Consider the following 57671-nt stretch of genomic DNA (forward strand, 5'->3'; position numbering starts at 1 on the left):
CTGTTCAAGGGGCCTTCCTCCATCCTCTATGGTGAGGCGCCTCCCGGCGGGTTGATCAACGCCATCAGCAAGCGCCCCACCGATGAGCCGCAGAGCGAGGTTCAGATTCAGGTCGGGAATCGCGGTCTGCGCCAGACGGGGCTTGATACCAGTGGGTATCTGAGCGAGTACGGGGATGTGCGCTATCGTCTGGTTGGGCTGTACCGCGAACGTGATGGGGATCTGGATCATACCGTGAACGAGCGCTACTACTTCGCGCCGAGTCTGACCTGGGACATCTCTGAGGCAACCCAGCTGACGCTGCTCGCCAGCCTCCAGAAGGATGATGGCGTCCCCACCAATGCCTTCAAGCTGGCCTATGGCACCCATGATGATACGCCGTTTGGCAAGGTGGACCCGCAGACCAACTACAGCGAACCGGGGTATGACAAGGATGAGCGTACCCAGACCTCCCTGGGCTATGAGCTGAGCCACCAGCTGAACGACACCTGGGCGCTGGAGCAGGATTTCCGCTATAGCCAGCTGGATCTCGACCTGATCAGTAGCTACATCCTCTATCAGTCCTCGGCGCGCGAAGGACAGCGGGGGCTGCTGTACCGCGAGGGCACCATCGACAGCTATACCGTCGACAATCGGGCCATCGGCAAGTGGTATGGCGAGCGCACCGAGAACACCTTGCTGCTGGGCGTGGATTATCAGAATCTGAGCCTGTCGGGCAAGGAAGCGGATGACTATGCCTTCGGCGATCCGATCGATCTGTTTGACCCGCAATACGGCAATTACACCGCCTTGAGCGATGACCAGATCACGCGGCGTGATATCGACAAGGAGCAGATCGGCCTCTACGTGCAGGATCAGCTGCGCATCGACGACAAGTGGGTACTGCTGGCGGGGGTGCGCTACGACCAGGCCGAGACCGAGAACGTCAATCAGACGACGGGGTCACGTGAGCGCTCCGATGATGACGAGATCAGCTGGTCGGGCGGGGTGATGTACCTGAGTGACTTCGGCCTCAACCCCTATCTGAGCTATACCGAATCCTTCGAGCCGATCAGCGCGACCGATGATCGCGGTTCGCTCTATGAGCCTCGCGAAGGACGCCAGTGGGAACTGGGCGCCAAGTACCAGCCCGCCGGCTGGGATGGCTACGTGACGGCGGCTGTCTTTGATCTCACCGAAGACAATACGCTGGTCACCACCGGCGGAATCCAGGTGCAGGAGGGCGAGCGTCAGTCGCGTGGCTTCGAGCTGGAAATGGTCGGTTATCTGACGGACCATCTCAAGCTGACCTCGGCGTATACCTATACCGATGCACGCCTGGAAGACGATGTGCGTGCCCCGCTGATACCGCGCCACCAGGCCTCCAGCTGGCTGGATTACGCCTTCGAGCGTGGTGCCCTGGAGGGGCTGCGTCTTGGGGCGGGTGCGCGCTATGTCGGCGAATCGGTAGATGGCGATGCCACCGTGTCCGACTATCTGCTGTTCGATGCGATGGTCGGGTATGACTTCACCCGCGAGCTGAGCGCTCAGGTCAATGTCAGCAACCTCACCGACAAGGAATATGTCGCCAGCTGCAGCTACTGGTGCTACTACGGGGAATCCCGCAGCATCATTGGCAGTCTGAGCTATCGCTTCTGATTCCTTGCGCCTTTGTATCATGTCCTTTTGAACGACAACGCCCCGCAGGCATCCGCCTGCGGGGCGTTGTCGTTTCCTGCCGCGTGCCACACTCTCGCCCGCGACCTGGAGCACTGGTCATCCCGTGATGCGCCGTCTACATCAACGCCAGATGGTTGTCCCAGTGGGTATTGGCCAGGCGCACCGGCCCCAGCGCCGGCAGCCCGTCCTCATCGATCAGCAGCCATTCTCCGCGACCATTGCTGACCACGAACCCCGCGGGAGTCTCCTGAGTGGCCGGTACTGACAGCGCCCCCGCACAGTCGGCGAAGTCCAGTGTCGTCTCAAGCTCGCCGGTCTCGAGGTTCCACAGCGTGATCAGGTTGCCCCTGGGGGCAGTGGCCACCGCCAGGTGGCCCTCGGGGGCGATGGCGATGCTCGCGATGTACTGCTTGAACTGAGGGACGTATTCCGGCGGTAGCGGCAATTCCTGCAAGGTCTCGCTGGCGGGGCGCTTCATCACCACCAGGGGGTGATGGTCCGAGGCAGGTCCCTGATACTGATACCCCGCGACGATGGTGCCATCGCGGCTGACATCCAGATGACGCAATGACAGCTGATGATGCGATGGTTCGCCTTGCCAGTGAATTTCGCCCGAGACGCGATCCAGCAGCGTCAGATTGGACTGCATCGACTCCAGATTGAGCTTCACGCGACCGGTCTCCGGGAGCGTGAGAATTCCGCCATTGGCGATGATCAGCTGCCGACCGTCCGGATGCAGACGGACCTCATGCGGGCCGATCCCGCCACTGGCGAACTCGCCAAGTCGCGCGAAGTCGCGATGCATGTCGTAGATCCCGATACGGCCTTCCCCGGAGGTGATGGCGTTCTCGGTGGTGTAGAGCAGACCGCCATCCGGGCTGAACACACCATGCCCATAGAAGTGGCGGTCCGGCGCGGCTTCGATGCGCGTGATCCGCTCACCGGTCTCGAGATCGAAGACATTGATTTCGGTGCCGGGGCGCCGGGCGAAGATCAGCGCCCAGGGCTTGTGAGGATGGCGGGTGGCGCCATGGGCGCGTTCCTTAATGGGCTGACGCCAGCGCTCCTGTCCCTGGTAACTGGTACAGCTGGCAAAGTGCTGCCCCGTGTCATCGTCACAGGCCGAGATGGCCACCCCGGCTGGCACATGGCCTCGAGCACTGGCGGCATTGTTGCCACCCGCCAGGACCCTGCCGCCGGAGAGCCCCATCAGAGGCGTGCAGGCCAATGCCTTGAGGAGTCGCCGGCGCTGACGTGCCTCCGCTGGTTGGGTATCCAGCATGCTGTGTCCTGTCTTGCTCACGTGCTTCACTCCCGAATCAATCGCCATCGGTGCTGTTGAAGCCCAGAGACAGCCCGAGTGCCGGGTTGAGCGTGTCAGCGAAGCCGGCCTGCAGGGTCTCGAGGTGGATCATGGCCTGCTGCAGATCGCCATTGCGCGGGTCGTCGCGCAAGATGCCAGCAAGATCCGCCGGCAGGGCGGCGAAGGCGTCACGCGCATCGGCAAAGTCTCCGGTGGTGGAGGCCACCATGCGCGGGTCGACCTGCTGATTCAGGTAGCCCTGAATGCCTGCGACCTCGTCATTGCCGAGCCAGAGCGTCTCCATCATCGCAAGCGTCGCCCCGATGTTGGCAAGCCCCATGCCGCCACGCCAGGACTCTGCCGCGTAGGGGTTGGCCGTGCCGCCGTTGTCGAGCCCGATCGGGCGGCGCAGCTTGCGGTCCTTGATGGCCTCAAGCTGTACGGTCATCGCACGTACCAGAGAAAGCACGGCATCACGTGGATCGCTGAAGGCACCTGTGCCATCCGCCAGTTGCGGCGCGAACTGCTGCCACTCCTCAAGTAGCGTCTTGCCGCTACTGGCGGCGTAGGCGGTATTGGCCGTCATCAGCTCGCAACGCCGCGTGTCGGCGTTGAGTGGAGAGTCGGCATAACGGGCATCGAACAGTTGATATTCCACACTGCCCAGCCCCTGCATGACGATGGATTGCTCCGCCAGACCATCGGCCGTGATCGGGGCATCGCCAGCGAGCAGGGCGCGTGTCTTGCCTGACACCAGATCTTTCTTGTCTGGCCAGAAATACAGCTGCCATTGGCGAGAATTCTGCAGAATAGGCCCCATCTCGACCCAGTTGACCCGGTTCAGGCCCAGCATGGCGCTGCGCCAATCCTGCTTGAGCGTCTCGAGTGTCACATCACCCTCGGCGGAGCAGAACACTCGGGTGTGCTGCGAGAGTTGCTCCAGGCGATTGGCGAGTCGCTGGTGTGCTGCGCTCAAAGTGTCAGCGGCAAACTGGCTGACGGCGTCCGCGCTGGTGATGTCTGTATCGGCGCTAGAAGAGTCCGATGCCGCCAATGTGCTCGTCGACAGCAGCGCGGCGCTCAGCAGGGCCATGGCGGAGGTCATCAGCGCCAGGGGCGAGGGCTTGCGTGTGGCAGATGCTATCGGGGTGGCAGCAGTGGTGAAGGTGTCACGGGGCATGTCGCGGAATTCCTTGTCAGAGTCGGCTGGCAGAAGGGGGTGAGCAGAGGTCAGAGCGATTCCAGGAAACGCAGCAGCGCCTCCCGCTGGTCAGTGGGCAGTGCCACGACCTTGTCTCGGCTGGCCTTGGCCTCCCCGCCATGCCAGAGCACGGCTTCAAGCAGGGTGCGGGCGCGTCCGTCATGCAGGAAGCCCGTCGCGGAGTTGACCGTCTGCGCCAGACCGATCCCCCAGAGTGGCGGTGTGCGCCACTCATTGCCGGTCGCCTCGAATTCGCGGCGATCATCTGACAGGCCATCACCCATGTCATGCAGTAGCATGTCGCTGTAGGGCCAGATCGTCTGGTCAGCCAATTGCGCCGCCACACCGCCAGACGCGGTCGTCAGGCGTGGTCGGTGGCAGCTGGCGCATTCAAGCTCACGGAACAGCTGCTCGCCTTCGCGTACCGTCGGGTCATCAATATCACGGCGTGTCGGCACGGCAAGATTACGTGAATAGAACGCCACATTGTCCATGACGTTGTCTTCCACCTCGATGGTGCCTCCGTTGGGCAGGTCTTCGCATTTCTGGACCGGCGTGCAATCGGTGGAGCTGACCAGTTTCGAGGTCAGGCCCATGTCGCCGGCGAACGCCTTGGCGCTTTGCTGGCGAACGTCAGGTTGGCCGGCCTTCCAGCCAAAACGCCCCATGACCTCTCGCTGCTCGGTCAGTGACCAGACGGTATTGGCGCGGCCGCTGATGCCATCGCCATCCGTATCCTGCGGGTCGGCCCACTCGAGCAAGGTCTCATCACTGACGGCTTCCAGCAGCCCGAGTCCGACCATGCCCGGCGCCAGGCGCGGTGAAATGGCAATCGGCCCTGGATCGCCAAAGCCTGTCTCGACGATGGCATAGTGGGGCATGCGCAAGGAGATGACGCTGCCATCGGCTAGCGTGACGTTCTGCTCTTGATACTTCACCTGCATACGGCCTTCGCGCTCGATGCTGGGCGCCGCGGCATTCTGCAGCTGAGTACCATAGACGGGGTGCGGCATCACTCCAGCGATGCGGCGGAATTCACGCTCCTCATCGCTCCAGCTGACCTCGTGGCTATCCGGCATGCCCAGGCGCAGGAAAAGGCCCACCGAGGGGTCGCCCGCGGCCGGCAGACTGCCGCGACCATCCTTGACGTGACAGTTCTGGCAGGCATTGGTGTTGAACAACGGGCCAAGCCCATCACGTGCCGTGGTGCTGGCGGGCGCGATCACCCAGGGGCTCTTGAAGAAGCTGTTGCCAACGCTGAAGGACAGACGTTGATCGAAGCTCAGGTTCTTGGCGGGTAGCGAGTAGGCATTGGTATCGTGCTTGCGCACACTGCCATCCCCACCACTTCTTGACGTGTCCTGCAGTGGTAGTGACGACAGATAGCGAGTGACTGTCATCGCCGAGCTTGTCGTCTCGGCCATGTTCATCGATATGCTCTCGGAGCTTGAACCATGGGACGCCCATGCTGACTGACTGGACAGATACGCCAGTGCCATGGTCAGAGGCAGAGTGAGTGCAGGTCGCGGCATGATGTCGTGGTGCAGTATTGGCATACGGGGATTTCCTGGCTTACGCGGTCAGGCTGCGCGAAGGGATAGCACATTGTGCTCCATCGGCAGACGCGCATAAAAAAACCGGCACGAAAACCATCAACGCCCGAACCTCTCTCAAGATAGGTTCGGGCGAGGCTGACGGTAAGGCGCAGGGTGAATCAACTATCCACCCATGGCATGACGGTCACGGCTGGCATGTTCTGGCCTTGCTCAGCGCGTATCCACAATCTTGGTGCGATTTGAAGCGGTCGCGTTCACTCAGAATTCGTGATCCGCGGTATCGGCCTTCAGTCCGCTGATGCCGACGTCGTTGGCGATCTCCTCGATCAGACGGGTCTGGTCGACCAGGTCTTCGATGCTGGCATTGATGATCTCGGCACCCTCGGTATTGCCCGGGGCGATCATCTGATCAAACTTCATGCCATCTTCGGCTTCTGCCGTATCGACCATCACTTGCAGCTGGCCCATTGTGGTGTCCAGCGCCTCGTGCATCTTCTCGGCCAGCTCTGGATCATTCTGGGCGACGAGTGCGTGCAATGACGGGCCCTCGAAGGTACGGCCATCCAGCGTCACGTAGGTGCCTTCATAGACGTTCTGGATGCCCTTGGCATTGTAGAAATGCGAGTAGTGGGTGTTGTCGGAGAAGCAGTCGTGCTCGTCCTCGAAGGAGTTGGCTTCCAGCGCGACCTTCATGCGCTCACCGGCCAGCTCGCCCAGTGACAGGGAGCCCATGCCGAACAGCATCTTCTCGAGGCCTTCACCGGCTGGCAGTGCAGTCAGCTCGGCACGATAGTTGTCCTTTTCGCCCTGTGCCCACTGACCAACCATGTATTCCAGGTCATCGATCAGCAGATCATTGGCTGCCAGCAGGTAGGCGCCACGGCGGTCACAGTTGCCGCCGGTGCAGTCCTCTCCCTTGGCGTAGTCCGATGCCGGACGCTCGCCTGCCCCAGACTCGAAGCCATGCATGTCCTGGCCCCAGAGCAGGAATTCGATGGCGTGGTAGCCACTGGCGACGTTGGCCTCGAACCCACCCAGCTCGTTCAGGGAGGCCAGCAGTTCCGGGGTGATCTCGGTAGTGTCGATCTTGTCGGCACCGATCTGCACGCTGTCGTTGGCGATGATGTTGGCGCTGGCGCCCGGATTGCCCAGTTCCGCTTGATAGCCGTCGCCTTCGACGTAGTCGATCAGGCCTTCATCCAGCGGCCAGGCATTCAGCTGACCTTCCCAGTCATCGACGATGGCATTGCCGAAACGGAAGACTTCACTCTGCTGGTAAGCCACGCGCGCCTGTTTCCAGGCAGTGCGAGCCGCGGCAAGCGTTGCCTCTGACGGAGCTTCGATCAGCGCGGCGTTGGCGGCGCGCAGGGCATTGGCGCTGGCCAGGGCATCGCTGTAGGTGGCATGGGCCACGTTGGCGTACTGGTCAACGACGGCTTCAGCGCTCACCTTGCGATCATCGTGTGCATGGCCTTCATGCGCCTGGGCGGCAGAGCCGATCAGTGTCACGGAGAGCGCGATGGCGGCAGCCAGCGGCTTGCGAGCGATAGGGCGGAAATGTGCGGACATGAGGTTCCCTTGAACAGTCTTTTATTATGCAGATCGCGTGACGCGATGTCGTGAAGGCTCGACGCGACGGTGACAGGTGTCATGTCGTGCGCGGTGTCGCGTGGCCCACCTCTGACGGAATCATATTGAGAACCTTTATTATTTGCAATCGTCCAGAGTCAGTCAGGCAACTCAGCAGTGCGTTCCGTGCAATGCAGGATGCCTGTCTTCTCGAGATTCGCCACATGAGGGACGAGGCCTCCGCTGCCTTGGTGGCGGGCGCGCCCTTGAGTGGCAAGCGGAACTGTCACGTCAGTCCTGCCGCCTGGATCAGGGCCCGCGTGTAGTCCTCCCTCGGATTGCCCAGTACCTCGGCAGTCGTTCCGCTCTCCACCAGCTTGCCTTCGCGCAACACCATCACGCGGTGGGCCAGAGCCCTCACCACGGCCAGATCATGACTGATGAACAGGTAGCTGAGGCCATGACGCGCCTGCAGGTCGCGCAGCAGGGCGATGAGTTGCTTCTGGACACTGCGATCCAGCGCCGAGGTGGGTTCATCCAGCACCAGCAGGTGAGGTTCGAGAATCAGGGCGCGGGCCAGTGAGATGCGTTGGCGTTGCCCGCCGGAGAACTCGTGTGGATAGCGGTCGGCGCACTCGGCAGGCAGCTCGACCTCGCGCATGACCTGCGTCACGCGCTGGCGTACCTCGTCCTCTGAGAGCTCAGGCTGATGAAAGCGCAGGCCTTCACTGATGATGTCCGTGACGGGCATGCGCGGCGAGAGCGAGCCATAGGGGTCCTGGAAGACGATCTGCATCTGGCGTCGCTTGTGACGCAGGGCGTTGCGATCCAGCGTATCGATACGGGCATTCTCCAGACGAATCTCACCGCGTGCGGCCTGCAGCTTCAAGAGCGCCAGGGCGAGGGTGGTCTTGCCGGAGCCCGACTCGCCCACGATCCCGAGGGTCTCCCCGCGCGCGAGGGTCAGATCCAGCGGCTGAAGCGCGATGAAATCCGCTGGACGTTTCTGGAACAGCTTGCGAGGACGCGAGAAGCGCACCTCCAGATCACGTGCTTCCAGAACGGGCGTGCCCGCATCCTCAGGGTCGAGTGGCGCGGCCACCCCTTCAGGCTCGGCGGCCAGCAGTTCGCGGGTATACGGGTGGCTGGGAGAATCGAAGACCTCTGACACCGGCCCTTGCTCGATGCATTCGCCTTCCCGCATCACGATGACGCGGTCTGCATGGCGGCGGACCAGATTGAGGTCATGGCTGATCAGGATCATGGCCATGCCCTGGTCTCGCCGCAGTCTGTCGAGCAGAGCGAGGATGTCCTGCTGCACCGTGACGTCCAGCGCCGTGGTGGGCTCGTCGGCGATCATCAAAGGCGGCTGATTGGCCATCGCCATGGCGATCATCACGCGTTGGCGCTGACCGCCAGAGAGCTGATGCGGCCAGGCCTCGAGGAGTTCTTCCGGGCGAGGCAGCTGAACCTGCTTGAGCAGCTCGATCACTCGCTGGCGTGCCGCATGGCCACGCAGGCTCTGATGCAGCCGCAGGCTCTCGCTGATCTGGTCGCCGACTCGGGCCAGGGGGTTGAGGGATGTCATCGGTTCCTGGAACACGAAGCCGGTCCGGTTGCCGCGCACGCGTTGCCATTGGCGGCTCGTCAGGGCTGACAGATCCAGCCTCTCTCCCTCGAGCGTGGTGAACTCCCGCGTGCCGGTGACATGGGCATGCCCCGGCAGCAGGCCGAGACTTGCCAGCAGGCTTACTGACTTGCCCGAGCCGGATTCGCCGACGATGGCCAGACATTCGCCGCGCTTCACGTCCAGCGACAGATGCCTGACGACAGGTGTCTTGCCAAAGCGGATGCAGAGATCGTCCAGCCGCAGCACGCAGTGATCCCGGGAGCGCGGCTCAGCGTTGGCCGCTGTCGTGGCTTCATGCATTGACTGACTCATGCGTCCTGCTCCCGGGCACTGATATGACGTGGGTCGAAGGCATCGCGCAGCCCTTCACCGATGAAGACCAGCAGGGTCAGCATGATGCCGAGACTGAGAAATGCCGTCATGCCAAGCCAGGGGGCCTGGAGATTGTTCTTGCCCTGCGCGACCAGTTCGCCCAGCGACGGGGAGCCTGCCGGCAACCCGAAGCCCAGGAAGTCCAGCGCGGTCAGGGTCGTGATGGCGCCCGTGAACAGGAAGGGGATGAAGGTCAGGGTGGCGACCATCGCATTGGGCAGTACATGACGCCACATGATGAGACGTGAGGGCAGGCCCATGGCGCGGGCCGCGCGCACATACTCCAGATTTCGCGCACGCAGGAATTCGGCGCGCACGATATCGACGATCCCCAGCCACGAGAACAGCAGCATGATGCCGGTCAGCCACCAGAGATTGGGTTCCACGATGCTGGCCAGGATGATCAACAGGAACAGCACCGGCAGTCCAGACCAGATCTCGATCAAGCGCTGCCCGATCAGATCGACCTTGCCGCCGAAATAGCCCTGAACGCCACCGATCAGCACGCCCAGCACGATGGAACCGGCGGTCAGCACCAGAGCGAAGAGGACCGACAGGCGGAAGCCGTAGATCACGCGCGCCAGCACGTCCCGTCCCTGATCATCCGTGCCCAGCCAATGACGGGCATTGGGAGCCGAAGGCGCGGGAGACCCCAGGTTGAGATCCAGGGTGTCATAGGAATACGGGATCAGGGTGTTGAGCATGAAGCCCTGCGCCGCGATGGCGTCGATCACATAGGGATCGCGATAATCCGTGGCGGTCGGCAGGAAGCCGCCGAAGGTCGTTTCCGGATACTCCTTGAGCATCGGCAGGTAGAGCTCGTCCTGATAGGAGACCAGCAGTGGGCGGTCATTGGCGATCAGTTCCGCCCCGAGCGACAGAATGAACAGCACGCCGAAGATCAGCAGTGACCACCAGGCGCGCCGGTTGTCACGAAACGCCGTGATACGCCGCCGCGTGATGGGCGACAGGCGCGAGCGGTGCAGGCGTTCCGGCACGTCCTGGACGACGTTGGTCTCCCCTTGAAGGGGTGTGTCGTGACGCATCTCAAGCCTCCCGGGTCGCGAAGTCGATGCGCGGGTCGATCCACACATACATCAGGTCTGATACCAGTTTCAGGATCAGGCCAATCAGGGTGTACAGGTACAGGGTGCCGAAGATCAGCGGATAGTCGCGCTGCAGTACCGCCTCGAAGCCCAGCAGGCCCAGGCCATCGAGAGAGAAGATGACCTCGATCAGCAGCGAGCCGGTGAAGAAGATGCCGACCAGCGCCGCCGGCAGCCCCGCGATGATGATCAGCATGGCGTTGCGGAAGACATGTCCGTAGAGAATGCGGTTCTCGCTGGCCCCCTTGGCGCGCGCCGTCAGCACGTACTGCTTGTGGATCTCATCCAGGAAGCTGTTCTTGGTCAGCATCGTCAGGGTGGCGAAGCTGCCGATGGCGGAGGCCAGCACGGGAAGGGCGATGTGATGGAAATAATCGAGGACCTTGCCAAGCGTCGAGAGCTCCTCGAAACCCGGGGAGGTCAGCCCCCTGAGCGGGAACCAGTCGAGATAGCTGCCGCCGGCGAACACCACGATCAACAGGATCGCGAACAGGAAGCCCGGAATCGCGTAGCCGACGATGACGATACCCGAGGTCCAGACATCGAAGCGTGAGCCATGCACCAGTGCCTTGCGAATGCCCAGTGGTATCGACACCAGATAGACCAGCAGCGTCGTCCACAGGCCTAGGGAAATCGAGACGGGGAGTCGCTCCAGCATCAGGTCGATCACCGGGCGGTCGCGGAAGAAGCTGTCGCCGAAATCGAAATGCGCGTAGTCGACCACCATGTCGCGGAAGCGCTCCCAGGCGGGCTTGTCGAAGCCGAATTGCTGCTCCAGCTCGGCGATTAGGGCCGGGTCGACTCCCGAGGCTCCGCGATAGGTGGAACTGGTGCCGGAGCCGCTGGTGACGCCATCGCCACCCCCACTGTTCAGCCGTGTGCTGGCCCCGGCGCTGAGGCCGTCAAGACGCGACATCAGCTGCTCGATGGGCCCGCCGGGAGCCGCCTGGACGATCAGGAAATTCAGCAACAGGATTCCAAGCAGTGTCGGAATCATCAACAGGACTCGGCGCAGAATATAGGCACCCAAGAGCAATCTCCCTGCGTGTCATGCGGCCGCCCTGTGCGAGGCGGTCCAGATGGCATCGTGTTCATTCATGGTTGAGCAATCGCCGGGGCGGGCCTTGCAGACGCCCCATGTCGGTCGTGCTGGCCGATGCCGAGGGATGCGCGGCAGTTGGCCATCTTCACGCGAGTGTTTCAGTCGTCTGACTCGTCATCAGCCTCAGCCCCGGGGACGATCCACCAGCTGTCCAGACTCAGCAGATACTCCGGGAACGGCTGCGGATAGCCGAACTTGTCCCACAGCGCGATGCGAGTCGCCGCGAGATGCCACTGCGGCACGACATGGAAGCCCCAGCGCAGCACGCGATCCAGTGCTCGTGTGGCGCTCAGCAGGTCTTCGCGGGTCTGGGCCTGGATCAGGGCATCGGTGAGTGCATCGATGACCGGACTCTTCAGGCCGATCAGGTTGCGCGAGCCGGCGACATCGGCGTAGTCGCTCGTCCAGTACTCGCGCTGTTCGCTGCCGGGACTGTTGGACTGTGGGTAACTGCCGACCACGACATCGAAATCGAAGCTTCGCCGACGATTGATGTACTGGTTGACGTCGACGGTGCGGATACGCGCCTGGATGCCGATGCGTGCCAGATTGCGAATCCACGGCTGGATGACCCGTTCGAACTGGGTGTCGTAGTTGAGGACTTCCAGTGTCAGCGGCTTGCCCGTCTCGTGATTGACCAGCTGGCCATCCGCGACGCGATAGCCAGCGTCCCGAAGCAGGTTGAGTGCCTTGCGCAGCCGCGGGCGCAGTTCCGTGGGCTCATCGATGGGCAGCGGGTCGCGGAAGACGGCGGCGGGCAACTGGTCCTTGAACGGCTCAAGCAGGGCCAGTTCCCGTCCTTCAGGCAGGCCATTCGCGGCCATGTCCGAATTCTCGAAATAGCTGTGGGTCTGCTGGTAGGCGCCGTAGAAGAGATTGCGGTTGACCCAGTCGAAATCGAAGACCAGTGCCAGGGCTTCGCGTACCCGCGGGTCCTGGAAGCGCGCGCGGCGTTCATTGAGCACGAAGCCCTGCATGCCGGCAGGATTGCTGTCCGGCACCTCCAGCTTCTTCAGACGCCCGTCTCTGAGCGCAGGCGTATCATAGGCCGTCGCCCAGTTCTTGGCGCTGCTCTCCACATGCAGGTCAATGCTGCCGGCCTTGAAGGCCTCCAGCGACACGCTCTGGTCGCGGTAATAGTCATAGACCAGTGTCTGGATGTTATGGCGTCCCTTGTTGACGGGCAGGTCCTTGCCCCAGTAATCCGCGACACGCTCATAGCGTACCTGGCGTCCGGCATCCAGCGAGGCCATGCGGTAAGGCCCTGAGCCAAGCGGCAGTTCCAGCGTGGCGCGGGTGAAATCACGTGTCTTCCAGTAATGCTCGGGCAGGACCGGCAGCTGACCGATGATCAAGGGCAGCTCGCGGGCGGCGTCGGGGGCCATGTCGAAGCGAACGGTATCGGTGTCGATCAGGCTGACGCGAGTGACATCGTGGTAGTAGCTCTTGAAGAAGGGCAGGCCATCCTTCATCAGCAGACGATAGGTGAAGACGACATCCTCGGCGGTGACGGGTTCCCCATCATGAAAGCGTGCGCGGGGATCGATATCGAATTCGATGGCACTGCGGTCTTCTGCCAGTCGGATCCCGCTGGCCAACAGGCCATATTCAGTGAAGGGTTCATCGGCAGACTGGGTGAGCAGGGTGTCATAGATCAACCCGCCGAAATAATTGAGCCCTGCCACCGAGTTGCCCTTGAGGATGAAGGGGTTGGTGGAGTCGAAGCTGCCGATGGCGGCGCGAGTCATGCGTCCGCCGATGGGGGCGTCAGGATTCACGTAGGGGAAGTGCGTGAAGCCTGCCGGATGTGCCGGTTCGCCATAGATGGCCAGTCCGTGCACGGTCGGCACGTCCAGGGGGGCCACGGGAGTCTTCTGATCAGTGGTCCGCGATGAGGATGCATGCGCCGGTGCAATGGCGGAGAGAATCAGAGCCCCGAGGCACAGTGCACGAAGTAGGCGTGCATGCTGAGGGATAAGAGAAGCAGCCTGCATCAAAGGACATCCTTGAATGGGGGATCATGGCGCGAAGGGCCAGGTGACAATGTCGGGCGGCACTGGTGGACACAAGGCAGGCAAGTCAACTCACTGCCAGGGGGTCCGCAAGCATCGACCTCGCCAAGAGTATCGAAGTTCCCCGTTATCGACCATTGTTCGACCACGACGAGGGCGACTGACTGGTGTCAGTGCCGGCGTTTCAGTGTCTGTTGTTGCCTCGCGGTGTCGGTCACCGGGTGTCGGCCACCGAGTGCTGGAGGAGTCCAGGCTGACAGGTGCCTGATATCAAGACGCCCCCGCCATGGAGCATGGCGGGGGCGTCTTGATGTTGCGTACGTGCTGCGTAGGTGCTGCGTAGGCGATGGCGCTCAGTTGGCGCTGTAGAGCGTCAGCATCTGGCCCGGACGCAGATAATCGGCGGAAGAGAGCTTGTTCCAACGCGCGATCTGGCGGGTGGTGACATTGTGACGCGCCGCAATCACCGACAGCGAATCGCCACGCTTGACGCGCACCTTCTTGAGGCCGTTGGCTTCTGCGAGTTGCGCCGCTGCCACGCCGCGAGTGGCGTCAGGCACCAACAGAGGCTGACCGACCCGGATGGTGTTGCCGCTCAGGCGATTCTTCTGCTTGAGCTCTGCCAGTGTCAGTCCACTGCGCCGGGCGATGACCGACAGGCTGTCGCCACGCTGGACACGGTACTCCGCCCAGCTTTCGCGGGTCTCTTGCGGCAGGGTCTCAAGCTTGCTGAGGAAGGTGTCACGTGCCGTGGCCGGAATCACCAGCGAGCTGTCTCCCGGGCTTGTCGCCCACCGCTTGTACGCGGGATTCAGGGTACGCAGCTCGCTTTCGCTGATGCCAGCCAGTCTGGCGGCAACGGAAAGGTCAAGCTGGCCCCGGGTATCGACAGCGGCGATTTCCGGGGTGTCCGGAATCGCCGGCAGATTCAGGCCGTACTCTTCGGGTTCACGGATCACCGCAGCCAGCGCCAGCAGCTTGGGCACGTACTCCATGGTCTCGCTGGGCAGCTTGATGTTCCAGTAATCCTCATCCCCTGAGCCGGCACGTCGGCGCGCGCGGTTCACGGTGCCGGCGCCGGCGTTGTATGCGGCCAGCGCAAGCTCCCAGTCTCCGTCGTACCAGCGTTCGCCCTGGGACTGCAGATAATCCAATGCGGCATCGGTGGCCATCAGGACGTCCTTGCGGCCGTCGTACCAGCGGTTGCGGGTCAGGCCCATGGCATCGCCGGTCTGGGGCATGAACTGCCACATGCCGGTGGCGCCGCCGGGGTGGGCGGCATCCGGATCATAGGCACTCTCGATGAAAGGCAGCAGGGCAAGTTCGGCCGGAAGGCCGCGCGCCTCGATGCGACGCGTCACATAACGCAGCCAGGGGCGAGCCTGTTCGGCGATACGCTCCACGTGCTCCGGGTGCTCTTCATACCAGTCGATCCATTTGCGTACTCGAGGGCGTCCGGTGTCCTGCTGCAGCTGATAGCCGGCACGCAGGCGCTGCCACACATCATCGTAGCGCGCGGGCACCGCATCGATGGCTTGCATGAAATTCAGAGGAGCGCTCTGATGCACGCTGGTGGGTGTCAGGTCGTCGAGCGCCCGGGAGCTTGCGTTGGCAGGGGTCGCCATCAGCGGCAGGCACAGGCCGGCTCCGAGGGAGGCGAGGCGAATCAGGTAACGCAGACGTTCAGCAGTCAGTGGCAGGCGGGCCGGCGTGTCGGCGGCAGATGTCTTGATGACAGAGGTGTCGTCGGTACGGAGGTCTTGCTGATGCATTGACGGAGTACTCTTTGGCGAGCCTGCGTCGGATGGGCACGACACGGGCTCAGCATGCCGGACATTCCGGCGCAAACTGTGACTGCGGGGGCTGATCGGGATCACGAGAACCCGACCCGCTGTCACGCGAGACGCCTGCCCATCTTCAGGTCGTGGGCAGGCGCGCGGTCAGCGGGTCTAGAAGCTGTCCTTCCACTGGCGCAGTGCCGTGAAGGCTGCCAGTGACGTGAGAGGCTGGTCCTCTGAGGCAGTGAGACGTCCTTGCTGGAGCAAGCGTTGTTGCAAGGTGGGGTCATCACTGCGCAGGAAGGGGTTGATCTGTCTTTCACGCGCGATGCGACTCGGGAGGGTCGGGCGGCCGGTCTCGCGGGCGCGCTCACACTCGGCGATCACCTGATCGCGTTGCGTGTTGTCAGGCTCCGCCGCGCGGGAAAATGCCAGGTTGGCCAAGGTGTACTCGTGAGCCGGGAAGACGAGGGTGTCTTCCGGGAGTGATGCCAGGCGCGTGAGTGACTGGTGCATCTGCTCTGGTGTGCCTTCGAACAGACGGCCACAGCCCGCACTGAAGAGGGTGTCCCCGCAGAACAGCAGCCCCGGCATGCCGGCACTCACGAACGCGATGTGGTCCAGTGTGTGGCCGGGCACTTCCAGCACATCGAACAAGCGTCCCTGCACGCGCACGCTGTCACCATCGGCGACACGCACATCGATTCCCTCGATGGCCGGGTTGTGCGGGCCGATCACGCGAGGGCGGTAGCGCTTGATCAGCTCGGGGAGGCCGCCGGTGTGATCCTGATGGTGGTGAGTGATCAGGATCGTGTCCAGAGTCAGGCCGCGGGTTTCCAGAACCTCGATCACCGGCGTGGCATCACCCGGATCGACGACGGCAACCGTGTCGCTGTCGTCGCTCTGGATCAGCCAGATATAGTTGTCCTGAAAGGCCGCTATGGGCGTAACGCTCATCATGGTGGTCAGGTACTCTTGTCGTGTCGGTATCCCATTGCGTGACGGGGGAGGCTGCCGGTGACGTGACCGAATGAAAGAACTTGGCAGTTCCGTCCCGCTGGCGATTGGCGCAAGCCTTCGCCAGGCATATGGTGGATACGATGTCTTCAAGTGATGTCGAGGCCATTGCTCACGGAGGTTTTGGCGTGGCATCGACGATGCGATTTCTCATCGGACAGCCCGGGGCGTTCATCGCCGCTCTTTTCCGGGGTGTCTGGCGTTGGCAGCGCGCAAGCGGCTGGCGTATCGCCATGCAAAGGCGTAAAGCCTGCCGAGCAAGCGGGTAAGTGTCAAACCTCTTGTGGTGTGAGAATGTAGAAGTGTGTGACATCTTGCTTGCGCGTGGGGCGCTCCCCCATGAAAGAGACGGGAGATGCAGGGATGTGGAAAAGTCGCTCACGCGGGGCGGATTCCGCTGCGCAACTCACCCCGGAAGCGCGTCGCCGACAGCACGCGCGGCTGCTGGGCGCCCACGTGCGAGCGATGCGCGCCTTTCTTGAAGGGGCGGACGGCAAGGACATTCTCATCGCCGAGCGCGAGATGTTGACGCCACTGTTCGAGCGTTGCTTCGGCTTCCACAGTCTGTGTCTGGGGCCGGGAGACAATGACCTGCTCTCCTTGTCTCCCATCCGGCATGCCATCCATTGGGCGCCGGAGCCCGCCCTGGCCCAGTCGCCATCGACCCTCATCTGCCCGCTCACTCAGCTGGCCCTGCCAGATGAAAGCATGGACATGGTGATGATCCATCATCTGCTGGAGGTCGCCCCGGAGCCTCATCGCCTCTTGCGCGAAGCGGCGCGTGTCCTGCGCTCCAGCGGTTGTCTGATCATCGTCGCCTGGCAGCCGATGTCCGGGGAAGGGCTGCTGCGCCTCGACCCCCGGCGGCGGCACATCACTCCCTGGGAAGGCAGCTGGCGCACCCCGGCGGCGCTCAGGGACTGGTTGGCCTTCGTGGACTTCGAGATCGAGCGTATCGACTACGCGGGGTTTCACCTGCCTGGCTTGCGCCTGCGCCATGGTTGGCTCGAGCGGATGGGACGCCGTTACAACCTGCCTCTGGGCAGCCTGATGCTGATACGGGCCCGTCGCAATGTCGGGTACGTGCAGCCTCTGAATGCCAAGCGCTCACGCGTGGCGATTCCCGGTGTCGCCATCGGGCAGGTGACCCGCCTGCATTCACGCGACAATCATGACTCCCGTTCGTCGGATGACTCGGGCAAGGTGTGAGCCGTGCAGGGCATGCCGACACGCCGTCCGTGTCGCCGAGTGGGCTGACATGGACTGTAAGGACACACAGGTCGCTTTGCCGCTATCCGGCATGAGCGGTTAGAATGTCGCCCTGGCAGCAAGCCCGCGTCGAAGTGACGTCGCGTCGTGTCATTGCCTGTGTCCTGTCCTTTCTCCAAGAGTGTTCCCCTGTGAGTCACAGTGTCTCCTCGTCCGATCTCGCCAATGATGCCTCCTCAGCCGCCCCCAGCCCTCGGGTGGTCATCCACACCGATGGTGCCTGCCGGGGAAATCCCGGCCCGGGAGGGTGGGGAGCCATTCTCGTCAGTGGCAAGCATCGCAAGGAACTCAAGGGCAGCGAACAGGACACCACCAACAATCGCATGGAGCTGATGGCCGCCATCGAGGCCCTGAAGGCGTTGACCCGGCGCTGTGACGTGGTGCTGTGGACAGACTCCGAATACGTCAAGAATGGCATCACCAAGTGGGTCCATGGCTGGGTCAAGCGCGGCTGGAAGACGGCTGCCAAGCAACCGGTCAAGAATGAGGCGCTGTGGAAGGCGTTGCTGGAACAGAGTCAGCGTCATGATATCGAGTGGCGCTGGGTCAAGGGCCACAGTGGCGACGAAGGCAATGAACGTGCCGATAGCCTTGCCAATGAAGCGATCGATGAGATGCAGTCACGCCGTTGAGCACGCGGCCACTGGCCCGGCAGCTCAGAGTCAGGTGCCACCGAGTCACAAACCTCAGCGTCAGAAGCACCAGCGTCGGATACATCAGGACCAGTGTCTTCAGAGCCAAGTTCACCCGGACCCGTTCACCAGGTCCCGTTCACCAAGAGGTCTGAGATGCGTCAGATTATTCTCGATACCGAAACGACCGGTATCGACCCGAAGGAAGGCCACCGTCTGATCGAGATCGGTGCGGTGGAGATGATCAATCGCCGTTTGACGGGGCGCACTTATCACCAGTACATCAATCCGGAACGATTGATCGATGAAGAGGCGATCGGCGTCCACGGCATCACCGATGAACGGGTCGCCAATGAGCCGGTCTTCGCGGACGTGGCGGATGCCTTCTGGGAGTTCATCAAGGGCGCCCAGCTCGTCATTCACAACGCGCCCTTTGACGTCGGCTTCATTGATCATGAATTCGGCCTGATCAATCCACGGCGTAGCCAGCCGCTGGGGCCGGTGGCGGAACACTGCGCGATCCTCGATACCCTGAAGCTCGCCCGTGAGAAGCACCCCGGTCAGCGCAACAACCTGGATGCGCTGTGCAAGCGCTACGATATCGACAATGGGCACCGCGTGCTGCACGGTGCCTTGCTGGATGCGGAGATCCTCGGCGACGTCTATCTGGCGATGACCGGCGGGCAGACGGCGCTCGGGCTGGACGACATAGACGATGGCGATGAGGGAGAGGGCGGCATTGTCGGGGTGCGTCGCCTTCGGGCGGACCGCCCGCGTCTGGTCACGCCCGGGCTCTCGGCGCTGGAGCTTGAGCGCCATGCTGCCTGGTGCGAGGAAATTCGTGCCAAGACAGAATGTGCCTTTGACAAGGTGGCGATCGACGCGCTGGGCAGCCTTGACGGCAGAGGCAACCCGGGAGGCGCTGTCTGATGCTGATACGTGATCTGTCACGAGTGAACCAGCGTCAGGGGTACCTGATTCGCATCGGGCGCGACGGGGTCGCTCCGGCGCCCGATGGCGGCATCATTCAACCGCCATGCGACTGGCCATCCGGCGCGATTGCACTGGGAGAGTGGCAGGGGGCGCCGATCGCCGTGCTTGGCGAGAATGGGTCTTCCGAGTGGCCAGGCGCTCGGCAATGGTTGCATTCACTGCCCAGAGAGCAGTTCCCGCTGCTCTCAAGTGCCCTGCAGGTGCTCAAGTGGGCGCGGGACCATCGTTTCTGTGGACGTTGTGGCAAGCGAATGAAACGTCTGGAACATGAGTTCGCGATGCACTGTACCGGCTGCCAGCATCGCAGCTATCCGCGAATCTCGCCCTGCATCATCACGCTGATCACGCGTGGGCGTGAGTTGCTGCTGGCACGCAGTCCGCGTTTCGGGCCCGGCATGTACTCGACACTGGCCGGCTTCATCGAAGCCGGGGAAAGCGCCGAGGAAGCGGTGAGGCGCGAGGTCCTGGAGGAAGTGGGTGTCGAGGTCGGACGCGTGAGTTACTTCCAGAGCCAATCCTGGCCATTTCCTCACTCCTTCATGTTGGGATACTACGCCGAATATGCGGGCGGGGAGATCGCCATTGATGGCCATGAGATAGAGGATGCCCAGTGGTTCACACCTGAATCCTTGCCTGGCTTGCCGCCGAAGTTCTCGATCTCGCATGCCTTGATCGACAACTTCCTGCGCTCGGTGGCCAGCGGTCGCTGACGCCTGGCACTCCGGGCTGTCAATGAAAACGCCCCTGCCAATGGCAGGGGCGTTTTCATTGACGGTATCGCTCATCGAGCGATACCGATCAGCAGAGGTCACATCCGCTGTTCTGCCGTCACTTGTTCGGGAAGAGAGAGGTCAGCTTGGTGGCCAGCATGATGTTGCCGGTCGCTTTCAGGCGGCCCGTCATGAAGGCCTGCATGCCGTCGACTTCGCCCTTCATCACGCCCTTGAGGGTATCGCTGTCAGTGGACAGCGTGACGGACGGATCGTCGTGCTCCCCTTCGCCCACGTCCAGGGTGCCATCCTTGACGACCATGTAGTAGTCATCACTGTCGGTGATGTTGAACTGGAAGACGTCGTTCATGCCCTTGGCGGCGTCCGGGTTGAAGCGACTTTTCAGCATCTCGATGACGGCGTTGGCGTCTGCCATGGCAATATTCCTTTTCAATGGTGAAGGCTGGGAAAGTGGATATGGGGGTCAGCACTTTCAAGGCTGTGCATCAGACTATTTCAAACGATCGTTCCAATCAAGCGCCGAAGATGATCTCTTCCGTTGCAGCGGCCCTTGCGCTGACCGGATCAACCGGCGTTGTGCCACCCTGTCTCGCAGCGCCGTGCTCGCCTTGCAGAGAGGGTCATTTGCCCCCATGTAGCAGGAATCTCACAGCTGGCCTGGTGGCCGCTAAAGTCGTTGTCCGTCAGACAGATCCGTGCAGGTCGCGGTGTCCGACGACACCCATGTCGTTCAGGAGCAAGTGCATGCAATGGTTATCGGAATATGGCCTCTTTCTCGCCGAGGCAGTCACGGTGGTGGTGGCCATTGGGGCGATCATCCTCATGATCGTGCGTGCCCGTCACGGGGACAGTGGTGAGCGCGAGGCTCGCCTCAAGATTCGTCCCTGGCATGAGCGCATGCAGCACCTCCAGCGGGAATTGGGACAGGCCGGGTTGGAAGATGCCGAGCGCACCGCCAATGCCAAGGCACGCGCCAAGAAGGAGAAGCAGGAGGCCAAGTCTCTCAAGAAGGCGCTCAAGGCCAAGGCGAAGCGCAAGCCTTCAGATGACGTTCAGGAACAGGACTCCACTGCCGGGCGTCGGGTGTTCGTGCTCGATTTCGTCGGCGATATCAAGGCGACGGGAGTGGAAAGCCTCGCCGAGCAGGTCACCGCGCTGGAAGGCGTCCTGACCGACAAGGATGAAGTGGTACTGCGACTGGAGTCTGGTGGTGGCCTGGTGCACGCCTACGGTCTGGCCGCCGCACAGCTGGATCGTCTGCGTGCGGCAGGCGCGCGTCTGACGATTACCGTCGACAAGGTGGCCGCGAGTGGCGGGTACATGATGGCGTGTGCCGCTGATCACGTCGTGGCGGCGCCGTTTGCCGTGATAGGGTCCATCGGCGTCGTGGCACAGGTGCCCAATGTGCACCGACTTCTCAAGAAGCACGATGTCGATGTGGAGATCCTGACGGCTGGGCGTTACAAGCGAACGCTGACGATGCTGGGGGAGAATACGGAAGAAGGGCGTGAAAAGTTCCTGTCTGACCTGGCACGCACCCATGATCTGTTCAAGCAGCACGTCGGTAGCCGTCGTCCGCAACTGGATGTGGAGGCCGTGTCACAAGGGGACATCTGGTATGGCAGCGAGGCGATCGCGATCGGTCTGATCGATGAGGTGGGCACAAGTCAGGCGCTGCTGGCCGGCTATCTCAAGCAGGATCTCAAGATATTTGAAGTCAGTCTTGAAAAGCCGCGTCGCATGATGGATCGATTCGGGAAGGGGGTGACGCTGAGTCTGGATCGTGTGCTTGACCGCGTGCTGGAGCGCAATGTCGAGTCACGCTGGCAGCAGCACTGAGAACTTCGCGAATCGTGATCTGCAGGCGCCAGGCTCTGCACGAATGCAAGTCTGTGGGCAATGGCGGCCATTCCCTGGCCATCCGTCAAACGAGGAGTGATGAAGGTGCGAGAGACCTGGTGATGTTGCGGGTCTGGCTCAGCCTGGTCATGGCATCACGTCGCGACATGGCGTGACCGGATGATCCGATGGCTTCCCTCAAGGGCGTCAGTCTTCGACTGGCGCCCTTTTTCAGCGATAGAGTTGTTGAAGCGTGCGGATCACGCCTGCAGCGTTCGGGCCCAGCAGTGAGTAGTAGATGGTCTGTGACGCCCGGCGAGTCCGCACCATGCCTTCGCGACGCAGAATGGCCAGATGCTGCGACAGGGCTGACTGGGAAAGTTCGAGACGTGAATTCAGTTCACTGACCGACATTTCGCTTTCACTGAGCAGGCAGAGAATTCGCAAGCGATTTTCATTGCCCATTGCCTTCAACAGGGCAGTGGCTTCCTCGATCACGCGATCACCTGCCTGGTGTAACGTGATGACATCATCTTGCGCAGGCATGGCGGGTTTCCTCGCGGTTGAGACCTTGGCATTCATTGGTGAGCTCCGGTGCTGTCTGGGGAATTCCATCATCAGATTGGCCGTCCTTGTGGTGTCAGGCATGAAGTATCCTTGTTTTAGTGAATCATCAATAACTCCGCGTGCTACGTCCAAGGAAATATTAAACGATAAATCATCGAGGGTGGCCTGATCAGGGGTGGACTTTTCCTTTTCCTGACGCTGGTCGACATACGGTCGTTCGTTTCACTGCGTGTCGATGACGTCATACGACGAACTGACCAGGGTTGGATGCCTCATCTGACATTCACACGGTCGGGTTTTGGCCTAAGGTTCTGATAGTGCGCAAGCGCGTCACCTGCCATCAGCGTGGTGGGACACTTGGGGTCGCCAGCTGCCGGCATCTTCCAGGCGCAGTCCCCGAGTCGAAGGCGCGTAAGGCGTGACACTGCTTTCTGATGGCAACGCCATGCCATGAACCCCGTGCCAGCATCGTCAACGAGGTAAGCCATGCCTGAGACCGCCAAGCGATCCGCACGCGAGCACTACGAATCACTTGTCTCGCGTGCCAATCAAGCGCCAGAGGACTTCTGGGCTGAGCAGGCCAGGCGCATCGTCTGGTTCCGTGATCCATCGACCATCCTGGCCTGGGATGCCCAGGAGCACGCCCGTTGGTTCATTGATGGCGAGACGAATATCTGTCATGCCGCGCTGGATCATCACGTGGCCAATGGCCGCGGGGATCAGGTGGCGCTCTACTGGGACTCTCCCGTCACTGACAGCAAGTGCCAATACACCTATCGAGAGCTTCGCGACGAAGTGGCCAGGCTGGCGGGTGCCCTGCGTGACAAGGGGGTCGAGAAGGGTGATCGCGTGATCATCTACATGCCGATGGTGGCGGAGGCCGCGATGGCGATGCTGGCCTGCGCACGCCTGGGGGCGGTGCATTCCGTGGTCTTCGGAGGATTCTCCCCCAAGGAGCTGGCCGTGCGGATCGATGATGCGACGCCCAAGGTCATCCTGGCGGCCTCCTGTGGCATCGAGGTCGACCGTGTCATTCCCTACAAGCCGTGGCTGGATGAGGCGATCGAACTTGCGACGCATACGCCAGAGGCCTGCCTGATCCTGCAACGTGAGCAGCAACGAGCCTCCCTGGGGCCGCGAGACCACGATTGGCAGGAATGTCTGGCGCATGCCCAGGCCACGGAAGCGGTCAGCATGCTGGGAAGCGAGCCGCTCTATATCCTCTATACCTCAGGCACCACCGGGACGCCCAAGGGCGTGGTGCGCGATCACGCCGGCTACGCCGTGGCACTGCATTACTCCATGGAAATTCTCTACGGGACCCGCCCGGGGGACACCTTCATGGCAGCCTCCGATATCGGCTGGGTCGTGGGGCATTCCTATATCGTCTATGGCCCGTTGCTGGTGGGAGCCTCGACGATCATGTATGAAGGCAAGCCGGTCAGGACGCCGGATGCCGGAGCCTTCTGGCGCTTGATCGAGGAGTATCGGATCAACTGCTTCTTCACGGCACCGACCGCCTTCAGAGCCATCAAGAAGGAAGACCCCGACGCCAGCCTGATGGCCGGGCGTGACCTGTCCAGCCTGCGCAGCCTGTTCCTGGCGGGGGAGCGACTCGATCCTCCCACCTATCATTGGTTGAATGACCTGCTGCCAGTGCCGATCGTGGATCACTGGTGGCAGACGGAAACCGGCTGGCCGGTAGCGGGAAATCTGCTCGGTCTCGACATGATCACTCGCCAGGCGAGTGGTCCCCGAGCGCCGGTCGAGGCACGCGCGGGCAGTGCGACCTGGCCGTTGCCCGGTTTCAATGTGCAGGTGCTCGATGGCCTGGGAGACGAGGCCGAACCCGGAGTGCAGGGCAACGTGGTCATTCAGCAGCCGCTGCCACCCGGGTGTCTCACGGGGCTCTATCACAATCCCGCGCGCTTCCACGCCGCCTACCTGGCGGCGTACCCCGGCTACTATCTGACGGGAGACGGCGGCTATCTTGACGAGGACGGCTACCTCTTCGTGATGGGGCGCATCGATGACGTCATCAATGTGGCAGGGCATCGCCTGTCCACCGGTGAAATGGAACAGGTCCTCGGCTCACATGAGGCAGTGGCGGAATGTGCGGTGATCGGTATCGAGGATTCGCTCAAGGGCGAGATGCCGCTGGGACTGGTGATCATCAAGGATGCCTGGCGCGGTGACGAATCTGCTCTTCGTCAGGCGCTGGCGCAGCGTGTGCGCGATGAGATAGGGGCGATCGCCTCGCTTAAGGACGTACTGATCGTCGAGCGGCTGCCCAAGACACGCTCCGGCAAGATTCTGCGCAAGATGATCCGTCAGATCGCCGCGGGAGAGCAGTACCAGATTCCCTCGTCCATCGATGACCCGGCGAGTCTGGAGGATGTGCGTGAGGCATTGAGCGAGGCAGGCGTCGGTCTGGCCGGGCAGGCGCGCAGTGCTTGAGTGACGTGAGCATTGCCGGTGAGTGAACGCTTGGGCGCAGATCGCGCCTGCCGCAAACACAAGGCCCCCGTCATGAATCATGGCGGGGGCCTTGTGTTCTTGCGTGGAGCGATCAGTTCATCAGATGCATGCGACCACGGGGTTGGCGCGTTCCCGACGGGCAAGCCAGGCGATGCTGACGACCAGAAGCCCTGCCAGACTCAGCCAGCCGAACAGCGTGCTGTCGGTCAGGCCCATCACCAGGTACGCCAGCAACGAGATGCAGGCGCCCAGCAGCGCGTAGGGCAACTGCGTCATGACGTGATCGATGTGATGGCAGCTCGCGCCCGTCGAGGACAGGATGGTGGTGTCGGAAATCGGTGAGCAGTGGTCACCGAAGACCGAGCCCGCCAGTACGGCACCCATCATCGGCAGCATCATCGCGATCTCGGTGGCTGCCGCCATGTCTCCGGCGATCGGCAGCATGATGCCAAAGGTGCCCCAGCTGGTGCCGGTGGCGAAGGCCATCAGACCGGACAGCACGAACAGCAACATCGGAAGCCAGGTGGGGGAGACCACGCCATCCACCAGCGTCGCCAGGTATTCGCCCGTGCCGAGTGAGCCGATGATGCCGGTCAGCATCCAGGCGAACACCAGGATATAGACGGCCGGCAGCATCGAGCGCGCGCCCTGGACGATGGCACCGATGCTGCGGCCAGTGCCCATGCGGTGACGCAGCAGCATCATCATGGCCGCGAGCAGGCCGATGGCACCGCCGATGATCAGCGATCCTGCGACATCGGTCAGTTCGAAGGCACGCACCAGGCCAAATGCCTCGCCCTTGGCGGCCAGTGCACTGGCGCCGGTCTGCACGATCATGAAGAAGGTGGCGATCACCAGCACGATGATCGGAATCAGCAGATCCACGGGGCGGCCACGTTCCGACTCTTCGACATGGGTGTTGCCGGGAGGATTGCCACGGCTAGCGTCAAACAGCTCGCCATCACGCGCGGCGATGGCATGCCGGCGCATGGCACCGAAGTTGATGTCGAACCAGGCCGAGGCGATCACCAGCACCAGCGCCGCAATCGCGTAATAGTTGAGCGCGGAAAGCTCCAAGAAGGCACCGAAGGGGCTGACATCGGTGATGTGGTGCGTGGCCAGGATTCCGGCGATCAAGCTGATGATGTAGGCGCCCCAGCTTGAGATGGGGGTCAGCACGCATACCGGTGCGGCGGTGGAGTCGATCAGATAGGCCAGCCGAGCCCGCGACAGGCCCTGGCGATCCGTCAGGGGGCGGCAGATGTTGCCGACCGCCAGGCTGTTGAAGTAGTCATCGATGAAGATGAAGACTCCCAGCAGGACGGTCATCAGCTGCGAGCCGCGACGGGTAGTGACCCGTTCACGCGCCCAGTTGCCGAAGGCGCGCGTGCCGCCGGCCAGAGTGATGACACCGACCATCGCCCCGAGAGCGAGCAGAAACAGCAGGATATAGACATTCCAGCTGTTGAGCGTGACATCGGCCAGTTGACCGCTGTCCGGCAGCTCGACGAAGACCGCGACCAGCTGGCGCCAGAGATAATCCAGCGTGGTGAGCGGTGAGAAATCATTCAGCAGCAGAGCGCCAGAGACAATACCCAGCCCAAGGGAGAGCATGACGCGACGTGTCAGTATTGCGAGACCGATGGCTATGATCGGGGCGAGCAGCGAAAGCGGGGACGCCGCGTAGCTGGTCAGTTCCATGTATCACCTGTTTTCAAAGGCAGGCGCCGGGACAATGCGCGCTGCCGGGTGCCGTAATGGCTGTTAGGGTGCGTGGGCGTCAGGGAAGAGCACCGTCCTGATGTGGCGCATCCGACCGGCCGCAGTCGTGGTGTCGCAACTGGGGGAGGGCGTCGCTGATGCGCCGAACACGTCCTGCAGCATCAGGCTGACCGATGCCTGCAGGTGGGAAGGGGGCGCATTATGCCCGAGAGGATCAGACAGCGAAACATTGCCTTGTGCATCTAAAGTCTAGGATGCAGTGAAAAAGACCGACATTTCGCCGGTTCCCCACTAGAATCCCGCTGTGAAACGCCAATGTTCAGTATGCTCTTCTTGCTAATCCGTGTCGGATATGAAGAATGGCGCTCACCAAAGCATGTCGAGCAACCCTTTCGTAGTGGTTGCTCGCTGCCAGCGGCAGGAAGGCCATGGCTTTTCACGCCGCCTGGCAGCGTCGACAAGATCAAAAACCCGCCAAAGCGAGACCGACATGTCGGAAACAACGTCCATCATTCCAGCGCCGATTCTGGCGTTGATCGATGCAGGCAATGGCCTGCTGTGGGGCAGCGTATTGATCTACCTGCTCATCGGAGCGGGTCTTTTCTTCACGGTCATGACCAAGGGCATCCAGTTCCGCTACTTCGGCCACATGTGGAAACTGCTGGCCACCTCACGTCAGGGTAGCGAAGGCGGGATCTCCTCCTTCCAGGCGCTGGCCACCTCCCTGGCGGCACGTGTCGGTACCGGTAACCTGGCCGGTGTCGCCGTGGCGATTTCCCTGGGTGGCCCGGGTGCCATCTTCTGGATGTGGATGACGGCACTGGTGGGCATGTCCACCAGTTTCATCGAGTCCACCCTGGCTCAGGCCTACAAGGTGTCACACGATGACAATACCTTCCGTGGTGGCCCGGCCTACTACATCGAGAAGGGCCTGGGGCAGCGCTGGATGGCGATCCTGTTCTCCGTGTGTCTGATCATCGCCTTCGGTCTGGCCTTCAACTCCGTGCAGTCCAACTCCATCGCGCTGGCCATGGAGCAGGCCTTCAGCGTGCCGCCGTGGATCATGGGCGTGATTCTGGTCGTGGTGATGGTGCCGATCATCTTCGGTGGCATGAAGCGCATCACGCGGACCGCCGAGCTGATCGTGCCGATTATGGCGCTGCTCTATCTGCTGCTGGCCATCTTCGTCGTGGCGATCAACATCACCGAGCTTCCGGCGGCACTGGGCACCATCTTCCGCAGCGCCTTCGGTCTTGAGCAGGCAGCAGGTGGTGCACTGGGCTACACCATCGCGCAGGCGATGATGAACGGCATCAAGCGCGGTCTGTTCTCCAATGAAGCCGGCATGGGCTCTGCGCCGAATGCCGCGGCAATGGCGACCACCCGGCACCCGGCCTCCCAGGGCTTCGTCCAGATGCTGGGCGTCTTCATCGATACTCTGGTCATCTGCACCGCAACCGCTGCCATCATCATCATGAGCGGCACGCTGGGCAACGATGGTGGCAATGATGGTATCCAGATCACCCAGGCGGCGTTGACCTCGCAGGTCGGCAGCTGGGGGGGTGGCTTCGTGGCGATCGCCATTCTGCTGTTCGCCTTCACCTCGCTGGTGGCGAACTACTCCTATGGCGAGTCCAACATCGAGTACATCTCGGGCAAGAAGAACGCCAAGCCGGTCATCATGATCTATCGCTTTGCGGTGCTGGGCATGGTGATGCTGGGCGCAGTCGCCAGTCTCAAGAACATCTGGAACTTCGCTGACCTGTCGATGGGGGCGATGGCGCTGATCAACCTGATCGCCATCCTGCTGCTGTCGCCGCTGGCCTTCCGGATCTTCAAGGACTACGACCGTCAGCACAAGGCCGGTCAGGAGCCGACCTTCGACCCCGAGAAGTTCCCGGAGCTCAAGGGCAAGGTCGACCCCGCCATCTGGAAGAAATGAGCGTCACCCATGAAAGCCCGCGGTGCGGAATGAGGCGTCCACCTCTCCCTGACCACCCGGTCAGAATCTCCGTGAGTTGACATGCCAATGGCCGCGCATCGTGATACGATGCGCGGCCATTCTGGTTCTCGACGGCGAGATATCGCGCGAGATACCGTCAATCGTCAGCTGTTATGCCATCTGTCAGGGTTCCCTCACCCCTGCTGTTGGCCTGGAACCAAAAAGGACCTCAGATGCTCCTCCTCACCGCGAGTCAATCGCGTCGTGCGCTCGTCGCACTGTCCCTGTTTCATATCCTGATCATCACGGCCAGCAACTACCTGGTGCAGTTGCCGATGACACTGTTCGGCTTCCATACCACCTGGGGTGCCTTCAGCTTCCCGTTCATCTTCCTGGCCACTGACCTGACCGTCCGGCTGTTCGGCAAGGTACATGCTCGCCGTATCATCGCGCTGGTCATGCTGCCGGCATTGCTGGTCAGCTACATGATCTCGGTGATCTTCCATGGCGGCAGCCTTGCCGGGATCGAGGCGTTGGGCGAGTTCAATCTGGTCGTGGCACGCATTGCGCTGGCGAGCTTCATCGCCTATGTGATCGGCCAGCTGTTGGATATTCAGGTCTTTGATCGTCTGCGTCGCAATGCTCACTGGTGGGTCGCGCCCATGGCATCGACGCTCTTCGGCAATCTCGCCGATACCTTCGCCTTCTTTTCGGTGGCATTTCGCAATGGCCCGGACGTCTTCATGGCGGCACATTGGGTCGAGATCGCCTGGGTGGACTACGCCATCAAGTTGATCATTTCGCTGCTGCTCTTCCTCCCGATGTACGGTCTGTTGCTTGGCTGGTTGACGCGTCAACTGCTGGCGAGAGGCTTCATCGCCGGGCGTGAAGGCGCCTGATCAGCCCGACATCTCCCTGTACTCGAATTGCCGCCACGATGTGGTAGCCTTGAGAAAAACAGGGAGTTGATCTGCAATGAAAATCGCGGCGGTGTACAGCATCAAGGGCGGTGTCGGCAAGACGGCTTCTGCCATCAACCTCGCGTATGTCGCTGCCAACAGTGGTCTCAGAGTGCTGTTGTGGGATCTGGACCCTCAAGCCGCCGCGACTTTCTATGTGCGGACCAAGCCCAAGCTCAAGGGCGGCGTCGAGAAGCTGATCAGCGGCAAGCAGGACCTGTCACGCGTGATCCGGGCGACCGACTATCGCAATCTGGATGTCCTGCCGGCCGAGTTCTCCTATCGCAATCTCGATCACATTCTCGAGGAAGAGAAGCGCTCTCGCCTGCGCAAGGTGTTGAAGCCGGTGCGTGACGATTACGACCTCGTCATCCTGGATTGCCCCCCGAGTATCTCGACCCTCTCCGAGCAGGTCTTCGCGGCCGCTGATACGCTGCTGGTCCCGATGATTCCGACGGTGTTGTCACTGCGCACGCTGGAGCAGCTCAATGCCTATCTGGCCGAGATCGATCTCGATGTGCCTGTCTGGCCATTCTTCACGCTGGTCGATCGTCGCAAGACCTTGCACAAGGATGTGATGGAGTCCCTCAAGCAGGACCATCCGCTGCAGCTCAGTGGGCATATTCCTTACTCCAGCATCGTCGAGCGCATGGGAATCGAGCGCAAGCCGGTGCCGGTCTTCTCGCGCAACAGTGCTCCGGCGGCTAGCTACCGAGAGTTGTGGAAGGAAGTCGGCCAGCGCCTCGGGCTGCTCAAGGAGCCGGCAGCTGGTGAGGGGAAGGCAGACGCAGACGCGAGCATGCCTGAGACGAGCACGACCGCTGGCACGTCCAATGCCAATCAGTCCGCTCAGCCCTCGGACAAGCCGGATGTCAGCATCGGTTCCAAGGCCAGGGCAGCCAAGTCGTCCACCGCGAAATCGTCTGGCAAGCCCTCTGACAAGTCTTCCGGCAAGTCCTCCGGGAAGGCGGGAGCCAAGCGCAGCAAGAAGGGCGGCAACCTCGGCGATTGATGCCCAGCGTCTCGCTGAGGGATGCCCACAATGCAAGAAGCCCCGCACTGGCGGGGCTTCTTGCATTGTGGGGGAGGGTGACTCAAAGCCCGGGCAGGCCGGAACTGGCATCGGCATCTTCCAGCAGGCGCTTGAGCGGTGCATGCAGAGCCGGTGAGGCTACCACGATATTCTCGCCATACAGCTCCTCGGGGATGCCGTCCGGGCAACGATAGAGGTGACCGGTACGTGCGCCGGCTTCGCGGGCAATCAGCAGGCCCGCCGCAAAGTCCCAGGGAGAGACGCTCTCATAGTAGGCATCCAGGCGGCCGCAGGCGACATCGCAAAGATCCAGCGCGGCACTGCCGTTGCGTCGGACATCCTGACACACCAGCAACATGGCGGAGAGACGTTTGAGCAGGGGAGGACGGCTGTCCCGGTTATAGGGGAAGCCGGTCGCGATCAGTGCGCGGCTCATGTCTTCGGTCTCGCTGACCGTGATGCTCTCGCCATTCATCCAGGCTCCCTTGCCGCGAATGGCGGTGAAGGTCTCGCCGAGGAAGGGCGCGTGAACCACTCCCATCTGGATCTTGCCACGCTCGCACCAGGCGATGGAGACGGCCACATGGCGCAGCCCGTGAGCAAAGTTGACGGTGCCATCGATGGGGTCGATCACCCACAGGCCTCCCTTGGTGCCGATGACGTCGCGCTCAGGCGATAGTTCCTCGGTCAGGCGTGCATCTTCAGGGAATTCGGCCTCGAGCGCCTCGGCAAGGAAGGTGTCGATCGCCACATCGATGTCCGTGACCAGCTCATCGCCTTTCTTGTAGTGGTGCGCGAACCCTTGCTCCTCGCGCGCTTGCACCATGCGTTCTCCCGCGTCTCTGGCCAATTGCGTTGCACGTTCCAGGCGTTGTTCCAGCGTCATGTGGCTCTCCAGCAGCGATGATCAGGTCAGATGAGTTGACGCTCATCCCTCCGGTGACCTCCTGTATAACAGACTCATGTGGTGAGTTCAGCCTCGAGGGAGGGAGCGGGCGCACGAAAGGTGTGCTCAGGCATCCGATTCAGGCGTTGCATGCCCTTTCATGGTGCTTTCCCTGCAAGGCGTGCACTGCCAGCGGGAGGTGGCGAGGGCCGCTTCAGCGATTATCCCGTTATCTTGAGGGGCGTTTTCTCGTCACGCTTCCTGAAGCATCCCGCTTGGGGCCCTGACGAAGACCCGGCCAGCCCCGGCCAGTAGCGGAGAGCCTGTCCCCTGGCCGGCATGACGTGTCTGACCGGGGCTTCGTCAGGACAGGCCGGTGGGATCTGAGGATTCAACATCCGTTTCATTTTTTGATTTCTGGCGCACTTGTTGCAGTAGTCTGGTCATGGCGTTCGGCAAGCCGCCGAACCTTCCCGCATTCAATGCCCTGATGCACAAGGAGCGAACGTGACCCCGATCCCTGACCAGATTCATCCCCCGCAGCGCCTCCTGATGGGCCCGGGCCCGATCAACGCGGACCCACGTGTGTTGCGTGCGCTGTCAGCGCCATTGATCGGCCAGTACGACCCCGCGATGACGCATTACATGAACGAGACGATGCAGCTCTATCGCGGCGTCTTCGAGACCCAGAACGCGGCGACCCTGTTGATCGATGGCACATCACGGGCCGGGATCGAGGCGGTGCTGGTCTCGTTGATCCAGCCGGGGGAGCGTGTACTGGTGCCGATCTTCGGCCGTTTCGGTCATCTGCTGCGCGAGATTGCCGAGCGCTGCGGTGCCCAGGTGCACACGCTGGAATGTGAGTGGGGCGAGGTCTTTCGTCCCGAGCAGATCGAAGCCGCCATTCGCGAGGTGCAGCCAACGCTTCTCGCGCTGGTACAGGGCGATACCTCGACCACCATGTGCCAACCGCTCGATGAGATCGGTGCCATCTGTCGCCGTGAAGGCGTGCTGTTCTACAGCGATGCCACGGCCTCGCTGGCGGGCAATCCGCTCAAGACGGACGAGTGGGGGCTGGACGCCGTCACCGCAGGCCTGCAGAAATGTCTCGCCGGTCCGTCTGGCAGTTCGCCGCTGACGCTGTCGCCGCGTGCGGTGGAGGTGGTGCATGCACGCCGGCACGTCGAGGCCGGGATCAGCAGTGGGGACGATCGACTGGCGGAGCCGGGCGCGCGTATTCGCTCCAACTATTTCGATCTTTCCATGGTGCTCGATTACTGGGGAGCGCTGCGCCTCAATCACCACACGGAGGCCACCAGCATGCTGTATGGCGCGCGCGAGTGTGCGCGACTGCTGGTCAACGAGGGCATGGACAACGCCATCGCGCGACATGCGTTGCACGGTCAGGCGATGGTCGAGGGACTCAAGGGGCTGGGGCTTGCGCTGTTCGGTGACCAGGCACATCGCATGAACAACGTCAGCGCTGTGAGGATTCCGGATGGCCTGGATGGCGAGGGGCTGCGTCGCAGCATGCTGGAGGATTTCGGCATCGAGATAGGCACCAGCTTCGGGCCGCTGCACGGCAAGGTCTGGCGCCTCGGCGTGATGGGCTACAACGCGCGTCGCGACACGGTACTTACCACGCTGGCGGCGCTGGAGCAGACTCTGCGACGCGGTGGTGTCCAGTGTGTCGCCGGCGGTGGTGTCGGCGCGGCGCTGGACTTTTATCAAGAGCATCAGGACCCGCCGGCGGGAGAGCGGCCATGACCATTGATGTGTCCCGAGCGCGCACGACAGCGGGCATCGCCCCGCTGGAAACGGCGGCGGACGTGCTGGCAGCCTGCGATGCCCTGGCGGCGATTTCACGCAGTGACAGCGGGATCGATCGCCGTTATCTGACGCCTGAGCATGCGGCGGCCAATGCCACCACGGCGGCCTGGCTCAAGGCGGCAGGACTTCACAGCTGGCAGGACGGGGCGGGCAATCAGTGGGGACGATGGTGCTCGAAAACGCTCTCCAGCGAGAGCGAGGTGCCGCGGCTGGTGATCGGCTCCCATCTGGACAGCGTACCGGACGCCGGTCGTTATGACGGGATTCTGGGCGTGCTTCTGGGCGTCGCGGCGCTGTCCCACTTCCAGCAGCGTGCTGAACAGGAGGGTGCCGGCTTGCCGTTTGCGCTCGAGGTGGTCGGCTTTGGCGATGAGGAAGGCACGCGCTTCGGCGCGACCCTGCTCGGCAGCCATGCCATTGCGGGCAGCTGGCAACCGGGATGGGAGCTTCTGGAAGATGAGGAGGGTATCAGCCTGGGGGAGGCGCTGACCGCCTTCGGGCTCTCGGGGCAATCGGCGGCCAATGCCAGCCTGCAAGCAACTCCGCCGCTGGGCTATCTGGAAGTGCACATCGAGCAGGGGCCGGTGCTGGAAGCCGAGAATCTGGCGCTGGGCACCGTGACGGGTATCGCTGGCGCGCGTCGCTTTGCCGTCAACTTCGCCGGTCAGGCCGGCCATGCCGGCACCACACCGATGGCACTGCGTCAGGATGCGCTGTGTGCCGCGGCAGAGTGGACACTGGCCGTCGAGACCCTGGCGCGTGAGGTCCAGACAGGCAAGCGCGCTGACATGCCGGATCACTCACTGGTGGCCACCGTGGGGTGTTGCGAGTTGCGTCCCGGTGCGGTGAATGTCATTCCCGGCGCCGCGGCGTTGAGTCTGGATATCCGTGCCCTGGACGATGCACAACGTGACCGGGCGTTGGAGGAGCTGCTGCAACAGGCCCATCAGATCGCCGAGCGTCGCGGCGTCACCTTCCGTTGCGAGCAGACCCACGCCGCGAATGCCGTCGCCTGTGATGAAGGGTTGATGCAGGCAGTGGATCTCGGTATCGCCGCTACCGGACAGGCGCCTTTCCGGCTGCCCAGCGGTGCCGGCCATGACGCCATGGCGGTGAGTCACCTGTGCCCGGTGGGCATGCTGTTCCTGCGCTGTGAGCGGGGGATCAGTCACCACCCTGCGGAGGCGGTGACGGAGGCGGATGTCGCCAGAGCACTGGCGGCCTTGATTGCCAGCATCGAGGCAGTGGCCGCCAGATTTTCGTGTTGATCATCGGCGGCCAGAAGGCGGCTGCCTAGCTCGCGTCCAGCAGGCCCGGCAGTCGCACTGCGGCAATGGCATCGATCTGATTCAGGGCTTCCTGAAATTCCGTCTCGGTGGATTGCGGCAGGCGTCGTTCCAGTTCGGCGAGGATGCTTGAGGCGCTATGGCCCTTCACGCAGATGATGAAGGGGATTCCGTGACGGGCCTGATAGTCGGCGTTGGCCTTGAGGAAGCGTTCGCGGGTGGCGTCATCGAGCTGGTCCAGCCCCGCGCCACGCTGTTCGCCTTGAGAGGCGGGCGTCAGACTCTCAAGCTTGCCGGCAGCCAATTCCGGGTGGGCGTCGATCAACTGGCGGCGCTCGGTCTCGCTTGCTCGGCGTACCGCCTCGGCACAGGCGCTCAGCAGGGCTTCGGTACTGGCAAAGGGGCGCTCTGCAGCGGCGCGTTCCACTACCCAGTCGGAGTGCTCATAGAGGCCGCTCAAGCGACGAGCAAGCGCTTCTGGTGGCAGGGCGTTGAGGGTGTCCAGCATTGCCAGATATTCCATCGGGGTTTCGATTGGCATGTGCCTTGCTCCAGAGAAGAAAAGAGAAAAAGACGTGAAGAATCCATTGCTTGCAAGGCACATGCCGCCGCCAGACAAGCCGGGACTCGCCCTTGAGGCAGTGCGTCTGCCGGGGAGACGTGTCCCCTGCACCTTGACCGTCAGGTCAGATTAGGCGAGTGCACTCCTGCGGTGCAATGCCACCAAAGCCCTGAGCCGTGACATGCCGAGCGCCATGCATCATTGATCGGATCAGCGGCTGCATCACGGACAACGCGTCAATGTCACACGCTACCCATCACAAGGAAATGACCGTGCCCAGACTTACCACGCATGTGCTCAACCAGGCTGAAGGCATCGCCGCCAGTGGCGTCACCATTCTCCTGGAGCGCCAGGATGCGCAGGGCAACTTCCAGCAGATTGCCCGAAGCATCACTAATCAGGATGGCCGTGTCGAGGCGCCATTGCTGGAGAACGCGCCATCGAGTGACGACGATCACTCCGGCGTCTACCGCCTGACGTTCCAGATAGGGGACTACTTTGCCGGGCGTCCGGTGGGCAAGGGCATGCTCGGGCGGGTGCCGGTCGAGTTCACGCTGGAGGCCAACGGCCACTATCACATTCCGCTGCTGGTCACTCCGTGGGCCTACAGCGTCTACCGCGGCAGCTAAGGAGCCGGCATGAGCGCATATCTCCTCGATTGGGCAATGCTGCTGACACGTTGGCTGCATGTCATGGCGGGTATCGCCTGGATTGGCGCCTCGTTCTTCTTCATCTGGCTCGACAATCGCCGCGAGCCTGCCCGTCATGCCCTCGATGGTCGTCCGGGGGGCGAGCTCTGGGCAGTGCACGGCGGTGGCCTCTACCATCTGTTTCGCCATGACGGCGTCAGTGAGACGCTGCCCAGCGAGATCCACTGGTTCAAGTGGGAGGCCTACGTCACCTGGCTGTCCGGGATGGGGCTGTTCACGCTGATCTATCTGCTGCAGCCGCAGGCCTATCTGATTGATCCGCGCGTGTTCGAGATGAGCGGCAGCATGGCCGTCGGTAGCGCACTGGGACTGCTCCTCGCAGGCTGGCTGGGCTACGAGGCGCTGTGTCGCAGCCCCCTCAAGCGCAGCGCTGCGGCGCTGTTCGTTGCGGTCGGTGTCTGGTTGACGCTGGCGGCCTGGTTCGCGACGGAGCTGTACTCCGGGCGCGCCGCCTTCCTGCTGATGGGCGCGCTGATGGGCAGCATCATGGCGGGCAATGTCTTCAACGTGATCATCCCGGGTCAGAAGGCGCTGCTTGCCGCCGCGCAGCGTGGCGAGACCCCGGACCCGATCCACGGTCAGCGCGCCAAGCAGCGCTCGGTGCACAACACCTTCATCACGCTGCCGGCGGTCCTGATGATGATCAGCAACCATTACCCGCTGCTGTACGCCAATGACTATCGTCTCGGCGTCATCCTGCTGCTGCTGGTGACAGGGGGGCTGATTCGCATCGCCACGGTGAATCACCACAAGGGCGTCAAGCGACGTTGGGTGCCGGTGGGAGCCGTAGCGGCGCTGATCGGCGTGATCGTGCTGTGTGCACCACGCGCTCAGCCCGCTCCGGCAACGGCCGGAAACGCCGCGTCTTCACCGTCCGTGGCGGCCAGCAACACCGCTGACAATGCGGTGATGGGAGAGAATGAGGCTCTGCGCGAGAAGGTCCGCCATATCGTCGAGCAACGCTGTGCCGGCTGTCACAGTGATTCGCCGACGTTGATCGGGCTTACCGCGCCGGCGGCAGGGGTCGCCTTCAATGGCTGGGAGGACATCCAGCGTCAGGCACTGCGCATCCACCAGCGCACGGTGGTCGACAAGAGCATGCCGCTGGCCAACATGACCCAGATGACCGATGCCGAGCGTCAGATGCTGGACGACTGGTGGCAGGCGACACGCTGAGAGAGTGCCGGGTCAGTCATGCATGTCATCGCTACAGTTGTGGGGTGTTCGGCCGATAGTCGTGATACTTCACTCACGGATCGGAATCGCGCGCAATGATGACAACAAGAAGGCGACTGGCCCGCGCCAGCGTCGGCAGCAAGTTGGCCTTGCTGGTGCTGGGGTTGATGATGGTGGCCTTCATCGTGCTGGGACTGGTGTTCTCCACTGCCAGCAAGCATCAGGTGGAAGAGGGCACGGAACGTGCCCTTGCCCAGCAGCAGCAACAGATCACCAATACCATCGAACTGTTCGATACCACCATGCAGGCCAGCGTGACGCGCATGCTCAATGCCTTCCTGGCCACCGTCCCGGACAATTTCACGCGGATAGAGACACGCCGCCTGCCGATCGGTCAGCGAGATGCACCGGCGCTGCTCAATGCCGGTTTCATGCTCAATGATCAATCCGGCTATCTGGCCGATTTTGCCAAGCGCACCGGAGCCCCGGTCAGTTTCTTCGTGCGCGATGGTGATGATTTCGTGCGCATCGCCACCACGCTCAAGACCGAGGATGGCTCGAGCCTGCTCGGGCTGACGCTGAGTGGTGGGGTCAAGGAAGCACTGAATGCCGGCCAGCCCTATACCGGCATGCTCTATCTCGCCGGCCATCACTACATGACGCGCTATCGCCCGATCACCGACTTCAATGACAACGTCATCGGAGCCTCCTTCATCGGAGTGGATATCGGAGCGCAGATCGATGAGCTCTACGCCACCATCACCAGCATCCAGCTGCATGACAAGGATTTCAGTCTGGTGGCCAGCACGGCGGCTGAGCAACGTGGGCAGGTATTGACCGAGGGGCCGTGGCAGGGCCGTTCATTGACGGACTTCAAGGATGAGGCGGGCCGGTCGGCCATGGCGCCGCTGTTTGCCGCCGATAGTGGCCAGTTTGAATATCGCCTGGCAGGCGAGGACAGCTCACGCATCACTCGCTTCCAGCACTACCCGGCATGGAACTGGGTCGTGGCCACCACTATCGACAAGGACGAGGTGACCGCTGGCATCACCCGTCTTCGCAATCAGGTCTTCGGCCTGGCGTTGCTGCTGGCGCTCTCGGTGGCCGCCATACTCTATTTCCTTGAGCGTCGCTTGATCAGTCGCCCGCTCGATGCCCTGGTCAAACTGGCTCAGGCACTGGCGCGTGGGGATCTTTCCCAGCGCATCACGAGCCAGCGTCAGGACGAGATCGGCAAGCTGACGGACGCCATGAACAGTATCGGTGAGGACCTGAGCCGCGTGGTCGGTCAGGTCCGGACGACCACCGTCGCCGTCAATCAGGCCGCCGGGGAGATCGCCCAGGGCAACGAGGAGCTGTCGGCCCGCACCGAGCAGTCGGCGTCGAGTCTGCAGGAAACCTCCGCCTCGATGGAGGAGATCACCACGACGGTGCAGCACAGTGCCGATTCCGCTCAGCAGGCCAGCCAGCTGGTCAACTCGACCTCGGAACAGGCGCGCCGTGGCAACGAGGACATGAACAAGGCGCAGGCGAGCATGGAAGACATCAATCGCTCTGCCGAACGCATCAACGAGATCATCAGCCTGATCGACGGCATCGCCTTCCAGACCAATATCCTGGCGCTCAATGCGTCGGTGGAGGCTGCGCGGGCCGGCGAGCATGGGCGTGGCTTCGCGGTGGTGGCCCAGGAAGTGCGAACGCTGGCGACACGCTCCAGCGATGCCTCTCGTGAGATTCGCGGTCTGATCGATGAGTCCATCTCCCACACGCAGCAGGGTGTGGCACAGGTGAAGGACGCCAGTCATGCGATGGCCGAGATTCTGTCGAGCGTCGAGCGTGTCAACGACATGATCGCCGAGATCAGCGCCGGTGCCCGTGAGCAGAGTGCCGGGGTCGGTCAGGTGAATACGGCGGTCAGCGAGCTGGATGCGATGACCCAGCAGAACACCACCTTGGTCAATCAGGTCAGTGGCGCGGCGCGCAGCATGAGTGCCCAGGCACAGTCGCTGGAGTCGTTGATGTCAGGCTTCAAGGTGGCTGGCGGGCATGATGGGGCGAACCCGCACGTGTCTGATGCGAAGGCTTCCCCCCGACAGGAGAGTGCGGCGTTCCATCGGGCAACGCAGTCGCCGCGTGATTCGCGATTGCGTGAGGAAGAGGAATGGGAGGCCTTCTGAACCGGCCCTGGGCACCATCGCCTGACTCGAGAACTGACTCGAGAGCCGGATAGGCGCACCTCGGGCGAGAGGGACAATCCGCGACGCCATGGCACGTTTAGCAGGCCCCCATCGACGATGTGTCGATGGGGGCCTGCTGCGTATCAAGCGCGCGGTGGACACGCCTTCAGCCTGGATGACGCGCCGCGAAGCGCGCCAGTTCATGTGGCTGGCAGGGTTCATCCACGAAGATTTCCACATAGTCAGCGACGCGCCCGATGCGCTCCGCGACGCTTTCCCGGGTGCGCATCGAGAGGTAGCCGATCTGGGTCAGGTAGATGGTGCGCGCTCGGACATCGGCCTGGGATTCAGACTGGCCATGACGCATCAGCATCGCGGTCAGTGCCTGAATGCGTGTCTGATCCGCCTGGTCGACGACGGCGGCAACGTCCTCGTTCTGCAAGCCCCAGTTGCGGATCGCCAGCTCGAAGCGAGAGTCGAACAGCGACTCATCCAGCCAGCAATCGAAGACATTGAGCATGGCCTCCACCACCGTGGCGGCGTATTGCTCGCAGCGCCCGATCAGCCTGGCGGTATTGTGGGCATCCCAACGGGCGAGCAAGGCGGCGAGCAGGGCATCGCGGTCCTTGAAGCTCCAGTAGAAACTGGTGCGAGACAGCCCCAATGTCTTGGCCAGCGTCAGAACGCGTACCGAGTCCACGCCTCCGAGCAACAGCTGCTGATAGGCGGCCTCCAGCCAATCCTCGGCCTTGCCACGTCCTTCCGTTCTGGCGCTTGCACTCTCGGGTCGTGTGGCGGTGGTCTCTGACATGGGCGGGCTCCTGAAGGGGCTGACAGGCGGGGGATGCTGTCGTCGGGGGCTCGAAGATCCAAGCGTGACACCAGCACGGGGGTGAGTGGCGTGGCTCGAGCATGCTGTCTGCGCCAGCGGGACAAGAATGCCATTTCCAGCGACGCACGATCTGGATTCTAGGGCTATAGTCAGCTCATGTACACATGTGTACACGATCAAAGCATCTCTGTTTACGATGTCTCATGACCTGACGTTCAGGAGGCCGCATGGCTCAGGATCCGCTGCTCACACCGTTCAAGCTCAAGCACCTCACTCTCAAGAATCGCTTGATGATGACCTCCCACGAGCCCGCCTATCCCGAAGATGGCATGCCCAAGGCACGTTATCGCGCCTATCACGAGGAGCGTGCGCGCGCCGGTATCGCCTTGACCATGACAGCAGGCTCCGCCTCGGTCGCCCGGGATAGCCCGCCGGTGTTCAACAATATTCTCGCCTGGCGTGATGAGGTGGTGCCCTGGCTGAGCGAGCTGACCAATGCCTGCCATGAGCACGGTACCGCAGTGATGATCCAGCTCACCCACCTGGGGCGTCGAACGCGTTGGGACAAGGCCAACTGGCTACCTGCCGTGTCGGCGTCGCATCGTCGCGAGGCGGCTCATCGCGCCTTTCCCAAGCGGGTCGAGGACTGGGACATCACGCGCCTGATCCAGGACTATGCGGACGCCGCAGAACGCATGAAAGCGGCGGGTCTTGATGGTATCGAGCTGCAGGCCTACGGGCATCTGATGGATCAGTTCTGGTCACCACTGACCAACACCCTGGAGGGGCCCTACGGCGGCAGTCTCGAGAATCGACTGCGCTTCACCATGGAAGTGTTGAGCGCGATTCGTGCCCGGGTGGGCAACGAGTTCATCGTCGGGGTGCGCTACACCGGGGATGAATGCCTGAGTGGCGGCCTGGATGCCAGTGATGGCCTTGCGGTCTCGCGTCTGCTGCGCGATAGCGGTCAGGTCGATTTTCTCAATGTGGTACGCGGCCATATCGATACTGATGCGGGCCTCACCGATGTCATCCCGATTCAGGGCATGGCCAGTGCGCCGCATCTGGACTTCGCGGGACAGATTCGTGAGGCGATGGATTTCCCGACCTTCCATGGTGCCAAGATTCAGGACATCGCCACCGCGCGCCATGCCATCGCCACCGGTAAGGTCGACATGGTCGGCATGACGCGTGCCCACATGGCGGACCCGCATATCGTGCGCAAGCTGTTGGCCGGCAAGGAAGAGGATATTCGCCCCTGTGTCGGGGCCAACTATTGTCTCGATCGCATCTATCAGGGCGGATCGGCCTACTGCATCCATAACGCCGCCACCGGGCGTGAGCTGGAGCAGCCGCATGACATCGCACCGGCCGAGGTCGCCAGGAAGGTAGTGATCACCGGGGCGGGGCCGGCAGGGCTTGAGGCGGCACGTGTCGCCGGTGAGCGCGGCCATCAGGTGGTGGTACTGGAAGCGGCGGACCAACCCGGTGGCCAGATCCGCCTGACCGCGCAGAGCGAGCGGCGTCGCGAGATGATCGGCATCATCGATTGGCGCATCAGTCGCTGCGAGGCGCTGGGCGTCGAGATTCGCTACAACATCTTCGCCGAGGCCGAGGACGTGCTGGCGGAGCAGCCGGATGTGGTCATCGTCGCCACGGGCGGCTACCCCGAGGAAGACATGCCGCAGGTCGGCAGTGAGCTGGTCGTCTCCAGCTGGGACATTCTCTCCGGCCACGTCACGCCTGGCCGCAACGTGCTGCTATTCGATGATGCGGGGGACCACGCCGCACTCCAGGCCGCCGAGATGATCGCCAACACCGGAGCCAGGCTCGAGATGATGACGCCAGATCGCACCTTCGCGCCGGAAATCATGGCCATGAACCTGGTGCCCTACATGCGCAGCCTGCAACGTCTCGCCGTCACCTTCACGCCGACCTATCGCCTCGGCGGTGTCACGCGCGGTGAGGAGGGCCAGTTGATCGCACAGATCGGCAGTGATTATCTGGATGACGCCGTAGCACAGGGCAAGGGCACCGGTGCCTACGCGGATCAGCGAATCGTCGATCAGGTAGTCGTCAACTACGGCGCCCGCCCGATGGAAGATCTCTACTTCGAACTCAAACCTTACTCGCGCAATGGCGGGGCAGTGGACTATGACGCCTTGATCGAAGGACTCGCCCAGCCTGCAGACGGCCCGAGCCCTGAACACACCGAGCGCTCAGCAGACGGCAAGTTCCAGCTTTACCGCATCGGCGACGCCGTCGCGACCCGCAATACCCATGCGGCAATCTATGACGCGCTGAGGCTGATGAAGGTGGTGTGAGGAGGCGCTGATTGTTATTTACAGAATCGGTGTATATGAAAAAAATTTACTGTTTAAGGGCTGCATCTATTGTTCGATAGTTAGCTAGGTGCAGTAAAACTTCTTATAGATCGCTTTATTGAATTTATATTCTAATTATGGTTAATATCCTATCAAGCTTAGTCGTTAGTTTTAGACGCAGGCGTGTAGTTAACGTTGATGAAGAAATATGGCTGTTTCATTATGGCAGTCGTCGATATGATATCGATTGAGTGAGTTTTCTTATACGAATTATGGTGCTAGTCTACATCTTCTGCTAAAAATGTAAGGGCTAAATAACTGAAAGTTGCTTTCGTTTTCATGGACTTTAAATGGATGTAAAGATCTGATGAATATTAAAAAACTCGAATCAACGCTTTTAAGCGAGCGAAGCCAATTTATATTAATTGGCTTGACTGGTAGGACTGGCTCAGGCTGTACAACTACTGCAAGTCTTTTGAGCGATAAAGATTTGCAGTTCCCCAAAGCTACAGAAGTTAATTTTGGTGAGAATGCGTATTTTAGCTCAATGGATGCAAAGCGCTACAATGTAGTGAGAAGCTATGCTGAGAAGCATTCTAATTCTTTTAGAGTAATTAAGATAAGTGATGTGATTGGGGCCGCCCTGCTATGTCTAGATAAAGAAAGTGTCATAGAGTTTATTCGATTCTCTATTGATGAAAGCTGTCATAAATATGTTGAAAAGGCTTTAGAAGAAGCTAGTTATACAGATTTAAAAGAAAAATATAATTCATTAAGTGGAGAGTGTGATTATTTCTTAAAAAACGTTGGGGTTGATACTAATCTTAACGCTGATGCATGGTTAACTAGTGCTGGAGAGTTTGCAGGAAACTTAAAAAAGACAGCTGCGGATATGCTTGGTAATTCCTATGTTAATATTTTCCAAGGTGCTGGTGACTCGATACGTCGTACTACCAAGATAGTACATCATTACAATTCAGTTGATTTTAACCCTATAGGACTGTTTGAATTACCACGCATAGTTAATAGACTGATAAAGCATTATAGACGTGAAGATAAAGCTCAAGACAAAGAAACTTACATTGTAATAGATGCCATCAGGAATCCCTATGAAGCAAAATATTTTAAAGATAGATATGCTGCGTTTAATTTAATATCAATAAATGCGCCAGACGAAGATAGGAAAAGATATTTGCAGACCAAGCATAATTATACAATAAAACAAATTAATGAAATGGATTCTAGAGAATCTGGTGATTCTTCGGTCTCTATTAAAAAGCATAATTCTAGTTGCTCACATTGTGGCTCAAAAGCAAGCAATGAAAATGAAAAATATAATGAGCTAGTATTGTCAAATGTAAAGAAATGTATAGAGATATCTGATATACATTTTTACAATCCGAGAAATGAAGGCCAGAATGTTAATGTATTAAAAGCACAAATAGCTTGGTATTTAAGTCTTATGAAGCACCCAGGGCTAGTGACTCCAACTGCTTTGGAGCGTGTCATGCAAATTGCATTTACAGCTAAAATGAATTCGGGGTGTATTTCGCGGCAGGTTGGAGCTGTAGTGACAGATCAAAGCTATTCTATTAAGAGTATCGGGTGGAATGATGTAGCTAAAGGGCAAACACCATGTAATCTTCGCTCTTTGAGAGATTTGGATAATTTTTCAAGTGATACAGTTTATAGTGATTATGAAAGAAGCGACGAAAACTTTCGTAGTGTGGCTCGAAAGCAATTAATTAAAGTGCAACACTTAGAGGCAGAGGGGCGAAACTTAGCCTATTGCTTCAAGTCGCTACAGCATGAAGTCGATGGTAATAAAAATCAGGTGCATACTCGTTCCTTGCATGCTGAAGAAAATGCATTTTTACAGCTATCAAAATATGGTGGTATGGGCATAGAGGGAGGCAAGCTTTTCACTACGGCTAGTCCTTGTGAACTATGTGCAAAAAAAGCCTATCAATTAGGTGTTAAAGAAATAATTTATATAGATCCTTATCCTGGGATAGCTATACAACATGTAATTTCTATAGGTGATAATCCACCTAGATTAGTGCAGTTTAGAGGTGCTGTTGGTAATGCTTATTTTAGGCTATATGAGCCTATTATGCCTTATAAGGATGAGATGGAGTATTTGTCCTAGGTCATAGAATATTTATTGGAGGATTAGCGTATTGACAGTGGGCTTTGGCTACCACCCGCCCTTTGACCCGCCGACAAGACAGCAAGCCCATCCTTTCAGTAGAGGTACTGTCCGGATGGGTGCCTTCCAGCCATAGCATGCCGTCTGGTTGTATCGCGCGGATGCGCTTGATGATGCGGCCGAAGTGGGGGTGCCGTGCCACCACGACATCCCCGACGCGATAGCGCGATCTCCAGCGTTTCAGCGTGACGACATAATCTCCCGGCGCAAGGCCGGGAGACATGCTGATGCCATTGACGCGATAGAGTCCGATGGGCATCCGTTTACTCTTGATCAATTCACTCTTCATCAGTTCTTTGGCGCATCATGTCGCTGAATCAGTCCAGCTTCGGATAGACGACAGTTTCAGATGGCGGATACGGGCAGGTGGCGGTAAAGGTGGTGAGTCCCTTGGTATCCCAGAACGCCGCGGCGAATTCATTGATGAGGGTCAGCAGCTTTTCCCCCTTGTCCCGCTCGATGCCTTGTTTGCAGGCAGAGCCGGCCAGCATGATGCTGTGGACCAGTGCATCGATGTTCGGATAGGCGTCACGCTGCGGCTGCTTGATGTAGTCGCCCCAGATGATGCGGATCTCATGCTTGGCTTTCTCGGCGTGGCTTTCCTTCTGCTCCACCAGACGGGCGAGCAAGGCCTGGTCTGCCAGCGTCAGGCTGTCCTTCTGGCCCAGCTCATTGATCAGGTCCATGAAGCGGATCACGCTGAGTGCGGCGATCTGCGCAGCGGACGGGTCATAGATCTTGCAGGGGATATCACAGTGCGCGGAGGCCGCAGGGAGAGAGACCAGTCGGTCAACGGTGCGGAGCAGGGCATGAAGCATGTTCAATCCTCCTTTTGCTGAGTGTTGTGACGTTTGTGACGCGACTGACGAATGACAAAGAACGCGGTTCCGATGACGGCTGCGATGGCGCCATAGAACAGGGTGTGAACGAGGGGGCTGCTCCAGTCACTGTGGTCATGTCCCGGGTGGGCCAGTGCCGTATTGGCGGCGGTCAACAGCAGCAGTCCACTCGCGATGAGGGGTTTCTTCATGCCATATCTCCTGTGGGGGTGAGGATCAGTGATGGACCCGCGTCGCCGCATGACGCGCGGGGGTTGGCCGATAAGTCCGCTGACGAGAGACGCCCAGCCATTGCACGGTATTCATGATATCCATTCGCACCTGGCCACTGCCGCGCAGCAAGGCTTGCTGGTGGGCATGGCACAGGCCCGGGGCGGAAAGCGCATGGGAGAGGCGGGCATGGGCAGCCTGCAGGGCGCTCATCGCCTGCGGGTGCTGCCCTTGGGCGCGATAGAGCTCCGCCAGGTTCTGATAGCTCACCACTAGCGCCGCGACGCCGCCTTCCGGGTCTGCACCGGGCATCAGAAAGATGTCTGCCAGGTGGCAGGCACTGAGATAGTGCTGCTCTGCCATGACGTAGTCGCCCTGTTCGAACAACGCATTGCCTGAGCGGGTTTCACGCTTCCATTGGTCCATGAGGCCCTCCTGTGACCAGATGTCGTCAGCATGCCAATCTTCATGATTATGATAATCATTATCATTCAATAATGGTGCAATACCTCGACTGCTGCAAGGGCTCAGGGAGAATCCGTCAGGGACGTCCTGTGATACGTCTCAGGCTGGCAGGGCCAGGCAGGTGATGTCAGCGCAGCACCGAACTTGAATGGGAGGGCTCATTGACGACTGGCAGTCGCCGGGGACGATTGGGGAAGACGGTCGCTGCCGCCATCAGACCCGGGTGAGGCAGAGGGTGTCGGACATTCAGGTGTCAGCGGCGCTGTCGGGGCTGAGGCATAGCGCTGTCTGGCCGTGTGCATGATGGTCTCCATGCTGGCGTAGACCATGTAGAGCTCTCCCAGATGCTTGTCTGTCCTTAGCGTGGCATCGTGAAGCGGCAACAGACCGAAGCGCTTGAAGATCTTCATGTTGGCGCGCTTGCACAACGCCAGAATCCCATCACCATTTCTGGATTTCACATGGCGTGCCGCTGCTGCCATCAACAGATTGCCATGGGCGAAACGTTTGGCCTCCGGGGCCATCACCAGACGGCTGAATTCATAGATGGCACCTTCTGGGATGGAAACGACATCACTGTCGTCAAAGAGGGTGCGCGACTCCAGACCGCCAGGTGTGATGCGAATGCTGCCCAGCAAGGTATCGTACTGTGTGTCCATCAGGCAGATATGCTGACTGTTGCTGTCGATCACGTCATCGTGGTCCGTGTGCTTCTTGAGATATGCCTTGGCGACACCATGGTGTTGGTCACGCAGCTTGAGGACATGCTGGAAGAGTGGATGGCGACGACCGAAGAATGACACCGTCTCTCGATGGGTCTGATGCGTGAAAGAAGAGGTGAACTGCGTGATGACGGCGACGTCGTGACTGTCTTTCATTCCCTTGCTGACTCCTCGTTTCCTGAGGTGGATGAGATATCTCATGCTTGTGGGATGGTAAAGCTAGCACTTTATTAGTTTTAGTGCATGTTTGTTGCGTCGCCATGACAGGTTCATGATGGGGGAAGCCGGATGTCGGTCTGCGCGAGACTCTGCCCTGCGGGATCACGCCAAGACTGAAGCGCGAAGAGGCTTGGTCGGATATTTGGCGATATCATTGGCAAAAATGTCGCGAAAATTGGGTTGATGGCATGATTCTGGGTGGTTCGGCGGACGCGGTCATCCATCGTTAGCCATCTTTCCGCCTTGCCAGTGGCGGGGGGGATCGTCGTCCATCGTCAGCAAGGAAATGGCGCAACCTCGAATATGCCATAACGCTACCCAAGGCTCATTGCTGGCGGAGATGTGCTGAGGAAACGGTGATGTGACGTATCGTTTCTTATTGAGGAATTCGTCGAGAGGGATCACGAGTTCGCGAGGTTAGCCTTGGGTGACGGGCCAAAATGGCGAAGACATCGAGTCTGATGTGTCGCTTCCGATCACGAGATGCCACGAAGGGGGGGCGGTCAATCTGCCAATCGGACGAGATGGCAATGGAGCATGGTGGGAATGCGTGATTCAGGGGTGATGCGCTGCCAGAATCACCTTACATGACACACTTGAAGGAGTTGACAATGGCGCTCAAGATTCTGGTCTTTCTGGGGTCGGTACGGACAAGTTCCCCCCCATCCCCCGCACGTCTGGGAGAGCGGGTCGCCAAATGTTGCATGGCCAAGCTTGAGGAAAGTGGTCATGAAGCGGTGTTGATCGAACCCTGAATTACGATCTCTCGGACCCCTTCAAGCCGCTGTTTTCCTATGCACAACGCAATGCCCCGCAGGACTTGCTCAATCTCGCCCAGGAAATTGAGTCGGCGGATGGCTATGTGATGGTCAGCCCCGAGTACAACCATTCCATGAGTCCGGCACTGGCGAATCTCCTGAATCACTTCGGCAGCTCGCTCTACTCCTACAAGCCGTCGGTGATCGCGACCTATTCCGCAGGACAGTGGGGTGGCGTGCGGGCGGCAGTCAACATGCGCACCTTCCTCTCGGAGCTGGGCTGTCTGCCGGTCTCGGCGATGATCCACGTGCCCCGGGCCCAGGACGTGCTCGATGAGGACGGCAGCTACACCGAGACTCAAGATGCCCAGAAATGGAGCGGCTATCTCGAGCGGGCCTTCGAACAACTTGCCTGGTGGGCGAATGCGGCCAAGCGCTATCACGAGAGTGAAGAGGGTGAAAAACGCCCTGGTGCCTTCACGCGCAGCCCCTCGCAGCGCAACGCGCCTGAATGAATCACTGAGTGTGGAAAAGCAACAAGGGACTGCCGTGGCAGTCCCTTGTTGCTTTGCGGGTCACTCTCACGCCGCGTCATGCCATCTGGCGGATGGCTTACTCGAAGTAGGCGCGCAAGGTGTCCATGTCATCGGTTTCGGTCAGCGCCAGCGAGAGCAGAATGCGCGCTTTCTGAGGGTTGAGTGCGCCGCTGCCGATACCTTCTTCCTTGGCCGTCACGATGCCGTTGCCGGTACGCGTGCTGCGAACGACTGGCAGACCCTCTTCCATCGCCTGCTTCACCAATGGCTTCAGAGTGTCCGGAATGGAGCCATTGCCGCTGCCGGCTATCACGATACCCTTGGCGCCATTGTCGAGTGCCGCGGTGAACAGCGCCGGGTCCATGTCCTGATGGGCGTAGATGATATCGACCTTGGGCAGGCCATCGAGGGACGTCACGTCAAAATGTGGCTTGTCGGTCGGGGTTGCCGGTGTGTAGTAGAAGTGCGGCTTGCCGCTGATGAAGGCACCCAGATAGCCCTGCTCGGTCGCCTTGAAGGTGTCCATCATGATGGCATTGGTCTTGGTGGTGTAATACGCCGAACCGATGCGGTCGTTGAGCACGATCATCGCCCCACGACCCTCCGCGCCTTCATCGGCGGCCAGCGTGACCGCCTCCAGCAGATTGAAGGGGCCATCGGCACTGATGGCGGTCGCCGGACGCATGGCACCCACCATCACCACCGGTTTGTCGCTTTCGACCGTGAGATCAAGGAAGAAGCCGGTCTCCTCCAGCGTATCGGTCCCATGCGTGATCACCACGCCATGTGTGGCATCGGTGGCCAGCGCCTCATTGATCGATTTCGACAGCTTTAGCAGGATTTCCTGATCGATGTTGCTGCTGCCGGTATTGGCGATCTGCTCGCCCGTCACCTCTGCCACGTCTGCCAGTTCCGGTACGGCATCCAGCAGTGCCTGCACGCCGATGCTGCCGGATTTGTAGTTGGTGGTGTCCGTGGAGGAGGCTGAACTGCCCGCTATCGTGCCGCCGGTCGCGTAGATCTTGACGCCCGGGTGATCCGCCGCATTGGCCTGAATGCCATAGGCCAGTGAACAGGCGGCGATCGAGATGGCAGCTACAAGGCGGCGAGGAGTCATGAAGGAAGCTGTGGTCATTGTGGTGAGTCGCTCTTTGTCGTTGTTGTCGGAGTTATCGATGCCAATGGCCTGTCGATACCGTGCTGGCCAATGAACATCCGATGCGTCTGTGCAGAGGCAGGCGGTTTGTCTCATGGTTTCCTCAATCATGAATAAGGAAAGTTTCATGTCATGACGAGGTCTCATCCCTGCCCCCCGGGGTCTGACGGGGGGAGGGAGGGGGGTGAACCGTACTATTGCCAGCATCAATCTGGGCAGCAATATCCCGGCCAGCTCGTGACGCTGAGCTGGCCGGATTTCATCAGGTCAGCGCCGCACCACCATCACTGCGCGGATCGTGCGCCGCCTCGACCTGGCCATCGGGGTGACGCATCACCGCGCCGGCGTGACCCAGCGTATCGCTGTAGGCGTCTTCCAGCACCTCTACTTCATGCCCCAGCTCCCTGAGTGCCTCCGCCACGTCACCCTCAAGGCGCGATTCGAGCTTGAGGCTGGTGCTGACATCGCCCCAGGTGCGACCCAGCAGCCAGCGTGGAGCACTGATCGCGGCCTGCAATGACATGCCGTGGCGGGCGATGCGCGTGAAGACAGCCGCCTGAGTCTGTGGCTGACCTTCCCCCCCCATGGTGCCGAAGGCCATCACGCGGCCATCATCGAAACACGCCAGTGAGGGATTGAGGGTGTGGAAGGGCTTGCGGCCCGGCGCCAGGCTGCGCAGTCTGGCGGGCGCCAGATCGAACGCCAGCCCGCGGTTCTGCCACATCACGCCACTGCTGGGCAGTACCATGCCACTGCCGAACTCCCAGTAGACGCTCTGGATGAAGCTGACGGTAGTGCCCTCGCTGTCCGTGGCGCCCATCCAGATGGTGTCGCCCTCGGCGGGCTCGTGGGGCCATTCCAGGGCGGCCTGCATGTCGATCATTGCCGCCTGCTGAGTCAGGGCATCCTGTGAAAGATGTACCTGTTGCGTCGCGATGCCGCTTTCCAGCCCGCCATCGAGGCATTCCGGAGAGGTGATCAGGCTGTCGCGCACCAGGAAGGCGCGTTTGGTGGCCTCGATCACCGCATGCAGGTGACGCGGTGTATTGCCCTCCGCTTCACTGATGCCGTGCCTGGCGCTCAATTCATCGTAAAGCCCCAGAATCATCAATGTCGCCAGACCCTGGGTCGGGGCGGGCAGATTGTATACCTCACTGTCGCGCAGACGCACCTTGAGCGGCGTGACGCGTTGGGCGCGATAGCCGTTGAGGTCCTCCAGGCGCAGCGGACTGCCGGCGGACTGCAGTTCCTGCGCCATGTGCGCCGCCAGCTCGCCTCGGTAGAAATCGTCCAGCCCGGCATCCGCCAGGCGGGCGAGGGTCATGGCAAGCGCCGGCTGACACAGGCGGGCGCCTTCCTCGAGCGCCATCGGCTCCCCTGACTCGCTCTGACCCAGATAGCGCTGCGCAAACCCGGGTTGCCGTGACAGCACGGCCAGGTGCTTCTCGCTCAAGGCTTGCTGGCTGGCGCTGACCGCGACCCCGTCATTGGCATGCCGGATGGCCTGGCGCAACAGCGTCGCGAGGGGCAATGGCGCGCGCTCGGCGTCGGAGGTGTCTGCCGAGAAGGCCAGTGCCTCCTGCCAGCCGCCGATGGTCCCGGCCACCGTCAAGGCGGACAGCGGCCCACGGGTGGGGATGCTGTCGCCATTCACCAGGGGAGCGCCTGTCTCGTCATCGGCGACACCGTAGCCTTGCGCAGCGTAGAACTCTCGACTGGCCAGCGCCGCGGCCGGCCCACAGGCATCGATTGCGATGGGGGCGAGGCCGGGTCGCTTGATCAGCCAGAAGCCATCGCCGCCGATACCATTCATGTGCGGATAGACCACGGCGATGGTCGCGGCCATCGCGACCATCGCCTCGATGGCATTGCCGCCGTCACGCAGGATGTCACGGCCGGCCTCTGCTGCCAGATGATGGGGGGCAGCGCAGGCTCCGCCGAATCCTCGTCGGGTATGCATCATGGCGTCTTGCTCCTGTGAATGTCGTTGTTGTTATTGCGCCGTTGTCAGTGCGCGGAGGGCGGAGATCAGCTGCCGGTGAACAGGTCGTAGAACATGCGCAGTGCCGTGAACATCAGGAAGATGGCGAAGACCTTCTTGAGCTTGGCGGCATCCATCGCATGGGCCAGCTTGGCACCGATCGGCGCACACAGCATGGTCGCCGGCACGATGGCGGCGAAACCGAGCAGGTTGACGTAGCCGATGGAGCCCGGCAGCAGGTTCGGCTCCCCGATGCCATTGAGCAGGAAGCTGGCGGTGCCCGGCAGGCTGATCACCAGCCCGAGCGCTGCGCCCGTGCCCACGGCCAGGTGCATCGGGGTGCCGAGGGTGCTGAGGGTCGGCACGCTCAGCGTCCCGCCGCCGATGCCCATCAGGGTCGAGACGCCACCGATGAAGGTACCCAGCGCGCCACTGCCCAGCGGGCCCGGCAGGCCAGTGCCCAGCACTGTGGACTGACGACGGAACATGTTGAGCGCCACGAGGAAGGCGACGGTGGCGAACAGCCCCATCAGGACCGCGCCGCTGAACAGGTTGGACAGCAGGCCGCCGATGATCACGCCGATGATCACGCCCGGCAGCAGACGCTTGAGTATCGCCGGGTCAAGATTGCCCTTGGCGTAGTGGGCCCTGGCCGACATGATCGAGGTGGGAATGATGGTCGCAAGCGAGGTGCCGACCGCCTGGTGCATGCGGACCGCCTCATCGACACCCAGCAGGCTGAAGAGGTGAAAGAGCACGGGCACGATGACGATACCGCCGCCGACCCCCAGCAAGCCGGCCATCACGCCGGCAATCATGCCGGTGACGATGAGTGCGGCGATCAGACCGAGAATCCAGTGCAGTGGATAGGCTGAGAACAGTTCCATGGTGTTTCCTTGTAGTACCCGTATGGCGCGGGGTCATTCATTGCTGGTGAAAGTTGCCGACAGACGACATCGGCAGTCGAGGCATCTCCCTGGAGCACTTTCTCTCGCGCTGTCTCCGAGGGGGTGCGAGCGGGTTGGCGAGCCAAGACATTACGCGTTGCTGAATTATCTTTTCAATGCCCTTGTGATGGTCAGGCCCCGTTGGTGGCGTCAAGTCGCCTGTCAGGCTGGCCATCGTGACCGGGTTACCAACCGATGGCGTCCGGCAGCCAGGTGGCAAGACCCGGGAAGCAGAACAGCAGCACGACGGCCATGGCCTGCAGTCCCACGAAGGGGAGTACGCCGAGATACAGGTGGCGTGTCGTGACTTCCGGTGGCGCGACCCCCTTGAGGAAGAACAATGCCCAGCCGAAGGGAGGCGTCAGGAATGACATCTGCAGATTCATCGCCACCAGTACGCCCAGCCATACCATGTCGGTGCCATAGCCGATGAAGACCGGCAGGAACATCGGCAGTGCGATATAGCTGATCTCGATCCACTCCAGGAAAAAGCCGAGCACGAACAGTATCACCATCAGGAAGATGAGAGCGCCCAGTTCTCCCCCCGGCAGTAGATTGAACAGGTCATGCACCATGTTCTCGCCGCCCAGACCGCGGAAGGCCAGCGAGAACGGCTGCGCGCACAACAGGATGAAATAGACCATGGCGGTGATGGTCAGGGTCGAGTGCAGGCAAGCCTTGAGCATCGGTAAGTCGAGGCGCCGCGCCAGCAGTGCGATCACGAGACTGCCCAGTGCGCCCATCGAGGCCGCCTCGGTGGGGGCGGCCACGCCACCCAGAATCGAGCCCAGTACCGCGAAGACCAGCATCAGCGGCGGAATCACGCTGCGCGCCAGATCCCTCAGCAATTCCTTCATGCCACCGGCGGCGGCGCGCTCCTCTTCTGGAATGGCCGGGACGAGTTCCGGCTTCCACCAGCCCAGCACCAGCAGATAGACGATGTAGATGACCGCAATTGCCAGGCCCGGCACGAAGGCGGCGGCGAACAGGGTACCGACGGATTCGCCGAGAATCTCCGACAGCAGGATCAACACGAGGCTCGGCGGAATGATCTGTCCCAAGGTGCCTGAGGCGCAGATGGTGGCCGAGGCCACGCCCGGGTGATAGCCGCGGCGCAGCAGGGTCGGCAATGTCAGCATGCCGACGGTGACCACAGTCGCACCGACGATCCCGGTGGAGGCGCCCATCAGCACGCCGACCAGAATGATCGCGATGCCCATGCCGCCGTTCACGCCACCCATGGCGCGCCCGATGGTCTCGAGCATGTCCTCGGCGACCCGCGATTTCTCGAGCATGACCCCCATGAACACGAACAGCGGTATCGCCAGTAACGTGTAATTGGTGACCACACCATAGAGACGTGCCGGCATCAGGCTGAACAGCAGCGGGCCGAAGCCTGCCAGACCCGCCACGAAACCGGCCACCGCCAATGAGATCGCGACCGGAATCCCGATCAGCATCAGGATCAGGAAGCCGCCGATCATGCTGAGGGCAATCCACTCATTCGGACTCATGAAGGCACCTTGGTGTTGGATGACGTGGTGGAAGAGGCGTCGGGCATGCGGCTTGTCAATGTCAGCAAGGCGCGCAGGCAATCCGCCACGCCCTGCAGGGCAAGCGCGGCGAAACCGATGGGGATGAAGGCTTTGAGCAGGTAGCGATAGGGCAGGCCGCCGGGGTCGGGTGAGCCTTCCATCAGCTGATACGACTGCTCGGTATAGCTCAGGCCGAGCCAGGCAATGGCCGTGCCGATGGCGATGGTCATCAGGGCGCCGAGCAGATCCACCAGCGCACGCCCCTTGGGGGAAAATCGATCATAGAAGACATCGACGCGAACGTCGGCGCGATGCTTGAGGGCATAGGAAATGCCCAGCAGCGCGATGGGGGAAATCAGATGCCACTCGAATTCCTGGAGTGGCACGGGACTGATGCTGAAGAAGTAACGCAACAGCACGTTACTGGCGACCAGCACCACGAGTGCCAACAGCGAGTAACGGGCAATGATGCCCAGCCGCTCGATGATGCCCTCGAGACAGTGGATGACATGCAGCATGACATGACCTCACGAACGCCACGACGGGACAGGCCGTGGCGTAGACAGGGGGAGCAGGGATGACACCAGCGGTGATCCGTTCAGGCACTGGGGACGTGAGCCGCAGGTACCGCGACGGGGGAGGTTCGATGTCAGCCGTCAGAGTGCCAGGAAGGTCTTCTCGCTGACGGCGGCCCATTCCTTGTGTTGATCGCGGAAGGCCATGAACGACTCGTGCACACGTGCGGTGTCCGGATCGGCGGCCGCCATGTCGGTCAGCGTCTTCTCGGTGACTTCCTTCAGGCGCGCCACCACGGAATCGGGCAACGGCTGAGCGGTGACGCCCTCGTTTTCCACCAGATCATTGAGCGCTTCGGCGTTCACCGACTCACACCAGGCCTGGCTCTCGACATTGCACGCCTGAGCGGCGGCCTTGACGATGGCCTGCAGGTCTTCCGGCAGACTCTCCCAGGCGGCCTTGTTGATCATCAGCTCGGTCACGTTGGTCGGCTCGTGCCAGCCGGTGGTGTAGTAGTACTTGGCAGCCTTCTGAAGCCCCAGACGGCGGTCCTGATAGGGGCCGACGAATTCGGCGGCATCGATGACACCGCGCTCCAGCGCCGGGAATATTTCGCCGCCCGGCAACAGGCGCACGGCGACGCCCAGCTCGGCATAGACCTTACCGGCAAGCCCCGGGATACGCATCTTCAGGCCTTTCAAGTCCTCCACCGTGTTGATCGGCTTGCGGAACCAGCCGGTCATCTGCACGCCGGTATTACCCATCGGGAAGGCGATCAGTCCCTTGGGGGCGTACAGCTCATGCCATAGCTCCAGGCCGCCACCGTGATACAGCCAGGCATTCATGCCCTGGGTATTCATGCCGAAGGGGACGGTAGTGAAGTACTGGGCAGCGGGAATCTTGCCGGCCCAGAAATAGGCATTGCCGGCGTTCATCTCCACCACGCCACTGGCGACGGCATTGAAGCCTTCCAGTGCCGGAATCAGCTCACCGGCCGCAAAGTGCTGGATCTTCATGCGCCCGCCCGACATGGCTTCCACCTTGCGGCAGAAGTCGGTCGGGCTACCGGGGCCCTCGACATAGAAGGGCGATCCCGGGCCGTAGGCATTGGTCATCTTCCATTGATAGGTCTTGCTGGATTCCGCGCGCACGATGGCGGGCGCACCCATCACGAGTCCAGCGGTTGAGGTTGCCAGAGCGGCACCCAGGAACTTGCGACGATCGAATGTCATGGGAGGTTCTCCTGCGGACGGATGACCAGTAGTGCCCCTGCGGCGGTGGATGTGCGGATGCGGCAAGGGGAGCCTGTACGGCGTGCTGACATCGAGGTCAGCGATCTTGTTGTGTCGGTGTTTCTGCATGCTCTTGAGTAGCGATGTCTTTCATTTGTCAGTTTTGAGGCTGTCATTTGTCATCGCGCTACGAGGATGACTCTGCAAGCCGTGTGCCATTTCGCCGCCTGAGAAATTTTTCCAATTATTTCAATGAAATATGTACAGGCAGAGGGCGCTGTTTTCCGTTGAGAATGCGCGCATGCGTCTCCGGAGTTGCACATGTGAGACCGTGGAGCCGCTGATGTGCGGAGTTCAGTGCCTGACAAATGTCAGAAGATGACGCCAATCGCGGCATTTGTTCATCGATAGCATTACGGAAGGTGACATCTGGCTCGCGAATGTGGGGTGGTGATGACCAATTGTCATGCTTGCCGCATTACGGTGCGCTTGAGTCATCGCGGTGCATTACCTCTGAGCGAGGCTGTCAGGAAAGGGCTTGGCACGAGAGGGCTGAGCGGTGCGTGGGCTGATAGGGGCAGGGAGAAGAGAGAGCTGGGCGGAGAGAGCCGACAGGGACATGAACGGGGCCGGTGATTGCCGGGCGATGACGACAGTCAGCAAGCCCGGTGGCATCATGCGGCTTTGCCCTGTTGGAGCCTTGCATGTCACCTCATGATTCTGACGATTCCGCTTCTCCCACGCCGGCCACGTCTGCCGTCTCCTCCACGCCTTTCGCGAGACATGCTGGCGTGCGCCTGCCTGCCGCCCCCGGCGCACCCACTGACGCGCGAATACCCCGCGCCTTCCTGATCGCCATCCTGCTGGTAATGGCAGTGCTTGCCTGGTGGGAGTTGCCCCAGCAGTGGGCACGCGATGTCATCGATGCCACCCTGGGGCAGGCCTTCAGTGCCTTCGCCATCGCCAAGGGCCTGAACGCGACCATCTCGGTGCTGCAGTCCTCGACCATCGACCTGCAGGTATTTCAGGTCTCGCCCGGGGAGGCGCTGGACCCCGCCAATGACATGATCGAGCGCTTCTCGTGGGTGATGTTCGCGGCCACCGGTTCATTGGCGCTGCAGAAATTGCTGCTGGGCATCTCCGGTTCCGTGATCATCAAGAGCATGACCACCGTGGCCTGCCTGCTGGCGGTGTTCGGCCTGCTGGCCGAGGGCAGGCGGGCAGACAGCGAAGCCGGGCGCGTCCCTCCCTGGTGGCAGCAGGCACTCGTGCGCCTGGCGCTATGGGGCATCGCGCTGCGCTTTGCCGTGCTCAGTGTCGCGCTGGCCAGTGGTGCGGCAGGTCAGGCCTTTCTCGATGACAGCCGAGATGCGCAGATGGCGCAGCTGAGCGTGACGCAGCAGCAGCTGGCGGAAGTGGCGGACAAGCAGGTGGGAGGCGAGCACGAAGAGCGCAGCTGGTGGCAGCAGTTCAAGGGCAGCATGGAAGGCTGGGTCGGTGGGCCGATCACCAGTGTCACCGAGGGCTTTGATGCCATGACCGACAAGGTGATCGACCTCACCATGCTGTTCATCACCCAGACGGTGCTGTTCCCGCTGGGCTTTCTGTGGGTCACCATGCGCTTGCTGCGTGGGTTGGGTCGCATGCACTTAATTCGCGACCCCGGCGCGTGCTTATAGCCGTGCGCCACCACGACGATGCTTGACGCGTGTCATCAGCGACTTGCAGTCGACGGAGAGTATCTCGTCACGATTGAAGATATGTTCGCGCACGAAGCTGTCGAAGGCTTCGTAGCTGTCGGTGAGGGTGTGGATGTGCAGGCTTTTCAGGTCGCTCATGATGTAGAGGCTGACCACCTCGACACAGGCGGAGAGTTCCTCGGCGATGCGCTCGATGGCGCTGGGCGCGACGGTCAGGTCCACGAAGGTGGAGATGCCCTTGCCGAGCTTGTCCGGGTTGATGACGGCGGTGAACTGCTCGATCACGCCACTCTCGACCAATGCCTGGACCCGTGAGCGGGCATGGGCACGCGAGATGCCCAGCTTGCGGGCGATGTCGGCATAGGACATGCGGCCGTCCTTGATCAGCAGGTT

General features: G+C 61.2%; 48 protein-coding genes (2 of these 48 cut by a window edge). 20 read left to right on the forward strand and 28 right to left on the reverse strand.

From position 1 onward, the window contains the following. Nucleotides 1–1638, forward strand: partial view of a TonB-dependent siderophore receptor gene (locus tag BOH68_RS07400; protein ID WP_077376811.1) — the 3' portion only. 426 nt of this gene lie to the left of the window's left edge; the window shows 1638 of its 2064 coding nt (coding positions 427–2064); its start codon lies beyond the left edge, outside the window; its stop codon occupies nt 1636–1638. Nucleotides 1639–1774: 136 nt separating this feature from the next. Here BOH68_RS07400 and BOH68_RS07405 read toward each other — a convergent pair whose 3' ends face one another. The 10 genes from BOH68_RS07405 to gloB all read right to left on the reverse strand — a co-directional run bounded on the left by BOH68_RS07405 (nt 1775) and on the right by gloB (nt 16248). Next, nucleotides 1775–2962: a DUF1513 domain-containing protein gene (locus BOH68_RS07405; protein ID WP_170877432.1), complete on the reverse strand. Its 1188-nt coding sequence runs from the start codon at nt 2960–2962 to the stop codon at nt 1775–1777. Nucleotides 2963–2978: 16 nt separating this feature from the next. Next, nucleotides 2979–4142 carry an imelysin family protein gene (locus tag BOH68_RS07410; RefSeq protein WP_077376804.1) on the reverse strand — a complete coding sequence of 388 codons (1164 nt, stop codon included), beginning with the start codon at nt 4140–4142 and terminating at the stop codon, nt 2979–2981. Nucleotides 4143–4192: 50 nt separating this feature from the next. Continuing rightward, the gene (locus tag BOH68_RS07415; protein WP_219815817.1) at nt 4193–5593 is read right to left on the reverse strand and encodes a di-heme oxidoreductase family protein; all 1401 of its coding nucleotides are present in this window, start codon (nt 5591–5593) and stop codon (nt 4193–4195) included. Between the two features lie 384 nt (nt 5594–5977). Further along, a complete protein-coding gene (locus tag BOH68_RS07420) occupies nt 5978–7288 on the reverse strand; it encodes an imelysin family protein (protein WP_077376801.1) in 1311 nt (436 codons plus the stop codon). 286 nt (nt 7289–7574) lie between these two features. Next, nucleotides 7575–9218 (reverse strand): ABC transporter ATP-binding protein, encoded by a 1644-nt coding sequence (locus tag BOH68_RS07425; RefSeq protein WP_077376798.1) that lies wholly within the window; start codon nt 9216–9218, stop codon nt 7575–7577. A gap of 8 nt (nt 9219–9226) precedes the next feature. Continuing rightward, a complete protein-coding gene (locus BOH68_RS07430; protein ID WP_077376794.1) occupies nt 9227–10336 on the reverse strand; it encodes an ABC transporter permease in 1110 nt (369 codons plus the stop codon). Nucleotide 10337: 1 nt separating this feature from the next. Next, entirely contained in the window at nt 10338–11426 is a 1089-nt protein-coding gene (locus BOH68_RS07435; RefSeq protein ID WP_077376791.1) for a microcin C ABC transporter permease YejB, read from the reverse strand. 170 nt (nt 11427–11596) lie between these two features. Then, on the reverse strand, nt 11597–13363 hold the full coding sequence (locus BOH68_RS07440; RefSeq protein ID WP_308457336.1) for an extracellular solute-binding protein: 1767 nt from the start codon (nt 13361–13363) through the stop codon (nt 11597–11599). A gap of 500 nt (nt 13364–13863) precedes the next feature. Beyond that, nucleotides 13864–15282, reverse strand: coding sequence for a LysM peptidoglycan-binding domain-containing protein (locus BOH68_RS07445; RefSeq protein ID WP_077376785.1), 1419 nt, complete (start codon nt 15280–15282; stop codon nt 13864–13866). A 177-nt stretch (nt 15283–15459) separates the two neighbouring features. Continuing rightward, nucleotides 15460–16248 (reverse strand): hydroxyacylglutathione hydrolase, encoded by a 789-nt coding sequence (gene gloB / locus BOH68_RS07450; protein ID WP_077376783.1) that lies wholly within the window; start codon nt 16246–16248, stop codon nt 15460–15462. A gap of 420 nt (nt 16249–16668) precedes the next feature. Here gloB and BOH68_RS07455 point away from each other — a divergent pair, with 420 nt between their 5' ends. The 4 genes from BOH68_RS07455 to nudC all read left to right on the forward strand — a co-directional run bounded on the left by BOH68_RS07455 (nt 16669) and on the right by nudC (nt 19909). After that, entirely contained in the window at nt 16669–17514 is an 846-nt protein-coding gene (locus BOH68_RS07455; RefSeq protein WP_077376780.1) for a methyltransferase domain-containing protein, read from the forward strand. Nucleotides 17515–17705: 191 nt separating this feature from the next. Continuing rightward, nucleotides 17706–18206 (forward strand): ribonuclease HI, encoded by a 501-nt coding sequence (rnhA, locus tag BOH68_RS07460; RefSeq protein ID WP_240704129.1) that lies wholly within the window; start codon nt 17706–17708, stop codon nt 18204–18206. Nucleotides 18207–18362: 156 nt separating this feature from the next. Next, nucleotides 18363–19136 carry a DNA polymerase III subunit epsilon gene (dnaQ, locus tag BOH68_RS07465; protein WP_077376774.1) on the forward strand — a complete coding sequence of 258 codons (774 nt, stop codon included), beginning with the start codon at nt 18363–18365 and terminating at the stop codon, nt 19134–19136. Next, nucleotides 19136–19909 (forward strand): NAD(+) diphosphatase, encoded by a 774-nt coding sequence (nudC, locus tag BOH68_RS07470; protein WP_077376771.1) that lies wholly within the window; start codon nt 19136–19138, stop codon nt 19907–19909. The genes dnaQ and nudC overlap by 1 nt, the downstream gene beginning before the upstream one ends. Before the next feature lie 118 nt (nt 19910–20027). Here the strand turns inward: nudC and BOH68_RS07475 are convergent, their stop codons facing one another. After that, complete coding sequence (locus BOH68_RS07475) at nt 20028–20345, reverse strand: SCP2 sterol-binding domain-containing protein (RefSeq protein ID WP_077376768.1); 318 nt, start codon at nt 20343–20345, stop codon at nt 20028–20030. Between the two features lie 329 nt (nt 20346–20674). Between BOH68_RS07475 and sohB the strand changes: the two genes are divergently transcribed. After that, nucleotides 20675–21769 carry a protease SohB gene (sohB, locus tag BOH68_RS07480; RefSeq protein WP_077376765.1) on the forward strand — a complete coding sequence of 365 codons (1095 nt, stop codon included), beginning with the start codon at nt 20675–20677 and terminating at the stop codon, nt 21767–21769. A gap of 231 nt (nt 21770–22000) precedes the next feature. Here sohB and BOH68_RS07485 read toward each other — a convergent pair whose 3' ends face one another. Then, nucleotides 22001–22315: an ArsR/SmtB family transcription factor gene (locus BOH68_RS07485; RefSeq protein WP_077376763.1), complete on the reverse strand. Its 315-nt coding sequence runs from the start codon at nt 22313–22315 to the stop codon at nt 22001–22003. Between the two features lie 507 nt (nt 22316–22822). Between BOH68_RS07485 and BOH68_RS07490 the strand changes: the two genes are divergently transcribed. Continuing rightward, nucleotides 22823–24793: an AMP-binding protein gene (locus BOH68_RS07490; protein WP_077376760.1), complete on the forward strand. Its 1971-nt coding sequence runs from the start codon at nt 22823–22825 to the stop codon at nt 24791–24793. A 120-nt stretch (nt 24794–24913) separates the two neighbouring features. Here the strand turns inward: BOH68_RS07490 and BOH68_RS07495 are convergent, their stop codons facing one another. Continuing rightward, nucleotides 24914–26515 carry a Na+/H+ antiporter NhaC family protein gene (locus BOH68_RS07495; RefSeq protein ID WP_077376757.1) on the reverse strand — a complete coding sequence of 534 codons (1602 nt, stop codon included), beginning with the start codon at nt 26513–26515 and terminating at the stop codon, nt 24914–24916. 511 nt (nt 26516–27026) lie between these two features. Here BOH68_RS07495 and BOH68_RS07500 point away from each other — a divergent pair. The 3 genes from BOH68_RS07500 (at nt 27027) to BOH68_RS07510 (ending at nt 30449) form a co-directional block, all read left to right on the forward strand. Next, nucleotides 27027–28478 carry an alanine/glycine:cation symporter family protein gene (locus BOH68_RS07500; RefSeq protein ID WP_077376754.1) on the forward strand — a complete coding sequence of 484 codons (1452 nt, stop codon included), beginning with the start codon at nt 27027–27029 and terminating at the stop codon, nt 28476–28478. A gap of 233 nt (nt 28479–28711) precedes the next feature. Beyond that, nucleotides 28712–29377, forward strand: a complete 666-nt coding sequence (locus BOH68_RS07505; RefSeq protein WP_077376751.1) for a 7-cyano-7-deazaguanine/7-aminomethyl-7-deazaguanine transporter — start codon at nt 28712–28714, stop codon at nt 29375–29377. Between the two features lie 76 nt (nt 29378–29453). Then, nucleotides 29454–30449 carry a ParA family protein gene (locus BOH68_RS07510; RefSeq protein WP_077376748.1) on the forward strand — a complete coding sequence of 332 codons (996 nt, stop codon included), beginning with the start codon at nt 29454–29456 and terminating at the stop codon, nt 30447–30449. A gap of 82 nt (nt 30450–30531) precedes the next feature. Here BOH68_RS07510 and BOH68_RS07515 read toward each other — a convergent pair whose 3' ends face one another. Then, nucleotides 30532–31356 carry an inositol monophosphatase family protein gene (locus BOH68_RS07515; protein ID WP_077376745.1) on the reverse strand — a complete coding sequence of 275 codons (825 nt, stop codon included), beginning with the start codon at nt 31354–31356 and terminating at the stop codon, nt 30532–30534. A 507-nt stretch (nt 31357–31863) separates the two neighbouring features. Between BOH68_RS07515 and BOH68_RS07520 the strand changes: the two genes are divergently transcribed. Next, nucleotides 31864–33123, forward strand: a complete 1260-nt coding sequence (locus BOH68_RS07520; protein WP_258038274.1) for a pyridoxal-phosphate-dependent aminotransferase family protein — start codon at nt 31864–31866, stop codon at nt 33121–33123. Beyond that, nucleotides 33120–34454, forward strand: coding sequence for an allantoate amidohydrolase (locus BOH68_RS07525; protein WP_077376742.1), 1335 nt, complete (start codon nt 33120–33122; stop codon nt 34452–34454). Before BOH68_RS07520 ends, BOH68_RS07525 begins: the two co-directional genes overlap by 4 nt. A 25-nt stretch (nt 34455–34479) precedes the next feature. Here BOH68_RS07525 and uraD read toward each other — a convergent pair whose 3' ends face one another. Then, nucleotides 34480–35013: a 2-oxo-4-hydroxy-4-carboxy-5-ureidoimidazoline decarboxylase gene (gene uraD, locus BOH68_RS07530; protein WP_170877430.1), complete on the reverse strand. Its 534-nt coding sequence runs from the start codon at nt 35011–35013 to the stop codon at nt 34480–34482. A 293-nt stretch (nt 35014–35306) separates the two neighbouring features. Between uraD and uraH the strand changes: the two genes are divergently transcribed. From uraH to BOH68_RS07545, 3 genes are all read left to right on the forward strand, one after another. After that, entirely contained in the window at nt 35307–35663 is a 357-nt protein-coding gene (uraH, locus tag BOH68_RS07535) for a hydroxyisourate hydrolase (protein WP_077377409.1), read from the forward strand. A gap of 9 nt (nt 35664–35672) precedes the next feature. Beyond that, complete coding sequence (locus tag BOH68_RS07540; RefSeq protein ID WP_077376736.1) at nt 35673–36920, forward strand: urate hydroxylase PuuD; 1248 nt, start codon at nt 35673–35675, stop codon at nt 36918–36920. A 95-nt stretch (nt 36921–37015) separates the two neighbouring features. Then, entirely contained in the window at nt 37016–39097 is a 2082-nt protein-coding gene (locus BOH68_RS07545) for a methyl-accepting chemotaxis protein (protein WP_077376733.1), read from the forward strand. Nucleotides 39098–39263: 166 nt separating this feature from the next. Here the strand turns inward: BOH68_RS07545 and BOH68_RS07550 are convergent, their stop codons facing one another. After that, a complete protein-coding gene (locus tag BOH68_RS07550) occupies nt 39264–39908 on the reverse strand; it encodes a TetR/AcrR family transcriptional regulator (protein WP_077376730.1) in 645 nt (214 codons plus the stop codon). Nucleotides 39909–40156: 248 nt separating this feature from the next. Here BOH68_RS07550 and BOH68_RS07555 point away from each other — a divergent pair, with 248 nt between their 5' ends. Both BOH68_RS07555 and BOH68_RS07560 read left to right on the forward strand, forming a co-directional pair. After that, the gene (locus tag BOH68_RS07555) at nt 40157–42253 is read left to right on the forward strand and encodes an NADH:flavin oxidoreductase (protein ID WP_077376727.1); all 2097 of its coding nucleotides are present in this window, start codon (nt 40157–40159) and stop codon (nt 42251–42253) included. Nucleotides 42254–42620: 367 nt separating this feature from the next. Beyond that, nucleotides 42621–44402 carry an anti-phage dCTP deaminase gene (locus tag BOH68_RS07560; RefSeq protein WP_077376724.1) on the forward strand — a complete coding sequence of 594 codons (1782 nt, stop codon included), beginning with the start codon at nt 42621–42623 and terminating at the stop codon, nt 44400–44402. A 1-nt stretch (nt 44403) separates the two neighbouring features. Here BOH68_RS07560 and BOH68_RS07565 read toward each other — a convergent pair whose 3' ends face one another. The 5 genes from BOH68_RS07565 to BOH68_RS07585 form a co-directional block, all read right to left on the reverse strand. Beyond that, nucleotides 44404–44751 carry a S26 family signal peptidase gene (locus BOH68_RS07565; RefSeq protein WP_077376721.1) on the reverse strand — a complete coding sequence of 116 codons (348 nt, stop codon included), beginning with the start codon at nt 44749–44751 and terminating at the stop codon, nt 44404–44406. A gap of 28 nt (nt 44752–44779) precedes the next feature. Next, entirely contained in the window at nt 44780–45280 is a 501-nt protein-coding gene (gene sodN, locus BOH68_RS07570; protein WP_077376718.1) for a superoxide dismutase, Ni, read from the reverse strand. Between the two features lie 2 nt (nt 45281–45282). Further along, a complete protein-coding gene (locus BOH68_RS07575) occupies nt 45283–45492 on the reverse strand; it encodes a hypothetical protein (protein WP_077376715.1) in 210 nt (69 codons plus the stop codon). 25 nt (nt 45493–45517) lie between these two features. Then, nucleotides 45518–45937 carry a hypothetical protein gene (locus tag BOH68_RS07580; protein ID WP_077376712.1) on the reverse strand — a complete coding sequence of 140 codons (420 nt, stop codon included), beginning with the start codon at nt 45935–45937 and terminating at the stop codon, nt 45518–45520. Nucleotides 45938–46134: 197 nt separating this feature from the next. Next, a complete protein-coding gene (locus BOH68_RS07585; protein WP_077376709.1) occupies nt 46135–46854 on the reverse strand; it encodes a hypothetical protein in 720 nt (239 codons plus the stop codon). A gap of 674 nt (nt 46855–47528) precedes the next feature. On the opposite strand from BOH68_RS07585, the gene BOH68_RS07590 reads away from it, so the two are divergent. Continuing rightward, nucleotides 47529–47672 carry a hypothetical protein gene (locus BOH68_RS07590; protein WP_308457335.1) on the forward strand — a complete coding sequence of 48 codons (144 nt, stop codon included), beginning with the start codon at nt 47529–47531 and terminating at the stop codon, nt 47670–47672. A 65-nt stretch (nt 47673–47737) separates the two neighbouring features. Continuing rightward, nucleotides 47738–48190 carry an NADPH-dependent FMN reductase gene (locus BOH68_RS07595; protein ID WP_308457334.1) on the forward strand — a complete coding sequence of 151 codons (453 nt, stop codon included), beginning with the start codon at nt 47738–47740 and terminating at the stop codon, nt 48188–48190. Nucleotides 48191–48287: 97 nt separating this feature from the next. On the opposite strand, the gene BOH68_RS07600 is transcribed toward BOH68_RS07595, so the two are convergent. The 6 genes from BOH68_RS07600 to BOH68_RS07625 form a co-directional block, all read right to left on the reverse strand. Then, complete coding sequence (locus BOH68_RS07600; RefSeq protein ID WP_219815816.1) at nt 48288–49346, reverse strand: type II asparaginase; 1059 nt, start codon at nt 49344–49346, stop codon at nt 48288–48290. Between the two features lie 283 nt (nt 49347–49629). Next, nucleotides 49630–51330 (reverse strand): gamma-glutamyltransferase family protein, encoded by a 1701-nt coding sequence (locus BOH68_RS07605; protein WP_077376706.1) that lies wholly within the window; start codon nt 51328–51330, stop codon nt 49630–49632. A gap of 65 nt (nt 51331–51395) precedes the next feature. Then, nucleotides 51396–52235, reverse strand: a complete 840-nt coding sequence (locus BOH68_RS07610) for a sulfite exporter TauE/SafE family protein (RefSeq protein WP_054556070.1) — start codon at nt 52233–52235, stop codon at nt 51396–51398. A gap of 245 nt (nt 52236–52480) precedes the next feature. Then, nucleotides 52481–53809, reverse strand: coding sequence for a TRAP transporter large permease (locus BOH68_RS07615; RefSeq protein ID WP_077376703.1), 1329 nt, complete (start codon nt 53807–53809; stop codon nt 52481–52483). Beyond that, entirely contained in the window at nt 53806–54348 is a 543-nt protein-coding gene (locus BOH68_RS07620) for a TRAP transporter small permease subunit (RefSeq protein WP_077376700.1), read from the reverse strand. The genes BOH68_RS07615 and BOH68_RS07620 overlap by 4 nt, the downstream gene beginning before the upstream one ends. A gap of 138 nt (nt 54349–54486) precedes the next feature. Then, entirely contained in the window at nt 54487–55578 is a 1092-nt protein-coding gene (locus tag BOH68_RS07625; protein WP_077376697.1) for a TRAP transporter substrate-binding protein, read from the reverse strand. Between the two features lie 704 nt (nt 55579–56282). Here BOH68_RS07625 and BOH68_RS07630 point away from each other — a divergent pair. Continuing rightward, complete coding sequence (locus tag BOH68_RS07630; protein WP_139345464.1) at nt 56283–57257, forward strand: hypothetical protein; 975 nt, start codon at nt 56283–56285, stop codon at nt 57255–57257. Here the strand turns inward: BOH68_RS07630 and BOH68_RS07635 are convergent. Further along, on the reverse strand, nt 57252–57671 hold the 3' portion of the coding sequence (locus tag BOH68_RS07635; protein WP_077376692.1) for an Lrp/AsnC family transcriptional regulator. Its footprint extends 33 nt past the window's final position; 420 of the gene's 453 nt are visible here — the last part of the coding sequence; its start codon lies beyond the right edge, outside the window; it ends in the stop codon at nt 57252–57254. The genes BOH68_RS07630 and BOH68_RS07635 overlap by 6 nt on opposite strands.

The sequence above is a fragment of the Cobetia sp. MM1IDA2H-1 genome (genome assembly GCF_002916775.2).
Taxonomy (GTDB): Bacteria; Pseudomonadota; Gammaproteobacteria; order Pseudomonadales; family Halomonadaceae; genus Cobetia; species Cobetia marina.

Bases quoted from the DNA above. Each gene is read 5' to 3' on its own strand.
- BOH68_RS07410 (WP_077376804.1), bottom strand. From the start codon at position 4,142: ATGCCCCGTGACACCTTCACCACTGCTGCCACCCCGATAGCATCTGCC.
- BOH68_RS07415 (WP_219815817.1), bottom strand. From the start codon at position 5,593: ATGAACATGGCCGAGACGACAAGCTCGGCGATGACAGTCACTCGCTAT.
- BOH68_RS07420 (WP_077376801.1), bottom strand. From the start codon at position 7,288: ATGTCCGCACATTTCCGCCCTATCGCTCGCAAGCCGCTGGCTGCCGCC.
- BOH68_RS07425 (WP_077376798.1), bottom strand. From the start codon at position 9,218: ATGCATGAAGCCACGACAGCGGCCAACGCTGAGCCGCGCTCCCGGGAT.
- BOH68_RS07430 (WP_077376794.1), bottom strand. From the start codon at position 10,336: ATGCGTCACGACACACCCCTTCAAGGGGAGACCAACGTCGTCCAGGAC.
- BOH68_RS07445 (WP_077376785.1), bottom strand. From the start codon at position 15,282: ATGCATCAGCAAGACCTCCGTACCGACGACACCTCTGTCATCAAGACA.
- gloB (WP_077376783.1), bottom strand. From the start codon at position 16,248: ATGATGAGCGTTACGCCCATAGCGGCCTTTCAGGACAACTATATCTGG.
- BOH68_RS07455 (WP_077376780.1), top strand. From the start codon at position 16,669: ATGTGGAAAAGTCGCTCACGCGGGGCGGATTCCGCTGCGCAACTCACC.
- dnaQ (WP_077376774.1), top strand. From the start codon at position 18,363: ATGCGTCAGATTATTCTCGATACCGAAACGACCGGTATCGACCCGAAG.
- nudC (WP_077376771.1), top strand. From the start codon at position 19,136: ATGCTGATACGTGATCTGTCACGAGTGAACCAGCGTCAGGGGTACCTG.
- BOH68_RS07475 (WP_077376768.1), bottom strand. From the start codon at position 20,345: ATGGCAGACGCCAACGCCGTCATCGAGATGCTGAAAAGTCGCTTCAAC.
- sohB (WP_077376765.1), top strand. From the start codon at position 20,675: ATGCAATGGTTATCGGAATATGGCCTCTTTCTCGCCGAGGCAGTCACG.
- BOH68_RS07485 (WP_077376763.1), bottom strand. From the start codon at position 22,315: ATGCCTGCGCAAGATGATGTCATCACGTTACACCAGGCAGGTGATCGC.
- BOH68_RS07490 (WP_077376760.1), top strand. From the start codon at position 22,823: ATGCCTGAGACCGCCAAGCGATCCGCACGCGAGCACTACGAATCACTT.
- BOH68_RS07495 (WP_077376757.1), bottom strand. From the start codon at position 26,515: ATGGAACTGACCAGCTACGCGGCGTCCCCGCTTTCGCTGCTCGCCCCG.
- BOH68_RS07500 (WP_077376754.1), top strand. From the start codon at position 27,027: ATGTCGGAAACAACGTCCATCATTCCAGCGCCGATTCTGGCGTTGATC.
- BOH68_RS07505 (WP_077376751.1), top strand. From the start codon at position 28,712: ATGCTCCTCCTCACCGCGAGTCAATCGCGTCGTGCGCTCGTCGCACTG.
- BOH68_RS07510 (WP_077376748.1), top strand. From the start codon at position 29,454: ATGAAAATCGCGGCGGTGTACAGCATCAAGGGCGGTGTCGGCAAGACG.
- BOH68_RS07515 (WP_077376745.1), bottom strand. From the start codon at position 31,356: ATGACGCTGGAACAACGCCTGGAACGTGCAACGCAATTGGCCAGAGAC.
- BOH68_RS07525 (WP_077376742.1), top strand. From the start codon at position 33,120: ATGACCATTGATGTGTCCCGAGCGCGCACGACAGCGGGCATCGCCCCG.
- uraD (WP_170877430.1), bottom strand. From the start codon at position 35,013: ATGCCAATCGAAACCCCGATGGAATATCTGGCAATGCTGGACACCCTC.
- BOH68_RS07540 (WP_077376736.1), top strand. From the start codon at position 35,673: ATGAGCGCATATCTCCTCGATTGGGCAATGCTGCTGACACGTTGGCTG.
- BOH68_RS07545 (WP_077376733.1), top strand. From the start codon at position 37,016: ATGATGACAACAAGAAGGCGACTGGCCCGCGCCAGCGTCGGCAGCAAG.
- BOH68_RS07550 (WP_077376730.1), bottom strand. From the start codon at position 39,908: ATGTCAGAGACCACCGCCACACGACCCGAGAGTGCAAGCGCCAGAACG.
- BOH68_RS07555 (WP_077376727.1), top strand. From the start codon at position 40,157: ATGGCTCAGGATCCGCTGCTCACACCGTTCAAGCTCAAGCACCTCACT.
- BOH68_RS07560 (WP_077376724.1), top strand. From the start codon at position 42,621: ATGAATATTAAAAAACTCGAATCAACGCTTTTAAGCGAGCGAAGCCAA.
- BOH68_RS07565 (WP_077376721.1), bottom strand. From the start codon at position 44,751: ATGAAGAGTGAATTGATCAAGAGTAAACGGATGCCCATCGGACTCTAT.
- sodN (WP_077376718.1), bottom strand. From the start codon at position 45,280: ATGCTTCATGCCCTGCTCCGCACCGTTGACCGACTGGTCTCTCTCCCT.
- BOH68_RS07575 (WP_077376715.1), bottom strand. From the start codon at position 45,492: ATGAAGAAACCCCTCATCGCGAGTGGACTGCTGCTGTTGACCGCCGCC.
- BOH68_RS07580 (WP_077376712.1), bottom strand. From the start codon at position 45,937: ATGGACCAATGGAAGCGTGAAACCCGCTCAGGCAATGCGTTGTTCGAA.
- BOH68_RS07585 (WP_077376709.1), bottom strand. From the start codon at position 46,854: ATGAAAGACAGTCACGACGTCGCCGTCATCACGCAGTTCACCTCTTCT.
- BOH68_RS07590 (WP_308457335.1), top strand. From the start codon at position 47,529: ATGGCGCTCAAGATTCTGGTCTTTCTGGGGTCGGTACGGACAAGTTCC.
- BOH68_RS07600 (WP_219815816.1), bottom strand. From the start codon at position 49,346: ATGACCACAGCTTCCTTCATGACTCCTCGCCGCCTTGTAGCTGCCATC.
- BOH68_RS07605 (WP_077376706.1), bottom strand. From the start codon at position 51,330: ATGATGCATACCCGACGAGGATTCGGCGGAGCCTGCGCTGCCCCCCAT.
- BOH68_RS07610 (WP_054556070.1), bottom strand. From the start codon at position 52,235: ATGGAACTGTTCTCAGCCTATCCACTGCACTGGATTCTCGGTCTGATC.
- BOH68_RS07615 (WP_077376703.1), bottom strand. From the start codon at position 53,809: ATGAGTCCGAATGAGTGGATTGCCCTCAGCATGATCGGCGGCTTCCTG.
- BOH68_RS07620 (WP_077376700.1), bottom strand. From the start codon at position 54,348: ATGCTGCATGTCATCCACTGTCTCGAGGGCATCATCGAGCGGCTGGGC.
- BOH68_RS07625 (WP_077376697.1), bottom strand. From the start codon at position 55,578: ATGACATTCGATCGTCGCAAGTTCCTGGGTGCCGCTCTGGCAACCTCA.
- BOH68_RS07630 (WP_139345464.1), top strand. From the start codon at position 56,283: ATGTCACCTCATGATTCTGACGATTCCGCTTCTCCCACGCCGGCCACG.